Consider the following 57,671-nt stretch of genomic DNA (forward strand, 5'->3'; position numbering starts at 1 on the left):
GACGAGCTGCACGGCGTCGTCGCAGATCCGGCTGAGCGTCTCGGTGGCCAGCGACTTGGCTGCCATCACCTCGTTGACGGCGTTCTCGCCGGCATCGAGCAGGCGTGCGGTGCGGTAGAGCGCGCTGCGAGCCGCGTAGGCGGCAATCCGCATGTCTCCCAGCGTCGCCCGCTCCAGATCGGTGCCGACCCGTGCCGGTTCGTCTGTCGAGCCGCGCCGTGCCGCCCGTTCCACCAGCGTCTGCTCCACGAGGTCGATCGCGAATCGGCACTGGCCGATGCAATTGGCCGCAATCGCCATGCGCGTGGCGTTGATCTGGCTCATCGCTCGTCGCAGGCCACCCCCAGCCTCGCCGATGACATGTGTGTCGGGCACGCGCACGTCAGCGAACGTGAACGCAGCATGGTGGCTGCCGTCGAGGGTGCCGAATCGCTGCTTGAGCGTCACGCCCGCCCGGTTGGTCTCGATGAGCACCATCGCAGGGCCGACCCCTTCCACCTCCACCAGCGCGTTGATGAAGTCGGCGTCAGCGCCCCCCGTCACGTATGACTTCGCTCCGTTGACCACCAATTCGTCGCCGTCACGCCGTGCCCAAGTGTGGCGCGGGGCGTTGGCAGGCTCGGTGAACCCGAAACCGCTGCGCAGCTCCCCGGCGAGATACGGCAGCAAGAACTGGCTGCGCAACGGCTCGCCGATATCGGCGAGCACGCCCGGCGAGGGCCCGAAAACACCCGGCAGGTGAGTCACATTGCGGCTGCCGAGCGTGTCACGCACGACGACCAGCGCCAGCGCGCCGGCCTCAGTGCCGCCGACCGGCACCGGTTGGGTCATGCCGAACACCCCAGCCGACTTGGATGCCTCCCGCACCGCCACTCCGACGTCGCTCGCGTCGACCCGGGCCGACAGCGCCACCAGTTCGTCAGCCAGACGCTCGGCGGTGCGCAGCACCTCGGCGTGCTCGGTGTCCAAGAATTCAGGCATCTCGGGCGTGTGCCTCCGAGTTCAGCTCAGGTTGCGGTCGAAGAGATCGGCAAGCCGCTCGTAGTGCAGTTCGGCACCCTCGGGCGAGAAGCAGTAGCGCTCGGGGAAGACGAAGCCGTGCTCGGTGCCGGGATAGGTCTCGACGGTGTGCTGCACGTCGATGGTGGGCAAGTGGGCCTTCAGTGCCGCCGTTTCCTCTTCACTGACGTAGATGTCGTTCTCGGCGACGCCGAAGTAGAGCTCACCGGACACGTCTCCAAGCTTGAGATGCGGCGAGTCGCCTTCGTCGGTCACGATGCCCGCGCCGTACAGCGATGCGGCTGCGGCGAACCGATCCGGATATGCGCCGGCTGCGGCCATCACGAGCCGCCCGCCCATGCAGTAGCCGACGCCGCCGATCCGGCCGGCGTCGATGCCGTCTTGACGCTCGAGCCAGCCCAAGATGACGCCGGTGTCAGCGATGATGCGCGGGTTGGTGATGTTCCCGGCGAGTTCCATCATGAATTCACGCACGGGCAGGTAGTCGTCGTCGCCGAGCCGGTTGGCGTCGATGTCGACATGTCGCGCCAGTCGGTAGAACGAGTTCGGCAACACGACCACGTAGCCCATTGCCGCGATGCGCTCGGCAATGCCCACCAGCTCAGGTCGGATTCCCGACGCCGGCATGTACACGATCACAGCCTGCAGAGTCCCGTCCCGCTCGGGCGTGATCACATGGCAGTTCATGGTGCCGTCTGCCGTGGTCAAGTCAATCTCGGCAACCGTGGCGGCGTAGTTCTGATTCGGCATCTCACTCATCCTCGGGACTCGAGCTGCGTGACGGCGCGCTGCCGCCCGAGACGGTAGTTGCGGAAGGCGCGCCGCGGCCTAAACCGTGTGGCTGCGGACCCAGTCGACGATGAGGTCGGCGGCTTCGGCTCGAGCGCCGGCGGGTTCCGTCAGGTAGTGGTCGCCCGAGATGGAGTGCACCGGCACGTCCGGCGCACCGGGCCGGCCGCGCAGCGCGTTGACGATATTGGCGGTGTCGGACGAGAAGATGCCGGTATCGGCATCGGCGTCGATGACGATTGCCGGCAAATGGATGTGCTGCGCTTGGTCGGTGCTGCACTGCGAGTCGGCGAGGCTCCACATCGACAGCCAGGTCCGCAGGGAGCTCACCGTCCCGACGCCGAAGATCCCGTAGTTGGCCCGGCGCGGATCGCCGAGGTAGCAGCCGGGCACGACGCGCCGGCTGGGGTCGATCGAGCCGTCCAGCATGCGCAGGTCTGCCCACAGTCGCGGCACCACGAACAGGCGCTCGCGGTGCCCTGCTGCCGCGAGCCGGTCCAGCTCGCTCCTGCACCAGGCGGTGATGCGTTCATTGCGGGCCCGCTGGGCACGCCGGTACACCGTGATGAATTCAGCGTCGAACGGCGGCTGCCGCTCCGCGCCGAACGGGTCGAGGGTGGGGTCGACGCTGAGCGGATCGTTCTCGTCGGTGACCGACGGGTCCATCCAGTTGGTCAGCACCTCAGCGCGGCCGGTGTGCGCCACGATCGAGACGTACAGGTCGCCTCCCGCTAGATCCTCGATCGCCGGGTGCAACCCTCGCCGGCTGTACTCCGGAACCAGATTGGGCGCCGTGGCCTGTGCCTGGTAGGTGGCCATGAGCGAGCCGCCGCCGCTGTTGCCCAGCAGCACCACGCATTCGACGCCTCGGCTCCGCAGCCAGCGGACGCCTGCGTCGATGTCGGCCAGCGCCAGATCGGCCAGGAAGTAGGGCTCGGCCCCTCTGAAGCGGGTGTTCCAGCCGAGAAAGCCCAGGCCCCGCTCGGCGATGTAGCTGGCCAGGTAGTGCTCGCTGAAATCGATGTTGTAGTGGGTCGCTATGAGCGCGGTACGGGGCTCGTGCCCATCGGGCCGGTGGTACACGCCTTGGCAGGGATGCCCGCCCACGCCCGATCGGGGGGCGCTGGCACTCGGCAGCGCGACGAACTCGCGGGTGATGCCCATCTGTCAGCCGGCCCGGAGCTCAGGCCGATGCGTCGGCGGGGATGGGGGAGCGCATCACTTCCAGCGCCTCGGCGGGATCGGGCTCGATGCCGGTGGTGTCCCGGCAGAGCTCCACCATGATCCCATTCGGGTCGACGAAGTAGAGCGAGTGGCACCAGCCATGGTCCACTTCCATCAGCGGCTCGATGTCGGCGGCAGCCATGCGCTCGCGGGCAGCCTCTTGCTGCTCTGGCGTCGCCCGAACGGCGACGTGATTGACCCACACCGGCAGCCCCACCGTTGCGCTGAGATCGGTGCTGTAGTCGGCCTGTTCACCCATGTTCTGGATGTAGAAGAAGGCAATGCACTCGCCATCGCCGATGTCGTAGAAAACGTGCTTGATGTGGCCTGTCGGCCCGCCGTCGGGGTGCGGGCGCTCGGCGTGCTCGGCGTGCACCAGCGGGAAACCCATCAAGTCCTCGTAGAAGCGGTGTGTCGCCTCGAGGTCCCGTGTTGCGTAGGCGACGTGGTGAAGTCCCATGGCTCCCCCTGCTGCAGAATTCACCGCAAGGCTCTCACATTCCAGCAGGCCGATTCGCCCGTGCGCCGGGCGAGGTGCGCTAGTTGAGCCCGAAGCTCGCCACATTCAGGTACTCGCCCCATGGAGCTGCTTCGACCAAGCTGATCTCGGTGACCTCGAACGTCTCACTGAGGCATGGCCAGTCGACTGATGGCCGCCTCTTGCGGAAGCGGGCGATGGTGAGGTGCCCCACGAAGGGGTGATCCGGCGGCGGGTCGCCGATGTAGCGCGTGCAGTCGATGACCGACGCGGCGAGCTCGTCGGCGCCCGCGGCGGGAAGCATGAGCACGCCCCGACCCAGTTGCTCCGGCGCCGGTCCGAGCGTTACCGATGTCTCGCCGAATGACTGTGCGCCGAGGGTGCTGAGCGCTTCGCCGGTGTCGCATTCGCCGAGGAACCGGATCGTGATGTGCAAGCGGTGTGGCTTGGTCCAGCTGACACCTGGCTCGGATGGTCTCGGCAGATCAGCCAGTTCGTCGACGACGGAGGCGGGCGGCCAGACGGCGACGAACAGGCTTGGCACGGCGCGAACCTAGCGGTGTGTCTCGGCCGTGCTGGAGACACTGGGTCCCAGGCTCGATGCCGCTCCGGAGCCGGCGCGGAGGCGGGTTACGCTCGCAGGGGTGAAGCGGCTTGCGCGGCGAGTGACTTCTGTTGCCGTCTGCTGTTTCGTGGGCGCGGGTCTCTTGTCCGGCTGCAGCAGCGACAGCGACGAGACACCTGAGACCGTGGCTGCGAGCACGGTCGCACCTGCGGTGGGGACGACCGAGTCATCTGCGGGCCCGACAGCGGAGCCTGTGTCTGCTGAGCCTGCAGATTCTGGAGGCACCGCAGAAGATGCCGGCACCGCCGACGGGGCCGGCACTGATACCGCTGATCAGGCCGCTGCCTCGCAGCCCGACGACGCTGGCGACGACCAAGCCCAGGCCGACGGCGACGAGAGTGACGCTGCGGACCAAGCGGAACCGGCTGGCAGCGATGCCGGCGAGACTGCGGAACAGCCCGCTGACGACGGAGCTGTCGCTGCAGGCGACGAGCAGGCCACTCAGGATGCTGCCGACGGAACATCAGACGGTCAGGGCGACGGCGGGACCACCGGGGGTGACGACGGCGCGGCCTCCGGCGCGGAGTCTGGCGCGGAGAAAGATCTCGGGGGTACCGACGCGGCAGGGGCGGACGATGCAGGGAGCACCGAGAGCACCGGCGATCCCGACGGGGTAGAGCGAGACCCAGGGGGCGAAGGTGCCGACGAGGTTGTCACCGATCCCGAGCCCACCGAGGATCGACCCAAGGTGCTGGCCCTGGCCGTCGCACAACTCGACGGCACGACGCTGGACATCGGTGCATTTGCTGGTCGCGACGTTCTGGTCTGGTTCTGGGCGCCTTGGTGACCGAACTGCCAGCGAGAGGCGCCTGCGGTCGCAGCGCTGAAGACGCAACACGGAGGCAACTTGGCCCTCGTCAGCGTCGGGGGACATGACACCTCATCGGCCATCGCACGCTTCGTGAGCTCCTACGGACTCGGCCACATGCCGAACTTGCCCGATACCGAGGATCAGCTCGCCAGAGCGCTCGGCGTCAGCTATCACCCTCGCTGGCTGCTGATCCGCGCCGACGGCACTGAGCAGGCAGGCGGCGGAGCGATCCCCGATGCAGTCGTGACCGACGCGCTCACCCCCGGCTGATCGGGGAACGGCTAGCCGCCGCGGGCGTCGGCGAGAAGATCGCGCAGCAGCTCGGGCGGGTCGTCGGCCACCACGAGTGCTTCGCCGATCAGGGCGGCGTCGTAGCCGGCTTCGGTGATCGCTCGCATGGACGTGCCGCCGGGCACGCCGATGCCTGAAGCCGCAATCAGCAGTATCCGATCATCGATGTTCTCGAAACAGCGGCTGACCCGCACTGCCTTGTCGTAGTCGACAGTGAATTTGGTCGACTCGGGGTTGTCGCGCTGGTTGATGGCGATCATGTAGGCGCCGAGATCGACCGCCGTGTCCAGCTCGGCCTCGTCTCGGACCTCGGTGAGAACGTCCACGCCGAGCGACAGCGCCAGTTGCTGTATGGGCGGCAAAGCGGCCGGGTCGATGTCGGCGAGGATGACGAGCATTGCGTCGGCACCCATGGCGTGGCTGTCGCGCACGTCATCGAGCGTGCGCAGGAAGTCCTTGCGCAGCACCGGCAGACCCGTCACCGTCTTGGCGGCCTGCAAGTCCTCGGGGGAGCCGCCGAATCGCTCGCTCTCGGTCAGCACGGACAGGCACGCAGCCCCGCCCGCCTTGTACTCCGATGCCAGATCGGCTGCGTCGGCGTCGGCGTTCAGTGCCCCGCGAGACGGCGAGCGTCGCTTGATCTCGGCTATGACCGACAGTCCAGCTTCCCGCAGCGCCGCCGCAAACCGATGCCCAACGGCGACCGAGTTCGGCTCGGCCCTGTCAACATCGGCCTTGTCAACGTCGGCTTCGTCAGCAGCCATGGCATCGATCTCACTCCCCGGCACGAATCGGCCGGCCGGGTCGGCCAGTGACTCTACGGCTCTCGTGCGGCGATCGAGCCCGATCCGCGCTGAGACTGGTGCTCGGGCACGGCGGCGCCGAACAACCTGAGACCGGTGCGACATAAATGGCTTTGAGGAGCAATAGATATTGAAATAGGTTGAAACATCATGGAAGATGAGCTCTTGGACGATGACGGCGGAGAGGTGCAGCGCCGTCAGCTCCGTGCCGCCGGGGTGCTGGTTGCATCCAATGCTCGACTGCGGCCCACCACCACGATGCTTGCCGATGATGAGGCCGGCGACACGGTTGCCGTCGCCACCTTGCTGCTCGACGTCACCCGCCCAGACTGCATCGATCGGGTCGTGAGCTGGTTGCGCGACACCGCAATTCTCCTAGAAACCCTCCGCGAACTCGAGCGCTGAAGACGCGTGAGCGTCTGGGCCAGTGACGCGGCATCTGGGTCTGGGTGATCAGGCTGATGACTCGGGAGCAGCGGTTCGAAGTTTGGTGTGTTCGGTGAGGCTTCTGTGTTGGGTTGTGGGGCCTGGAGTTGCGAAGAGCAACTGCCCGGGCTCGTTGACTACGAGGCGGTGCCACACGTCGTGGGGCACGATGCACAATTGGCCCGCTTCGAGCGTCAAGGTCTCCGTCTCATCGTCGAAGTCAAGGACAATCTCGATCGAGCCCGATAAGCCCACCAATACCTCATCGCCGCCTGGGTGCATCTCCCAGTGGCTGTCTTTGTCCATGCCGACGACGCCGAAGAGGCGCCCGTCGAGATCGTGTTCAGCGAGCGACTGCCAGAAGTCGGGCGCGGTGGCGTCAAGTCGTTCGGCCACGCCCCGGGGTGTCAGATGCAGAAACGTCTGCTGGGGATCCAAGGACGAGTGTTGAGCCATGGTGGTGGTCCTCTCCGAGACGCCCGATCTGCCAACGAGTGTGGCGCGACGGGGCCGGACGTGTGGCGCGGCTGGCACGAGCACGCGGCGCAGTAGCGTCGCATCGGTGCTGAGGGATCTCCGGGAGCTGCCGAAGGCCGTGTGGCCGCGGGCCGTGGTGTACGGCGCGATTGCGGCAGTGCTCATCGGCATCCCCTCGGACCTGATCGACACGCCCATCTTCGGTCGGCCGATCGACGCGCGGTGGCTCGACTGGGTGATCCTGGCAATCACGTCCGCACTGATCGGGCTGATCTTCGCCATCCGGCCGCCGTCCGCAGCATCGAGCACCGAAGACGCCGTCGAGCGCCAGGGCACTACCACGCTGTGGGGCGGCCTGGTCTCGTTCCTCGCCGTCGGCTGCCCGGTGTGCAACCAAGCGGTCGTGGCGCTCGTGGGCATCTCGGGCGCGCTGTCGTGGTGGGCCCCAGTGCAACCGGTAGTGGGGCTGGCCGCCGTGGCCCTGCTGGTGTGGACGCTGCGCAAGCGGCTGCGCACCTATCGAACCGTGGCTTGCCCGCTGCCCGCCTGAATAGCTGCGCGCCTACCGGGCCGTGGCTTGCCCGCTGCCCGCCTGAATAGCTGCGCGCCTACCGGGCCGTGGCCTGCACGCTGCCGACCCAAGAAGCTGTCCGCTTGACTCAGGTCCCGCCCGAGGGGTCCGGCGGCGCCAGTTCGCTTGCGATGCGGTGGCGGGTGATCCACAGTCGCAGGAGTATGAGCGCTCCGAGCAGGAACGCCGTGCTGCCGTACACCATGATCGGGATCGCCTCCACCAGCACGCCGTAGTAGCCCCACAAGATGCCCTCGCCGGCAGTGAGCACCCACGTCAGCGGAGCCACGCCGACTGGCGCATACGACCGCCACGCAGCCCACACCGACGGTCCGAGGTACAGGCCATTCGACAATCCGAGCACCGTGCCCAGGACGGTCCAGCCGGCCACAAGCTGCAAGCCAACCGATGCCACCCCCACGACGATGCCGGCGATGACGGCGATACGCACATCGGCGCCATTGCGCCAGAGCAGGAACAGCACGAGACCGAAGCTGATGATCGCGGCCAGAATGGCCGGGATCGTGACCCAGAACTCCTCGGCGATCACGTACGCGATCCAGCCGATGTTGATCACCATGCCGATCGCCGCCCACGCGGGGGAGGCGCCCTCGGTTCGCTTCAGGCGCAGCAGCCGCACCACCTGGGGCACGACCTGCACGAACGTCACTGCGGTGGCGACGACGGCGACCAGATTGGCGAACTGCTCCTGGCTCACGAGATTCCCGTGCCGTGAAGGTCTGCGCTGAACGGCCGTAACACGCAGCGCCGGGTGTTGCCCACGCTTGCCATCGCAAGAGTGTCGCACCCTGCGTCGACCCCCGATCACGAAATGCGCGTGCGCCCGACGCTGTTTCCATGTTGCATGGACACTCGTGACCGACTTCGGCCGTGAGGCTCCGACCCATCAGCGCCGGCTGATGGGAGCGGCCGCCGTGATCCTGATGGCGCTGGTTGCTGCCGTTGCCCAGTCATTCGGGCGGTTCACCTACGGGGTGCTGCTGCCGGCAGTCCGCGATGACCTTGGCCTGTCGAACACGGTCGCGAGTTCGCTTGCCACCGTGAACATGGCGGCATATCTGGTGGGCAGCCTGATCGTCGCCGCCGCGTCCAGTCGGTTCCGCTTGCTGTCGGTGATGCGGATCGGCCTAGTACTAGCGATCATCGGCCAAGCGCTCGCGACCATCTCCCCGGGGCCGGCAGTGCTGGGTGTCGGACTGTTCGCGCAGGGCCTCGGCGGCGCGCTGACGTGGATACCCGCTCCGGTTGTTACCGCAGACGCGATTGCACCGGAGCGACGCGGGCTCGCCGTCGGGTTTCTCGGGGCGGGCATGGGACTCGGTGTCGTTTTCGCGGGCCAGCTGGCCAGCATCGTTCGCTCGACCATGGGAGACGCGTCGTGGCGGAATGTGTATTTCGTGCAGCTCATCATCGGCGCTGTCGTCGCCGCGGTTGTGCTGCTCTTCATCGGGCACCGCCAAGAACGGCTGGCGTCGGGGACCGGCATCGGCGGGTTCAGCGCGCTGCGACGGGTGCCTGGATGGGTGCCGATGGTCAGCGGATTCGTCATCTTCGGACTGCTGTACCTGCTCGTCATTTCGTTCCTCACCGCACGGCTGGAAGACGACAGCGGTTGGACGAGCTCTCAAGCATCGCTGGCATTCACGCTGGTCGGCGCCGCGATGATCTTCGGCGGGCCGCTGTTCATCGCGCTCTCCGACCGCATTGGGACACGGTGGACGCTGGCGATGTCGTTCGCTGGTTGGGCCATCACCACCACGCTCATCCTGCCGGGCTGGTTCGTGCCGACAATCTTCTTGTCGGTGGCCGTCGGGATGCTCTTCGCCGCCATGCCGACGGTGCTGACCGTCTATGTCGTCAGCAACACCGCCGCCGACGACTACGGGCCTGCCTTCGCGGCCACCACCTTCTGCTTCGGCGTGGCCCAGATGATCTCGCCGCAGCTCGGCGGGTTCATTGCCGACGCGGCCGGGTCATTCACGCCCGTCTTCCTGCTGTCGGCGGCGCTTGCCGTGGTCGGCATGTTTGCGTCGCTTGGACTGCCACGCCGCGTGCGGCCAAGCTTTGCGGCCGTGCCGGCTCCCGTGCTGGCTGTGGCACCGGAGCCCGACTGGCGCCTCGTCAACATGACCTTCGAGGTCATCGCAGCCGACGCAGCGGCCGAAGCGATGGTCCAAGGATCGCAGTCAGGCACATCCCGCGCCTGACCTAAGCTCGGGTGTGGCGCCGCGGTGGCGTGTTCGCGATTCACGGCGTCGCAACCTCACGTTCGAGGACACGCTTCGCTGTGACGAATTTGCGGATCTTCAAGGTTTCGCTGCTGATCGCAGCTGTGACGCTCTTCGTAGCTGCGTGCGGTGATTCCGACGACAGCGAAGCGCCAGCGGCTCCCGCGGAACCTGCGCCGACAGAGGCTGCCATGCCCGATGAGGCCTCGCTGACGCCGGGCGAGGGCGTGTCGGTCACCCTGGGCCGGGCGAACTGGAACAGCGGTTACTTCCAAGCCGAGATATTTCGCCAGTTGCTCGGAGAACTCGGATACCACGTGTCCGATCCCGCCGAGCTGGAGCTCGGTCCCAACCTTGCCTATGTCGCGATGGCGGAAGGCCAGATGGATTTCTGGACGAACAGCTGGTACCCGCTGCACCTGTCGTGGCTCGCTGGCGAGCTGCCCGACAGTTCGCTCGTCGGCGATCATCTGACTGTTGTCGGCGAGCAGATGATCGCTGGCGGCATCCAGGGCTTCTTGATCACCAAGTCATTCGCGGACGAGTTCGGCGTGTACACGATGGACGAGCTCAACCGCAATGCCGACGCGCTCGCAGCGTTCGACGCGACTGATCCGGTGCCCGGCAACGGCATTGCGGACATTTTCGGGTGTACCGAATCGTGGACCTGCGACAACATCATCGAGTCGCAGATCGCGTTCTCGGGCTGGGACAACATTTCGCAGACGATCGCCGGTTACGACGCAATGTTCGCCCAGGCGGTGGACGCAGCGGATGAGGGTGTTCCGATGGTGATCTACATGTGGACTCCATCGGCGTACATCACCCTGCTTCGGCCCGGCGACAACGTGTACTGGCTGGGCGTCGAGCAGATTCTGGACGACTCGAATCCGACCGGCTTCGAGGGCGGCGAGGCACACGATCAGCGGGGTGCCGACGGGACCGGTGGCTATGCCGTCATCGGGTCAGACCTCTGCCCCGCCGCCGCGGACCACGCTGAGGGCCTGTGCCCGATCGGCTGGGTGGCGGCAGACATTCTCGTCACTGCAAACACTGAGTTCCTCGAGGCCAACCCAGCAGCCGAGGCACTCTTCGAGGCTGTGACGCTGTCGGTGATCGAAGTGTCATTGGCCAACGTGGCACAAGACGAGGGAACCGCAGCTGCCGACTTGGCAACGGCGTGGATTGCAGACAACCGCACCACGGTCGACGCCTGGCTCGACGCCGCTCGGGCCGCTTCGTAGGCCAGCCCTTCGAGGCGTCGTCACACTGGCGCGTCTTCAATCGGGTCCCGGAGGCGCCACGAACTAGCGTCCTCATTGATGTCTGGTCCGAGCGGGCCTCGTGTGCCAACCGGCAATCCGGTCGTGCCGTTGACGCCGTCAGACATCGCTACGCAGGTGTCGCACCTGGCCATACGCAGGGCAGCGCTGAGCTTCGGATCGATGTCGGTGCTGGCCGCGATGGCGGGCGTGTTCGTGGCACTCGGCGCCATGCTGACCAACACCATTGCGGCGTCCTCGAACCTCGGCCTCGGCCCCACCCGGCTCCTGATGGGTATTGGACTGTCCACGGGGCTGTTCCTGGTGGTGATCACCGGCGCGGAGCTGTTCACCGGCAACAACCTCATGGTGATCGGGCTGCTGGACCACCAGATCACCGTCCGCCAGCTCATCCGGAACTGGATCTCGGTGTACTTGGGCAACTTCATCGGCGCCTTGGCCGTGGTGCTGGTGGTGTTCTCGTCGCGCTGGTGGGAGATCGCTGACTATTCGTTCGGTGCCGCGGCGCTCACGAACGCGCACGCCAAGATCGATCTCGGGCTCGGCACGGTGTTCGCCCGGGGGATTCTCGCGAACGTGTTCGTATGCCTGGCGCTGTGGCTGGCCACGGCGGGCCGCTCGCTCATCGACAAGCTGGTTGCTGTAGTGCTGCCGATCTCGGCGTTCGTGGCCGGCGGCTTCGAGCACAGCGTGGCCGACATGTACTTCGTGCCGTTCGGCATGCTGCTCTCGGGCCAGTCTGAGGTGGCCGCAGCTGCAGGGCTTTCGTCAGCCCAGCTCGACGGCCTGAACGGGGCGTGGTTCGCCGGCTTCCTGGCGATCGTGTCGCTGGGCAATGTGGTCGGCGGCGTCGCCGTGTCGCTGGCCAACTGGTTCGTGCATCTGCGGAGGATCCCGACCGTCGGCTGAGCATTCGCCGAACTCGGCCCGGCTGCGCTCATCTGTCCCCGGCTTCGGGTGCTTCGGCGGGCTCGAGCACGACGATGGGGAACTGCCGGTCTGTCCTCGCTTGGAACCGGAGGTAGTGGTCGTCTTTGGCGGTCACCTGCTCCCACAGCTCGACACGCTCGTCGCCCTCGGCGAGGCGGGCGGTCATCTGGCGCGTGCCGCTGCGGTTGCGAACCGTGACTGACGGGTTGTCGCGCATATTCAGGAACCATGCCGGGTGCTTCGAGTCGCCGCCGCGTGAGCCGATGACGACGAATGCGCCATTCCGCTCTGCGACTGCAGACAGCAGCGTGGTGCGGGGCTCGCCGCTGCGCCGGCCCGTCACGGTCACCTCGATGATCGGCGTGCCTTTGTGGATCCAGCCGATGCGGCCGCCGCTGCATCGGATCGCCGTGCGGTTGGCCCAGTTAGCCAGCTTGAAGGTGAAATCGGACCACACGCTCACTGCCACACAGCCATTCTCGCCGATCCGCAGCTCTGAACGAGGGGCGCGCCATACGCTGACCGATCGGTATCTTCCTGCTCGTCGTGCCAATCTTGACCGGATTCGCAGCAATGAACCAGAGTCGACAAAGAAACCGAACGTCATGACCCGTCCTACCGAGCACGGCGGCGGCGAGGCCGGCCCCCCGATCGCAGGAGACCCCTCGTCGTTTCCGACCGATGCTGAGCTGTCGCGCACGCTGGTGGCGGCCGCCAAGATCGCCAGCCTCTCGACGCTGACGGCCGAGGGATACCCCTACGGCAGCGTGGTGTCCTACGCCGCGGACGACGCCGGCAATCCCGTCGTGCTCATCTCGGAGATGGCCGAGCACACGGTGAACGCTCGGGGCGACGAGCGTGCGAGCATGCTGATCGTCGACAGCGCCGGCGACGGCGACCCGCTGGGCAGGGCCCGGCTGACGCTGGTGGGCCGTCTGGGGGTGCTCGACGACCCCGGCGAGCTACGCGACCGCTACCTCGAAGCTCACCCGTACGCGGCCTACTACGCGGACTTCACCGACTTCTCGTTCTGGCGCCTTCACGTGGAACAGTGTCGCTACGTGGGCGGATTCGGCCACATGAGCTGGGTGGCGGCCGACGGCTACCGCGGCTCGGGCGTGGACCCGCTGTGGCAGGCTGCCGCAGGCATCATCGAGCACATGAACGACGACCACGCCGACGCCAACCTGATGTATGCACAGGTGCAGGCTGGGCTCGTCGACGCGACCGAGGCGACCATGGTGGGGATCGATCGGTACGGGCTCACACTGCGTGCCGCCACCCCGGCCGGACCCCGGATGGCACGGGTCCCGTTTCCTGCTCCGCTTTCGGACTCTGACGCCGCTCAAGCGGCCGTGATCGATCTGCTCAAGGTGGCCCGCGCTCAGCAGCAGCAGTCCTGATCGATCACACAGCCGGCAGCTCGGGCTGCGACGTGGACTCGAACGACGCGCAAAGCCCCCCAGAAGTGCGCGCAGTACTGTTGGCCGCGTGACGTCACAGCCCGATACGGCCACTGTGGCCGAACTCAAAGAACTCCTGGCCGATCCGGCGTGCCGCATCGATCTCCACGACTTCGTCAGCGACGAGACGCTGCGAACCATCGATGCCCTACGCAGCGCCGACTGCGAGGGCTATGACGAGTGCCTGCGGGCCTACGAGCACGCGTCGGCTGATCTGATCGGGCTGCTCGTCACCGGCGCGTACTTCTCCAACTGCGCTGATCACGACAAGGCCTGGGCACACGCCGTGCGCCTGCTGGCAAACCGGATCCCGTACACGAGTTCTGACGGCGGGCCCGACATCAATCTGCAGCACCACGTGACGCTGCTGGCGATCTACGCCGTGGCCTTCGGCGGCGCTGCTGCAGATCGGATCGATCCGCTCGCGAGGATCATCGGGACCGTGCGGGCCGAGGAGGACGGCAGGGTCGGGCGAGTCACCTACCTGGTCAACTGCGACCGCCTGAAGAAGCCCGACGAAGCGCCGATCCAAGCCTCGCTGCGGCTGTGGATGACGCTGCGCTCGATGACCGACGAGTTCATCCCCAGGACCACCGAGGACACGCTGTTCGATGCCATGCTCGATGAGATCGAGTACTTGCTCGGTGTGACGCACGGCCGGGACACCGCAGAGGGCACCGGACCCGTCGGCTACGGGGCGATCCAAGTGCTGGCGACACGAGTGGCGCCTGATCGACTCGTACGGCGCAATCTGGACCTGCTGATCGCTCACGAGGCCTTCCAGAGCGCCGACGAGTTCTACATCTGCCGGGAGCGGTACAACAAGGCCTACGCCGCAGAAGCCCGCGTCTGAGCCGCTCGACGTCATGCCGATGATCCAAGGAGACGGAGTCGAGCTGTATGCGGAGGAAGCCGGCGCTGGGCATCCCATCGTGTGGCTGCACGAGTTCGCCGCCGACTGCCGCACGTGGGAGGGCCAGATCCGGCGGTTCAGCCGCAGCCATAGATGCATCGCGTACAACGCCCGGGGCTATCCGCCGTCGGAGGTGCCCCAGGACGACGCGGCGTACACCTTCGAGCGCGAGCGGGAGGACTTGCGGGCCGTTCTCGACAGCCTCGGCATCGAGCGTGCGCACATCGTGGGTCTCAGCATGGGTGCCTACACGGGCCTGATGTTCGCGCTGCGATATCGGGAGCGGGTCACGTCGCTGCTGTTCGCCAGCGGCGGGTCGGGCGCGTTCGGCGACACCCGTCAGGCGTTCCTGGCCGAGGTGCGCGCTGCGGCCGAGGCGATGATGAACGAGGGGATGGAGGTGGCCGCCGAGCGGCTCGCGGTGGGTGCCACCCGGGTCCAGCTCCAGAACAAGGACCCGAGGGGCTGGGAGGAATTCAAGCAGTACCTGTCGGAGCATTCGGCCGTCGGCTCGGGGCTGACCATGCGCAACTTCCAGGCGGGGCGCCCATCGCTGTACGACTTCGAGGCCGAGCTGCGCGAGCTGGACGTTCCGGTGCTGCTGGCCGTCGGCGACGAGGACGACCCGGTCATCGAGACGAATGTCTTTCTCAAGCGGGTGCTGCCGAGGGCCGGCCTGTGGATCGCACCGCGTACCGGCCACGGCATCAACCTGGAGGAACCTGCCGCGTTCAACCAGATGGCGGCGGAATTCTTCAGCGCAGTCGAAGCCGGTCAGTGGACCCGCCGTGACCCACGCGCCGATCCCGCCCACTCCTCCCTCGGCGTTGCCGGCCCCGGGAGCTGATCCGTCGAAGCTGGTGATTGGCCGATGAACGAGCAGAGCCGCTGGCGGCAAGCGGCAGAGTGGACGCTGCTGATAGTGACCGTCGCCGTGAGCTGCTGGCTGTTTGTGGGCGACGTAGTCGGGGCGTGGTGATGGGCCGCGCGATGGGCAGGATGCGGCAAAGGCCATCTGCACCAGCGACAGGAGGCGGCATCGGGAGGGGTCGAGCGCGCAGGGAGCGGGCCGGTGACTTCTGAACGAGAGAGCCCGCCAGCCAGGCCGCAGCGGCTGCGGCGGATGGAGCGTCGGACGCCGGTCTGGGAGGCCCCGGACGAGATCGTCGAGTTGATGGGCGACGTGTCGGGCAACGAGCTGAACGGTTGGGGCTCATCTGAGGTTCGGCAGCCGACGCTGGTCATGTGGGCTCATCCCGCCACAATCGCCCACGGCCCGGTCCAGGAGCGCATGACCGAGGAGTTCATGGCTCATCCTCAACTCCGCACGGTGCTGCGAACCGATGACCGCCACGAGCCTGCGCCGGTCGATCCGCACAGGATCGATCGCACGCCGGCGGAACGGCTAGCGGACATCACCGAGTTTGCGACGAGCGAGCAGGGCCACAGCGTCGAACTGGTGGCGGTCGTGGCCGCCCGACGCGAGTGGTTTTTCGAGGGCCGCGAGTCTGACCTTCCCTGGGCAATCCTGCTGGCCGTCGCGATGGACCACGGCGAGTTGGCGACCGCGCCCGAGTACACCTCGGCCATGGAGGTCCACCGTCAATACAACCGGGGAACCGCTGCGGCGAGGGCGCTGGCCGACTGGATCCGCAGCCGAGGATTCGAAGCGGTCGGCCATGGCGGCCCCGGCGCGGGACCCATGCAGATGGTCCCCGCAGCGATCGCCGCCGGGCTCGGGGAGCTCGGCAAGCACGGCTCGATCATCAACAGCGAACTCGGGTCTTCGTTCCGGCTGGCGCTGGTGCTGACAGATGCGCCGCTCGTTGCGACGCCTCCGGACACCTTCGGTGTCGACGAATTCTGCAGCGGCTGTCGTGTCTGCACCGATGCTTGCCCCCCCGACGCCATCGCCCCCGACAAGCGCCTTGTGCGAGGCACGGAGAAATGGGCGGTCGATTTCGACCGATGCCTGCCGTACTTTGCCGTCAGCTACGGGTGCGGCATCTGCATCGCTGTGTGCCCGTGGTCGACACCCGGTGCCGCCCCGCGGCTCGCCGACAACATGCGCCGCAAGCTCGCAAGAAACCGAGCGGACGAGTCTCCAACGCAGACCAACTGATTTCAGGGGCTCGTCGCATCGCCCCAACGGCCTCCCCGCGTCCTTCAGCGTTTCGGTGAGTCTTCTCCGAGCGCAGTCGCTCCCTCGGGTCTCGCTCGATTCCAGCTAGAAAACTCGGATGGGCAAGATCGTCATCACCGGATCAGCCGGCGGGATCGGCCAAGCGACCAGGGAGCGGCTTGTGCGCGACGGCCACGAGGTGATCGGGGTGGATCTCCGGGACGCCGAGGTCATCGCCGATCTGTCCACGGCCGAGGGCCGCGGCGCGATGATCGATGCGGTCGCCGCCGCCAGCGGCGGGCGGATCGACGGCCTCGTGGCGGGCGCAGGGATCTCCGGACCCGACCCGGCGGAGGTCGTGTCGATCAACTACTTCGGTGCAGTGGCCACCATCGCGGGGCTGAGACCGCTGCTCGCCAACGGCGCTGACCCTTCAGCAATCGCCGTCAGCTCCAACTCCAGCACCGCCATGCCCGATCTGCCCGAGGATCTGGTGGATGCCTGCTTGGGAGACGACGAAGCCGAAGCTCGTGCGCTGGCGGGTACTGAACCCATCGTGGCCTATGCCGCCAGCAAGCTCGCTTTGGCTCGATGGGTTCGCCGCACTGCGGTCGGCCCGGATTGGGCCGGTTCCCGAATCCGCCTGAACGCAGTGGCGCCGGGGCTCATCGACACGCCCATGACGGCAGACATGATCGAAGTCGTCCTGTCGCTCGGCGACATCTACCCCATCCCGCAGGAACGGGCGGGACGCCCCGAAGACGTGGCGAACCTGCTGGCGTTCCTGCTGTCGCCCGAAGCGGGCTTCTTCTGCGGATCGGTGGTGTTCATGGACGGCGGCAGCGACGCCGCCCTGAACGCCGACGCCTGGCCCGCCCGCATCGCGTCCTCGTCGCGCTGACCAGCCCGCGTGGAGGTGGCGGGAATCGAACCCGCGTCCTTCAACGTTTCGGTGAGTCTTCTCCGAGCGCAGTCGCTGGGGGATTGTCGGGCGATGGCGGGCAGCGACACCCTGCCAGTCGCCGTAGCCGTCTGTGCGTGTCCCCGCCGCCCCGTCGGCACGGGCGGCGGGCGAGCCCTGCAGATGATGGCACCGATGCCCGCAGGACGGGGGCTACCGGGCCGAACTCACAACCTGAGATCAGGCTGCGAGCACCAGATCGTCTTGATCGACGTTGGCGTTTGTATTTGTTTCCGGCTCTTTTTCGTGGATCCGGAGACCACGGCTCGCTTCTCTCACTTCAACCGTCAAAGTCGAAACCGATCACCCCCGAGGTGGTTGGCGGAACCCACCCTGTGTGGCCTCCGTCGGCTGGTTACCACCCTAGCGATGGGCTGTGACGGGCCGAACGCAGCGTCATGACGGTCTGATGGCGAGAATGCTGGGGTGAGCGATCTGCAGCCGCCGGCTGCGCTGTGGGGTGACGAGCGCTACGGCGGTGCGTGCGTCGTTCTCGCCGACGATGCGCCGTTGGGGACGGCTGGCGGCGGTGAAGCACCAGGTGGCGGCCTGCCGAGTCCATCGCTGCCAGAGGGGTTGGCGGCAGCGGCGTTGGCGGTGACGCATGAACGGCTGCGGCGGGGCCGGTGGGTGAGTCGGGTTCGGGTGACCGACGACCGCACGGCGCGAGAGGCGGTGGCGCATCTGCGTGCCGATGGTCACGCCGCCGTACTGGGGCCGACCGACGTGACGCACGCCGTGGGTTGGCAAAACCGCAACCGTGCGGTGCAGGTCGGCGAGAAGCTGGCCGTCTGCTTCCCGTGGGCAGACGCCGACGCTCCGATGGTGGTCGAGATCGACCCCGGCGAGGCGTTCGGAGCGGGAACCCACCCGTCCACCCGACTCTTGGCCAGCTGGATTGCTGAGCACATCTCCGGCGGCGAGCGAGTGCTTGACGTGGGGTGCGGCAGTGGGGTGCTGGCGCTGGTGGCGGCTCGGCTGGGCGCTGCCGAAGCGCTAGGCATCGACATCGAGCCGGCAGCAGTGTCGGCGGCCGAGGCCAATGCCCGCCGCAATGGCCTCGCCGCAGCGGCCAGCTGCGGCGGGGCACCTGTCGGCGAGGCCGAACTCGGCACATTCGATGTGGTCTTCGCCAACATCACCGCCGGTGTCCTGGTGCCGCTGGCCGGCGACATTGCCGAGCGAGTCGCTCCCGGTGGCCGGCTCGCCATCAGCGGCATATCCGCCGGGCAGACCTCGTCGGTCGCCGCCGCCTACCGCCGTCACGGCATCGAGCTGGCTGCTCCCGTTCGCCTCGACGACTGGGTTTCGCTGTCGGGGCGAAATGCTTCGAGCAATCTGAGCTGACGCGCTTACGAGCTGGTGGCGGGGTAGTTGGCCCAGGCGGTGACGCCTTGGTAGCCGCCGTCGACGGTGATGGTCTGACCGGTGACGTAGCGGGCTTCGTCGCTGGCGAGGAAGGCGACCACGTCGGCGATCTCTTCGGGAACGCCCCAGCGGCCCAAGGCGATGTGGCGCTCGAGGCCGTCGGCGAGACCGGGTATCTCGCGGCCTGCAGCCCACATCTCGGTGATGATCAGACCGGGCGCCACGGCGTTGACCCGGATGCCGAATCGGCCGTAAGTGGCTGCCTGCGCGCGGGTGAGCGAATCCAGAGCGGCCTTGGTCGCCCCGTAGGTGGGCAGTTCGCTCACACCGACTGAGCCGGCGATCGACGACATGTGGATCACCGAGCCGTGCCCGCGCTCGCCCATCTGGCGGGCCAGCGCCCGGGTGGTCTCCAGCGGCGCCAAGTAGTTGAGCTGCAGCACTGCCTGGTCGCCGCCGGGTTCGCGCAGCTCACCTCGGCCTGCGTTGTTGACCAAGATGTCGACCCCGCCGAGTGCGTCAACCGCGGCGGCGGCCAGATCGGCCCCGGCACCGGCCTCGGCGAGGTCGCTTTGGATCACCACTGGGTCGTGCGGCAGCTCGGACGCGATCCGATCCAGATCGTCGGTGGTCCTCGCCGCCAGTGCCACCCGCGCACCGTGCCGTGCCAGTGCCCGGGCGCAGTGCTCGCCGATGCCGCGGCTTGCTCCCGTCACCAACGCCGTCCGTCCGCTCAACCTCTCCGTCATTCCCCAGACCTTCCCTTCGCGAATCATCAGTTTGCGTCAAGAAACCTGTTCAGGCAGGCGTCGGGGAATGCGTAGCGTCTTGCACATGGCAGACGGTCGAGGCGGCGGGACGCTGCGGATCACGGGTGCTCACGTCCATTTCGATGGCTTCAGGGCGCTGGACGGGGTGGATCTCGCCGTCGGCGACGGCGAGATGGTGGTGCTGCTCGGACCGTCGGGCTGCGGCAAGACGACGCTGCTGCGGGCCGCCTCGGGGCTGCAGCCGCTCAACGCCGGCCAGATTGAGCTCGACGGGCGCGACCTGACCGGCCAACGCCCCGACCAGCGCGGCATCGGCTTGATGTTCCAGGACGAAGTGCTGTTCCCGCACTTCGATGTCGAGGGCAACGTGGCGTTCGGGCTGCGCATGGCCAGAGTGCCCTTCGCAGAACGGCGCCGGCGAGTGGTTGAAGTGCTTGAGCTGGTCGGGTTGTCGGGCTTCCAGAGCCGCGACGTGGCCACGCTGTCGGGCGGCGAGGCGCAGCGCGTCTCGCTGGCACGGGCGCTCGCCCCCGAACCCAGAGTGCTGCTGCTGGACGAGCCGTTCGGCTCGCTGGACCGGCTGCTGCGCGAGCGGCTCATCAACGAGCTGCGCCCCGTGCTCGACCAAGTCGGCGTCACCGCCGTTCACGTCACGCACGACCATCACGAGGCATTTGCGCTGGCCGACCGGATCGCGGTGATGGCGTCGGGCCGCATATTGCGGATCGGCACGCCCGAAGAGGTATGGACCGATCCTCGAACCGCCCAGGTGGCCCGATTCTTGGGTCACACCAACGTGTTCGATTCCGAGGTGCCGCCGGAGCTGGCCAGCGCAACCGGTCGCTCAGACAGCTTTGTGCTGCGCGCCGACCGCATCGAGGTGGTGGTTGATGACGGCGCCGGCGCGGACTTCACAGGCGCCGCGATGGCGCAGCTGCCGGCCACGGTGGCCCGGCGTCGCTTCCGCGGCGACCGTTACGAGCTGCGGCTGGAAGCGGACATCGGCGGGGTCGCCACCACGTTGGACGCCATCACTCCGCACGGCCCGGCCGTGGGCGCCGACGTGAAGCTGCTCATCGGCCCAAGCGCCGTGCTCGCCCTCGACGACTAGATGCCGAGGTCTTTGAGGTTGTAGTCCTTGATGGCCTCGCGGGCGTCGTCGTCCCAGACGAACTCGTGCTCGCGGCCGACGTTGGGCTCGTACACGAACGGTGTCTCGTCGCCGAAGCGCTTGTTGCGGGCATCGATCGCCCAGCCGATCACCCGCGAGCGCTCGGCGATGTAGGCCTCGTCGTACAGCGAGATCGGGTTGTGGACGCCGCCGCTGCGTACGCCCAGCACCGAGCGACGGCGGTGGAAGCCGAAATTGATGGTGACTCGCGGCCGGTCAGACGTGTTCGCGAACGAGCCGTGGATGGCCTGGCGGCTGGTGATCGCGACATCGCCGGGTCCGCAGATGAGCGGCACCGCGTCGGGGAGCCGGTCTGAGCCTGCCGCCTGGCACATCTCCTTGATGTCCAGCTTGCCCGTGCGGTGCGAGCCGGGCACCACCCACAGGCCGTTGGTGGCATCGCAGCCGTAGAGCTGGGCCATGAAGTTGAAGCCGTGCGTGCCCTCGTCGAGCTCGGGGTGGTCCCAGTGCGTCCAGCCGTCCTGATGCCATGCCACCGAGCCGCCGAGGCCCGGATGCTTGATCCACACCACCTCGTTGAACGGAGTGAAGTCGGGACCGTTCAGCGCTTGTGCGACGCCCAGCAGGCCGGGGTGCGCGTACACCCGCAAGCAGGCCTCGGAGTACTGCAGCGATCCACTGATGACCTGCACCACCCACTCCGGCGCGCCATCGGGGGCTGCGGGCTCGAACATCTTGAACGGATGGCGCCCGTGGGCGACATCGGTGCCGCCATAGGGATCCGACAGCGGGCGGACGAACGAGATGGCCTTGCCCGTGCGGCCGGCGTCGAGCGCTGGGCGGCCGTGCCGGTCGATTTCGGAATCGGGGCCCGTGGGGCAGCGGTCGAGCAGATCGATGACGTCAGCCTCGATGTCGGCCAGCTCCTCAGCGCCGAGCACGCCCGTGAAGACGTAGAAGCCGCAGCGCGAGTAGGCCTCGGCAATCTCTGGATGCAGGTCGCCGCTGTCGGTGAAGCGGATCGGTCCACGGTTGCCGAGCTGCATCGCCCGCTCGGTGCCGGCTGCCCGGTAGGCGACCATGTCGTCTTCGACATCGCCGTATTCGACGATGGGCACCTCGGTGAGGCCCAGTGTTGTTGCGTTCGCGCTCATAACGCCCCCATTGTGGTCAGTCGGCGGCCGGTTCGCCGGATTGCCCGGCGGGCGCTGCGGGGCGCAGGTCGCGTTCGCGGCCGTGCTCGGAAGGTTCCCAGTAGACGTTGCCGGCCACCTCGTCGGGCCGGTGCTGCTGGGGAACCCAGCCGCTCGGGTCGTCATGCGGGTACACGTAGCCCTGTCCGTGGCCGAGCGACGCGGCACCCTGGTAGTGGGCGTCTCGCAGGTGGATCGGCACCTCGCCTGCGCCGGCGGAACGGGCATCGGCCTTGGCCCGGCTCAGTGCGACCGTGACCCGGTTCGATTTGGGGGCGGTGGCGAGGCGCACGACGGCGTGCGCCAGGTTGAGCTGAGCCTCTGGCAGTCCTACGTACTCGACCGCTCGGGCGGCAGCTTCGGCCACCAGCAGGGCCGTGCTGTCGGCCATGCCGATGTCCTCCGAGGCCAAGATGACCATACGGCGGGCGATGAAGCGAGGGTCCTCGCCGGCGTCGAGCATGCGGGCCAGCCAGTACAGCCCGGCGTCGGGGTCGGAGCCGCGCAGCGACTTGATGAATGCGCTGATGGTGTCGTAGTGACCGTCGGCGCCGTAGCGGACTGCCTTGGCATCCACGGCGTGCTCAGCATCGGCCAGCGTGACGCGAGTGTTCCCGGCAGATGCGTCAGGGGCAGCGTGGGCCGCGCCGCTGATCTCAATGGCTTCAAGAGCCTCCGCCTCCTCGCGGCGGGAGGCCAGCGCCACCGCAACCTCGGTGCTGGTGAGTGCGTGGCGCCCGTCGCCGCCGCTGCGGGCAGCGATGTGGTCGATGGCGTCAGCGTCGCCCCGGGCACCTTCGGCTTCCAACGCCCGGTAGATGAGGGTGCGCAGCGCAGCGTCGTCAAGTGGCACTAGCCGGAACAGCGTCGAACGCGACAGCAGCGGCGGGTTCACCTCGAAGTGCGGGTTCTCGGTGGTAGCGCCGATCAATACGATCAGGCCGTCCTCGACCGCCGGCAGCAGCGCATCCTGCTGCGCCTTGTTGAAGCGGTGTACCTCGTCGAGAAACAGGATCGTGCCCCGGCCATGCTCGCCGAGCCGCAACCGAGCATCCGCGATGACCTCGCGCACATCCTTGACGGTGGCGTTCACCGCCGATAGCTCGCAGAACTCCTTGGCGGTCGATGCGGCAACCACCCGAGCCAGCGTGGTCTTGCCGGTACCCGGCGGGCCCCACAGGATCACCGACGACAGGCGATCGGCCTCGATCAGCTCCCGCAGCGGCCGCCCGGCGGCAAGCAGATGGTCCTGGCCGACGATCTCGTCGAGCGTGCGAGGGCGAAGCCGTGCGGCGAGCGGCGCCCGGCGCGCCAAACGCTCCGCGCCGGCAGCCTCGAACAGTCCCTCGCTCACGCCCCGACGGTACGCGCTCGTCGTGTCGGCGGGATCACAGCTCGGGGTGATCGACCTCGTAGGCGCGGATGCGCTTGGCGAAGCTCAGGTCGTGTCCTGCGGGATCGAATATGGGGAACATGCGCTCACCCCAGGGAGCGTCCCTCGGTTCGGCCTGCGGGGTCAGGCCGGCATCGATTGCCTGCTGATACAGCGCATCCACGTCGTCGACATGAAAGATCACCCGGCCCCAACCGGTCTCGGCCCCCGCAGGGTTGTCCACGGCGATGAGGTTGACGAAGCACTCGCCGCTGCGCAGCGTGCTGAACGGCGCCTCGTCGCCGCCGTAGGTGAGCCGGAATCCCAGTGCCTCGTAGAACCGCACCGATGCGGCCATGTCGGCGGTCCGCAACGTGATCGCATTGATTGACTCGACGCCCGCCACGACGCCATTCTCGCCGCAAGATCCGCTCACGCGCCGACACCGCTCGCAAGCGTCGCAATCCCGACGTGCCGGTGTGGTCGGCTCGCCAGCGTGCGAGCGTCCGTAGCATGAAGCAATGAGCACTTACGCCCACGTGGAGCTGCTTCCCACGGGCCCTGCCGACGTCACCTACCGGCACCTCACGTCCGACCATGTCTCAACTGTCACCGCCGCGGGCCGGCGCTTCCTGCAGGTTGAGCCCGAGGCGCTGCGGTTGCTCACCGCTGAAGCCATGCGAGACATCTCGCACCTGTTCCGCACCGGCCATCTGGCCTCGATCGCTGCAATCCTGGACGACCCCGAAGCTTCGGCCAACGACCGGTTCGTCGCCTTGGAACTGCTCAAGAACGCCAACATCGCCGCCGGGGGAGTGCTGCCGAGCTGCCAGGACACCGGCACGGCGATCATCTGGGGCCACAAGGGCGAGCGGGTGCTCACCGGCACCGCAGACGAGCCCGACTTCGACGACGCCGCAGCCATCTCCCAGGGAGTTGCCGACACCTTTCTCACGTCGAACCTGCGCTACTCGCAGATGGCTCCGCTCGACATGTTCACCGAGCGCAACACCGGCAACAACCTGCCCGCCCAGATCGAGATCTACGCCTCGCCGGGCGACGAGTACGAGCTGGTCTTCATGGCAAAGGGAGGCGGCTCGGCCAACAAGAGCTTCCTGTTCCAGGAGACCAAGGCCCTGCTCAACCCCGACAGCCTCACCCGGTTCCTCGACGAGAAGCTTCGCACGCTGGGCACTTCCGCCTGCCCGCCGTACCACTTGGCAGTGGTGATCGGCGGCACTTCGGCCGAATTCGCCGTGAAGGTGGCCAAGTACGCGTCGGCCAAGTACCTCGACACGCTGCCGACCGCCGGCGGCGAGGCCGGCCACGGCTTCCGTGACCTCGAATGGGAAGGCCGCATTCTGGAGCTCACCCGCGAGTTCGGCATCGGCGCGCAGTTCGGCGGCAAGTACTTCTGCCACGACGTGCGGGTGGTGCGCTTGCCCCGTCATGGCGCCAGCTGCCCCGTTGGCATCGCCGTGTCGTGCTCGGCCGACCGCCAGGCACTCGGGCGCATCACCGCCGACGGCATCTTCCTCGAACAGCTCGAGACCGACCCCGCCCGCTTCCTGCCTGAGACGGAGGAGCAGGAGCTGTCAACCGGGGTGGTGCCCATCGACGTGGACCAGCCGATGGACGCCATCCGCAACCAGCTCACCCAGCACCCCGTCAAAACCCGCTTGTCGCTCACCGGCACGCTGGTAGTGGCCCGCGACATCGCCCACGCCAAGCTCAAGGAACGCCTCGACGCCGGCGAGGGGCTGCCCGACTACCTGCGCGAGCGGCCCGTGTATTACGCCGGTCCTGCCAAGACGCCGGAGGGCTACGCCTCGGGCTCGTTCGGCCCCACGACGGCGGGGCGCATGGATTCCTACGTGGAGCAGTTCCAGGCCGCCGGGGGCAGCCTTGTCATGCTGGCCAAGGGCAACCGGTCTCGCCAGGTCATCGAGGCGTGCGCTCGCTACGGCGGCTTCTACTTGGGCTCCATTGGCGGCCCGGCGGCCCGGCTGGCCAAGGACTCGATCCGCAAGGTCGAGGTGCTCGAATACCCCGAGCTCGGCATGGAGGCGGTCTGGCAAATCGAGGTGGAAGACTTCCCAGCCTTCATCGTGGTGGACGACAAGGGCAACGACTTCTTCAGCGAAGTATCAACGCCCGTCCAGATCTGATGCGAGCGAAGGGGCTTTGCCCCCGCTCGCGACAATAGGGACGGAGGGCTTCGCCCTCAGTTGCGCCAGAACAGGATCACGTCGAGTGGATTGATGTCGCCGACCGTGAACCAGATGGAGGCGGCGATGCCCGCCGCGGCCAGCAGGACCATCGTTGCGATGGTCGAGCGGGGCAGCCTGCCGTCGGCGTCGGACGGCAGTCGCTCGCGCACTTTGCGCAATAGGCGATCGGCCCATGCTGCATCCCTCGCCAGGATCGCCAAGCCCACGGCCACCACCAGCATCCCCGGGCCAGGCAGCGGCATCATGATGATGCCGAGTATTACCACGCTGAACCCGAAGCCCATCCGCACCAGCCGGAGCATCGAACTGCGCCAGGCCTTCTGACGGGTCGGCTCGCGCTCACCGGTCTCGAGTTCGGCCGCGATGGCAGCTTCGCGGAAGCGCTCGCTGCGGGTGGGATCGCTCGGATCAGGGGTGTATCGGTCGGGTTCGTTCATGGATTCGCACGGCAGGGGTCGGCAAGGCGGCAATAGTGTGGCGTGTCGCGGGCGCTCCGCAACGTCGCCCGGTCGAACCGACTGGGGAGCGGCGCTGCGCCTCCGTCGCTGCAACGAGGAGTCCCAACGATGCCGACCGTCGAAACGCCCGAGCCAATCACCTGGACGGTGGGCGATGTCCGCATCACACGCGTCTCTGAGATGGAGGTGCATTGGCCGTTCTCGGTCCTGCTGCCGGGAGCGGACGACCTCATCGACGACTACGACTGGCTGCGGCCCGATTTCGTCACCGACGACGGCCGCATGCGCCTGTCCATGCACTCGCTGGTGATCGAATCGGAGGGCATGCGCATCGTTGTCGACACCTGCGCGGGCAACGACAAGTCGCGTCCCGGCGCGCCGCCGTTCGAGCAGCTCTCCACGCCCTTCCTCGAAGACCTCACTGCCGCCGGATTCGCCCCCGAGACCATCGACGCCGTGGCCTGCACCCATCTGCACGTGGATCACGTCGGCTGGAACACGCGCCTCGTCGACGGCGAGTGGGTGCCCACGTTCGGCAACGCCCGCTACCTGTTTGTGAAGAACGAGTTCGACTACTGGCGCGCCGAGCCGCAGGACTACGGCCCCGTGTTCGAGGACTCGGTGGAGCCGGTCATGGACGCTGGCCTCGGCGACCTAGTGGCGCTTGATCACCACATCAATGGAGAGGTCTGGTTCGAGCCGACGCCTGGACACACTCCTGGCCATGTCAGCGTCATCATCGAATCTGCGGGCGAGCGGGCGGTCATCACCGGGGACATGACGCACCACCCACTCCAGTTCGCGCATCCCGACCTTGCATCCTCCGCTGACTACAGCCGCGACGGCAGCTCCACCGCGACCCGCCTCGACGCCTACCCCCGATGGGCCGACGGCCGTCTTATCATCGGCACCCATTTCGCTGGCCGCACCGCAGGCCGCATCAAGACTGGCGAGGAGCCCAACAGCTGGATCTTCGGTCCCTAGCCTCGCGCGTCACCATGGACCTGACCTCCAGCTTCGCGAATGCAGTGCCTTCTGCGCTCTTGCAGCGCTACGAATGGCGGGAAGTGAGGAACGCCGCGGCCATCGTGAAGGCGACCAATTCGAACGAGTGGGATGACATCATCAAGGTCCTGACCGACTTCCGGCTCACGGTCGACGAGTTGGTAATGGCTGGTGGCAACAAATCTGACCTAACGGGTCGCCTTGAGACGTCGTTCAAGGATCGTGATTGGCGGGAATCGAGATTGGACACCGAGATAACCCTCACGACCGAGCGACGCCCCTACAGAGCTGGCGGAGAGAAAAAGTCGACCATCGAGAGTTCAAGCGTCACGAACCAAGGGTACCTCGTTGACGGCATGAAGGGCCGCATCGCTCTCGATGTCGAGTGGAATGCCAAGGATGGAAACCTCGACAGAGACATCGGTACATACCGGGCTATGTATGAGGCCGGTTTCATTGACGCTGGTGTCATCGTGACACGCACACAGGAAGACCTGCGCGAACTCGCCGAGTTTGTCGACCCCGGCACCACGAAGTTCGGGACGACCACGACCACGAATCTCACCAAACTGGAGCCTCGACTGACACGCGGTGATGCGGGTGGCTGCCCCATTCTCGCCATTGCAATCTGCTCACGGTCGATTCAGGTGACGCGAGCATCGATGTGGCTGGTGTGCTGGCACAAACAGCGGGCGGTGCCGTGACACACGCAGTCACTACTTGAAGTTGAAGTGCTTCGATTGGTGCTTCGGACCTTCGCCGCGGTCATGCAGTGCGGCGTGACGGAAACTTGGGCCTAATCCGCGATGAGCAATGGCTCCTGGCTGGCACGGGGCCGTTGGTCGCCCTCTGGGACGCGATAACCGGCGTGAACGCGGCCCCGAGGCGTGGTTTCGGCAGCGGCCTCATCTCCCCACGCAGTCCAGCCCGGTCGCGGGTAGCGAGCAAACAACTCGAGGTACGGCCCCGGCGAGCAAGCTTCGATGATGCCGTACTGCTCATCTGGCTTGCGAGAGTGTTCTCGTTTGCGCGTCTCGATGATGTTCACCTGGCTCCTCGCTGGCGGGAGCGTCCGAAGCTTGCCCCGGACTCCGAACAGAATCGGTTCGGTGGTGTTCCGGAAGTAGAAGCCGACGCCTCGCCCATCGGGGCCGCCATCTTTGCGGCGCTTCGCCCACACCAGCATGGCCTTGTACGTGAAGCCCCATGCGTCGAGGGTGGCCAGCCCTTCCTGGAGCAGAGCATTCGGCACCCAGAGGTAGCAGTGGGATTGCTCCGCCATGAGGTCGCCGACGCTGAGCGCTGCGATGTCCTGCCAATCCATTGTGTCGTAGCGAGACAGGCGATGGTGCTCGGGGGCAACCTTGCCTGTCCGGTTCTGAAAGCGCCAAGGTGGATCGGCCAGCACCGTCCCGAACGGCACGCTTCCGAGCACATCCAGCGCTAGATCTGGCACCTTGAGAGTCGCAGCAGTGGAGTCCGGCACGGCATCACCTAGGAGACGACGGAGAGCGAGGGTGGTCGGGCGTCGAACGCGTCAACCTCGCCCATAGTCCTAGCAGTCAGTAGTGACACGGAGCCGCATCATTTCCGTCTCGCTCGACGCCGAGCACTGAATGGTGCTGATGCTGCTGCCGGAAAGCAGAGGTCCCAAGGGGTGACGCAGCCGCATCGGCGAAGGGTCAGCCGCGAGGCTCGCGGGGCAGCCGCAGGATCCGCTCGCCGATGATGTTGCGCAGGATCTGCGTGGTGCCGCCCATGATCGTGTAAGCGGGCGCGTACACCACGTTGCGTGACACCCGATTGGCCAGCATCGTCTCGGCCCCTGCCACGTCGCCCACGAAGCGGGATACCTCCTGCTCGAACTCGGTGCACCACGTCTTGGTCACCGCCGAGTACTGGGGGAAGGGCGTCTGGCGCAGCACGTTGCGCAGCACCATGTCGCGGCCGATCCGGTAGCCGGTCTCGATGCGGGCCATTCGCTGGCGTACCAGCGGATCGGAGGTGTCGGCCCGGTCCTTCATGTCGAGGTACAGGCGCTGGTTGGACGCCAGCCGGTCGATGCCGCCCCGTTCGTGCTCGAGTTGGCGCATGGTCTGGGAGAAGCTGTTGTTGAGCTCGCCCACCAGGTGCTCGACCGGCACTGCCACGTCGTCGAAGTACACCTCGTTGAAGTGGGCGTCGCCCGAGGCGTCGCGGATGGGCCGCACCTCGATGCCCGGAGTGTCCATCGACACGATCAGCTCGCTCATGCCCTTGTGCGGAGGGGCCTCGGGATCCGTCCGGCAGATCAAGTAGCACCAGTTCGCCGTGGCGGCGCCGCTGGTCCAGATCTTCTGACCGTTCACGATGAAGCGGTCGCCGTCGCGCACGGCAGTCGTGCCGATGGCGGCGACGTCGGAGCCCGCGTCGGGCTCCGACATGCCGATGCACCAGCGTGATCGCCCCGCACGCATCTCGGGCAGAAACCGGGCTTGCTGTTCGGGCGTGCCGTAGGTGAGCAGCACCGGGCCGATCTGGCGATCCGGGAAGAACGAGCTGGCCATCGGAGCGCCGCCGAGCAGCAGCTGTTCGGTGACCACGAACCGCTCGACTTCGGGCCACCCATCGCCGCCAGCCTCGACAGGCCAGCACATCCCGATCCAGCCGCGCTCTCCCAGCCGCAGCGTGAACTCCTCCGAGTAGCCCACCAGCCAGCTGTCGTCGATGGTGAACAGGTCGGCAGTCGCCTCGTGCACCCACTCGGCTGCTTCGTCGGCCAAGTCGGTCAGCTCTTGGGGCCAGCGGTAATCCATCAGATCAGCAGGTTCGCTCGCAGCATCTCCAAGGACGCAGCGTCGAGACCGTGCGCGAGCAGGTATCCCTCGGCACCCGTCGCCGTGCTGCCGTTGGACTGGCGCCCGTAGCGGTCATCGAGCTCTGCCAGCACCGTTGCCATCACCCCGCGCGGCGCGCTGAGGATGGCCCGCACGTCGTCGATGTCGATGCCGATCTTGGCGAATTCCGGCATCAGCTCCTTGATGCGCTGGTGCGATCGCAGCTCGTTGGTGAGGCAGTAGTCGTCCAGCACGTCCTCACGGTTGACGCCGAGCGCTTCCAGCAGCAGCGCTGACGCGATGCCGCTGCGGTCCTTGCCGGCCGTGCAGTGGAACAGCATCGGCAGGTGGTTGACGTCGGCGGCCATGGCCACGAGCTGGGCGAACCGCTCGCCGTAGGAGCCGATCATCTGCAGGTACAGCCCGGCCATGTCGTCTTCACTGACCGATCGCAGCCGTCCCTCGAAGATCTCTTCCACCATGGAGATGTCGCCGTCCACGGTGTCGCCCACCGGCAGCGAAATGTGCGATGTCACGCCGGGCCACAGCCGCGAGCGGTCTCGCTCCATTTCGGGCCCGGCACGGAAGTCGATCACCGTGCGGATGCCCCGGCTGCCCAGTTCTTCGAGATCGTCGTCGGTCAGCGTGCTCAAGCGGTCGGAGCGGAACAGCGCGCCCATCCGCACATGGCGGCCGCCCGCTGCGGGATAGCCGCCCAGATCACGGCAATTCCTCGCGCCTTCCAGCACAACTACGGCATCTCGACGCACGGGCTCGCAGGGTAACGACTTCCCAAGTACCGTCGCCGCCCATGCGTGCAGTAGTGATACCCGAATACGGCGGCGTTGACGTCCTGCGGGTGCAGGATGTGCCAGACCCGGTGCCAGGTCCCGATGAAGTGCTCGTCGACGTGGCCTGTTCGGCGATGAACCGCGCCGACCTGCTCCAGCGGATGGGCTTGTACCCAGCACCTGGCCCCAAGCCTGAGGTCGAGATCCCCGGACTGGAGTTCGCCGGCACCATTGCGGCGCTGGGCGAGCGCGTCATGGGCTGGTCGGTGGGTGACGAGGTCATGGGCATCGTGTCGGGCGGAGCGAAGGCCGAACAGGTCGTCACCCACGAGCGCATGCTGCAGCGCATCCCTGCCTCGGTGGACCTGCGCGACGCCGCAGCCATCCCGGAGGTGTTCATGACCGCCCACGATGCGCTGGTGACCCAGGGCGGGCTGGCCTCGGGCAGCACGGCGCTGGTGCACGCCGGCGCGTCGGGCGTGGGCACCGCCGCCATCCAGATCGCCAAGGCCATCGGCGCCCGCATTGCCGTCACCTGCTCCACGTCGAAGGTGGCGGCCTGCGCCGATCTGGGCGCGGACCTCGTCATCGACTACACCCAGACCGACTTTGCCGACGAGATCGCGGTATGGACGGGCCGCCAGGGCGTGGACGTGGTGCTCGACGTGATCGGCGGCGACTACCTGGCCCGCAACATTGCCTCGGTGCGCGTCCAGGGACGCATCATCCAAGTCGGCGTGATGGGCGAGCCGAAAGCAACCTTCGCGCTCGGCGCGCTGCTGCCCAAGCGGGCGGCGCTCATCGGGACCGTGCTGCGTTCACGGCCCATCGAGCAGAAGATCGACGCAAATCAGCGATTCTGCACCGAACTGCTCCCTCGCTTCGACGACGGATCGCTGCGGCCGATCATCGACTCGCGCTTCGCGCTCGACGACATCACCGAGGCGCACACCTACATGGCCACCAACGCGAATGTCGGCAAGATCCTGCTGGACGTGAGCTAGCGCGCACGAGCCGGCCGTCGCTGGACCGAATGGTGTCACACCCCCAGGCGATACTGGTCACCTGCAGTAGCGATGCTCATCATGAGATGAGCATGACGCCATTGCCCGATCGAGCTTTGTGAGAAGAGCTGCCTGTTGGTTGAGAAGACGATCATTGAGTTGCACGGCGAGCTTCACGACCGTTTCCTCGCTCTTCGCGCTCGTCGCGACGCGTCCAGTCCAGGCAGCCCCGTCTTCGTGCTTGAACACGGGCTCGACCTTGAACATCAACTCCCTGAACTGGACGGAATCGTACGCGGCGTCGTCGGAGGCGCTCGATTGCCAGCGAGGCACTGGTTGCCCCTCATCGTGTATGCGGCAGAGATCGGCTACCGATATAGGGGGGACGAGTACTGGCCGGTGTTCGAGGCGGAGACGCCAGGTTGGTCGCAACGAGGATCAGCCGGTCGCGAGTACATCCGCAGGAAGTACGAGTTGTTCGCTGAGACGTACGGCGGCGCTCGGCCTTCCGGAGCCTGGGCGGCATGGTTCAAGAACATCGCATGGCCAATAACCCACGCTGTGCTGCCAGCTGACTTGCAGAGGCATCTGGCGCGACTGCTGTCTGACTACCGAAACGCGTTCACGACTGAATTGCTCGAGAATCATGAAGCTCTGGGAGCGCGGCTAGCAGCTCGAGCCGGTGACACCTCAGCTCGATTCCAGAAGTTCGCAGAGAACACGTCGCTGCTCGGGTTGGTCGCGACTTCCTTGCTTCTGGGCGACGAGGAAGAGACGCCGCTGCTCTCTGGGGCTGTTTTGCGCAGAATCGTGACTGATCTGAGTCTTGAGCGGCAGGCGGGAGAGTGGCTCCGCGGCGCAAAGCGTGCTGCGGTTCGAATCCGCCGGAAGGGACTGCTCGGCTCAGCTGCGTCGGCACCGAGAGCCCATGCGGCGCACATCGCGGGTCAACACTGGCCGAGACTTGAGCTGACGCTTTCTCTTCGCCGCTCGGAAGCAGGGTGGTCGGTGTACCTGACGGTTCCGAGTCTCGAATCCATCGCCCAACGCTTCCCCGATTTACGGGACGAAGTAAGGCGCCTCCGATACCGCATCGACGGCGTCCCCGGTGTGCGTGCTAGGGGCAGCATGATGTATCGCCAGAGTCCGTTGGCGCTGGAGACGATGCCGGAACCCGGCAGGACACCCGTGCAAGTCGAGGGTGGTTCGGCAGTGCTCTCCGAGCGTCTTGTCGATCACTGCCGCGTGCCTGCTCAACCATGGCTATTCCGGATTCGTGAACCGGGTTTGGCGCAAGAAGTGCGAACCAACGCCGTGCGTCCGGGCGGGGAGTACATCTTCGTTGCACCTGAGCTTCCTGCGACGAGCGATCTGGTAGGTGCCGAAGCGATCACTATCGCGACACATGGTGTCGATGGAACGCGGTTCACTGTTCCCAACGATGTCGATGACGCGCTCATCGCAGCCATTCGCGACATCGGCCTTGGGCTCGTATCCGATGTCGTCCTTGCACCGGTGGGCCTCGTTCCGGCGTCCTGGGACGGTGAGGGCCGAGCGGCGTGGCTAGCTGGGGAGGACCCAGTTATCGGCATCAAGAGCGAACGTCGCGTCGCCAGGTGTGTTGTGTCTACGGCCGAGGACATGGTGGATATCTCTTGGCCGGTTGATCGGGACACAGTGTTTGTGCGGCTGACGAGCCTTGAGATTGGTACCCATACCGTCGAGATCCACCTTCTCGGAGCCGATGAGCCTGCGGCCCCGCTAGCGACGGGTCTATTCGAGGTCGAGATTCTGGAGCCCGCCGATAGCGCCAATTCGGCGAGCCTTGGTCAGGGCATTCAAACGTGGGCCTATCCGGCGCGTCCGACACTTGAGGAACTCTGGCGCGGAAGCGCTGCGGTCGTTGTGGATGGGCCGCACGGCGAGAAGGTTCGATTCGAACTGCGCCTCATGACCCGCGGCGGACGAAGGACCATTGCGACGGGGTCATTCTCGTCCGCATTGCCAGTGCGGGAAGATCGGTGGGGTGAGCTCTTCCGCGGAGCGCAGGGAGATGGGGAGCTAGACACCAACATCGGTCAGGCTGAGGAGTTGTTGGTCGTCGTTTCCAATCCCGCTCTCGGGTCTGCAGAGATTCGCGCCGAGCGGCCGTTCGAACCGCTTCGGTGGATCACCGGAATGGATCGTGATGGTCCGTTCGCTCAGCTTGTCGATCACTTGGACCGTGACGACCTTCGAGTATCCATGGCAGATATCGGCTCTCCAGCCGAGGTCCGCGAAGTCGTCCTTCCGGACGATCGAGAGATCAGGTCGGAGAACGGGCTGCTAGTTGTGGCTTCTGCCGACGGATTTCAGACCGCAGTAGTACTTCCGCCGCACGTAAGCGGCGGTCTCGATGAACTCTCGAAGTTCTCGGTACGACCCTCACTGCGCACCGGAAACCGATCGGCGGAATCTGTCCATCGCATGATTGAGCTCGCCCGTCTCTGGACTCGGACGGCATCGCCAGCGGACCAGTACGCCGCCAGGATGCAATCACAGGTCAACGATGCGATTGTGGCGCGGTTGAGCGGCGTGATTGCTGAGAGCGGCTGGTGGGATCTTGAGCGAAGAATCCTTGACGGGGCCAGTCTCTCTCGCGGCCAGCTACTGAGCGCAGTTGGTCGCTCAGGCCAAGAGCGGGCGACCGCGGCCGCGCTGCTGGACATCGCAGGCCGCGTGCCTGCCCTCCCCGAGGATCGCGCAGTCGCGTTCGCACAAGTTCTCGAAGCTCACAGCTGGCGGGTCGGGGGAGACGTGGCCGAATTGATACTGCGGCTCTGCACGGCACCCGGTTCGATTACGCCCACGGACGTTCGTACTCACGGCGCGGTCAACCTGGTTCTTGAGCGTCCCGCTCTCATGCGGCTCGCGCGAATCCTCGCTCTCGTTGTGAGAGGCCAGAGCGTTGTGGCCAAGAAGTCACTGCTTGAGGAGTGGTCGTGGGACTAGTGCAACTTGATCGAGACCAAGTGGTTGCAACTGCAGTAGCGGCGCTCGGGTTTGACCCGACTGAGGTCGATCTCGAAGCACCGGAGGTGTTGGCAGAGATAACTCGTCGGATGGCTTCGTTCTGTTGTCCAGTAACTCCGCTCGGACTTGAGCGGCGCGTCGAAGAATGTTTGTCCGGATTGGGTTCCTTCACGACACGAGAATCGGGCGAGTCTGTTGTCAGGGAGATGATCGAGAGTCTTATCGGCTATGGCGACCTGGTCGAGGCACCGATCGATGACGAACAAAAGGGCACGTCGCGTCGCTTTCTCTTCCTGGCCCAACCTTCATACGTCGTTCTCTCGGTCGAGATGTGTGCTCTTGTTGGGATTCGCGCCAAGGGGCTCCCGTTTGGCGACGGGTCGGTTGGCGAGCGAGTCATCCACCACAACTACGCGCGGCACGTCAGGCTCCAGCCGGGCGAGGCGCCTGACGGAGCGCTCGGCGGCTTGGGACTGCGCGAGCTGAGCTCAGAGCATTGGCTCAACTGCCCGCCGACAGCGACACCAGAGTCGGTTGTGAAGGAGTACGCCACGCGCCTTGACGCGGCAGGGCCGTCGGGGTCCGTTGGCCCAATCAGGATTCTCGACCCCACAAGGTCCGTGACGTTCTACTCGGGGCGTTGGCGTGTTGCTGCGGCAAGAGATACCGGAAGGTTCATCGGCAGAAGGCCGGTCGAATTCGGTGCAGACCAGTGGTGTTACTGCGACGTCGTCGATGGAGAGGTCACCGGCTTGGTCGATCTGCCAGCCACTGATCGTCTCGCACGCGGATGCGACGAGGCCTGGCGGCTGCAGGCCGCTCTCGACGCCCTGGCGGGGACGCCGCAGTTCCTGACCGTCCAGCACGATTCTCGACGACAAGATGCGCTTCTTCGATTCAAGTCTCCCATTCCATCGTGGGATCAACGTCGACTCGATGCTGTCGGCGAACCGTTGGGGCGTCAGGCAGGCTGTCTCTTCGCGTATCGAGTGTCGGAGGACTTGCTCGAGGCCGAACTGGCTTCGTTGCAGCGAAGCATGTGGCTCGAGGTCGAGTCAGAAGGCGAGGCCATGTGACGACCGAGGCGCCAACAATCGGCGAAACGATCGACGAGATTCGTCGATCTCTGCAGGACTACATCGAGGCGACCTACCACATCAGTCACCCGACGTTGGTCAAGCAACGCAAGACGCTCCTCGATGAGCCCGGAGCAATTTTCCAGGCACCATTCCTTGAGAGCACGCCCCGCTACAAGACCGGAAAGCGCTATTCCGATCTCTCAATACCCGACCCGGCCAAGGACTTGCTCCAGATGATGGCTAACTCGTCCTCCGAGCGAGGCCCTCTGATCTACGATCCGCCGTACTCGCACCAGGCGATGGCTATCGAGGCAACGGTGTCGGACCAGAAGAATCTGGTGCTGACTACGGGCACCGGATCCGGCAAGACCGAGTCGTTCCTTCTGCCGGTCCTTTCCAAGCTTGCAATCGAGGCCGCCACGAGGCGGGAATCCTTCGGATCCCCGGCCGTTCGCGCCATCTTGCTCTACCCGATGAACGCCCTGGTGAACGACCAACTCGGGCGTTTGAGACTCTTTTTTGGGGATGAGGACGTAGCCGGACTGTTCTCGCGGTGGTCAGGGCGTCCGGCGAGGTTCGCCCGCTACACGAGTCGCACGCCATATCCAGGGGTCCGTACGGTCAAGAAGGACCAGCAGCGATTGCGGCCGTTTGGCGACTTCTACGTAGATCTCATCGACCGAGCTACTGACTCGGAGGATCCTGACTCGGCAGCAGCTGCCGAACTGGTTGAGAGCCTGCAATCGCGCGGCAAATGGCCGGCGAAGCCCGACCTGAAGTCTTGGTACGGGCAGTCAGGGCAACGATGGCAAGACCGGGACGGCAACTTCCAGCGAGCTGTGATGCAGGGCGACGATCCCGAGTTGGTCACGCGGCATGAGGTGCTTGAACATCCGCCTGATGTCCTCGTAACCAACTACAGCATGCTCGAGTACATGCTCATGAGACCTCTCGAGCGGCCAATCTTCGACCTCACTCGAAACTGGTTGGCCCGGAACGAGGACGAACGCTTGCTTCTCGTGGTCGATGAAGCCCACCTCTACCGGGGTGCAGCTGGTTCCGAAGTTGGGCTTCTCCTACGAAGGCTGCGAGATCGGCTCGGCATTGCCCCTGACCGACTTCAGGTCATTTGTACGAGTGCCAGCTTCAACGACCAAACATACGCAGCTCACTTCGCTGCGGAACTCACGGGCACGGATCCCAAGGATTTCCTGACCGTAACGGGTGACCTTTCGTTGAGAGGCGAAGCCGGCCCGGCCAGCGAAGCGGATGCCGAAGTGCTGGGCAGTGTTTCCCTGTCCGCGTTCTACGAGGCTACGTCCGACTCCGAACGGCTGGAAGTTGTGCGTGATCTGCTGTCATACCGCGGCATCGGTACCGGCTCCAACAGCTCCGCTGCTCTATTCGACGCGCTTCGTGAATTCCCGCCCATGAGCCATCTTGTGAACTCGACAATGCAGATGGCCATGCCGCTGGAAGAACTCGCGGCTGAGGTATTCCCGACGGTGCGGAGAGATCTTGCTGACCGCGCTCTGACGAACCTTGTTGCCCTGGGCAGTACTGCCAGGCCGCGACCCGGCGAGCCTGGGCTACTGCCCTGTCGGGTGCATGCATTCTTTCGTGGACTTCCGGGAATCTGGGCCTGCGTCGATGACCATTGCACTGCTAGGGGTGACCTGTCTGCGGGGCCAGTAGGCCGCGTGTGGGGTCAGCCGCGAGATCGGTGTCCCTGTGGGTCGCGGGTGTTTGAGCTATTCACGTGCCGCAACTGTGGGGCCGCATACGCGCGTGCCTACACCGACAATGTTGAGTCACCTACGTATCTCTGGTCGGAGCCGGGCGGAACCTTCCTAACCGCCGGAGGACACGTCAGCGAGTTGCACGCGCTTGACCTTCTTCTTGAAGCTCCTGCCGGCACGCGAGTCGAGCCAGCCGACCTAGACCTAGTCACGGGTCGCCTCAATCCTGACCGCTTGGGAGACCGCGTTCGCCAAGTATTCATACGCGCGGAGCGCCTGCTTCCTCCATCGACCGAGGATGAGAGCGTCTCACCGGCGGATGCGGGCCTGGGCGAGTTCCGGCCATGCGGGGTGTGCGGGCAGACAGCGGCATTCGGGCGCACCTCGGTGCAGGACCATCAGACCAAGGGTGATCAGCCGTTTCAGGCCTTGATCGCCAGGCAGCTACAAGTCCAACCACCAGGTCCTCAACCGGCCACGCGATTCGCACCGCTGCAAGGCCGGAAGATCCTTGTCTTCTCGGATTCCCGGCAGACCGCGGCGCGGCTCGCACCGAACCTGCAGGACTACTCGATGCGCGACGCCCTGCGCCCTCTCGTCCTTTCTGGGTGGACTGAACTTATGGAGATCCCCGGGTTGGCGGACCGATTGAGCCTCGACGATCTGTACCTAGCTGTGCTGCTCGCTTCCGAGCAAATGGGGGTGCGGCTCAGACCAAAGCTCAAGGGGACAGAGTCGTTGCACGTCAGTTTGGCCGTGGCTCGCGCCCTGAATGAGGGCGCCCTGTCCGATCCCTCGGACGCCTTCGACCTAGTGTCGGACGTCCGATCAGAGAATCCGCCTGAAGCGCTCCTGCGCGCAATCAACGAGACTCTCACGAGCAAGTACTTTGGTATGCCCTCTCTGGCGCTAGCCACCGTGCGCGAGCGAGGGAAATTCACTGCCGGCATTGAGAATCTGCGAGATCTTCCGGGCATCTCGGAGCCAGCGGAGAAGACATCGCTCGCCCGAATGTGGATCTCCTATTGGTCCGGCCACGGATACTGGTTTCGAAGCATGCCGCCGAGCTTCTGGAACACCAGCCGGGGAGTTCGACCCCACTCGGGAAACTTCGAGGCGCTGGCACGGTGGTTTGGCGACCGGGAAGCAGTCAGGCAATTCAAGAAGTGGTGGCTGCCGGAGCTCTTGGAGATGTTCGCTGAGAATGTGGCGCCCAAGTCGTACCGCATGCTTGCCCAGCATCTCGCGCTCGAGGTAGGCGGAGACTGGGGCTATTGCCAGGCATGCAGGTCGACGCAGCGACCCTTTCCGGGCCTCGACAAGTGCATTGTCTGCGGCTGCCCTGACACCGTCACTCGCATCGATCCGGACGAAGACCTCGTCTTCGCGGCTCGAAAGGGCTACTACCGCGCGAGTTCTGTGCGCGCGCTCGGGCCCGATCGGGAAGCGCCGCTTGCGTTGATTGCGGCCGAGCACACAGCACAGCTCAATGCTGCCCAAGTCGATGAAGTGTTTTCGCGAGCGGAACAGTACGAGTTGCTCTTTCAAGACATGGACATCGGGCTGCCTTCGCCTGGGGCACAACGGCGGACAGCGATCGACGTTCTGTCGTCGACCACAACGATGGAGGTCGGAATCGATATTGGCACACTCTCAGGTGTCGCACTTCGGAACATGCCACCGACCCGATCGAGCTATCAACAGCGCGCCGGACGTGCTGGCCGTCGGGGCAACGCGGTGGCCACGGTGATCGCTTTCGGCAGCGCCGACAGCCACGACGAGCAGTATTTCCGAGAGCCGGCGACGATGGTGCGAGGACAGGTCGATGACCCGACTCTGACGCTCGACAACGCTGCAATCGCACGACGGCACATCACCGCCTACCTATTCCAGCGCTATCACGAAGCGAGGCTTCCTCACGTCGACTCCGAGGATCAAGCGCAACTCTTCGAAGTCCTCGGAACTGTCCGGGGCTTTCTAGATGACGAGTCGACACTCAGTCGTAGAGACTTCGAGGAATGGCTACGCGACAACGAGGAGGAACTCCAGCAGGCAATTGGAGGTTGGCTGCCAAGTTCGATTGCGCCGGACGACAGCGACGATCTGCTAACGCAACTCGTGGACGAAACGCTTCGGTTGGTCGATGCAGCGATGCCAATTACGGAAAAGACCCAGACCCATCACGAACCCGATGCAGACACGGAATTGGGGATCGATCCTGCTGAGGAAACGAACGACGACTCTGCGGAGCCACTCGTCGAGGCGCCGCCTGAGGCCGATGAAGAGCCCAGCACCGCTGTCAGATCAGCAACGAATCTGCTGGATCGTCTCCTATACAAGGGTGTACTGCCGCGGTATGCCTACCCGACCGATGTCGTGTCCTTCCACGTCTTCGACCGGAACCGGTCGACTCGTTTCCGCCCAGCCTTCGAATACGCGCCAAGCCAAGGTTTGCCTGTAGCGCTCACTCAGTATGCGCCGGGCAAGGAAGTCTGGATCGATGGAAGACTCTGGACTTCTGGGGCCCTGTACTCACCGATGCAGGCTGATCGATTCGCGGCATGGCAGGATCGCCGCCTCTACTTTGAGTGCAGCGTCTGCAGATACGCAGCGACGACGAGTCACCAGGATGCGGATCGGGGCGAGAAGCGCGACTGTCCAGCTTGCGGAAGCGAGGGGACTTTCGGAGCCGCGAAGAACTGGATGCGCCCACCGGGTTTTGCCCACCGGCAGACACAAGAGGAAGGGACCTCACCTGAGGATCAACCAGCGCGGAGCTACGCGACCAGGGCAAAGCTCGTGGCCGAGGGACCTGCCGACCCGGACCGTTGGCAACCTGTGACCCCTCGACTTCGCAGGTATTTCCATCGCACCCACCTCTTGGTGACGAATAGCGGACCTAGGCGCGAGGGCTACACCTATTGCACGCGGTGTGGGGTGATAGGGCCGACTGCTTTGCCTTCGAGCCGCTTGTCGGGCGCCCATCCAAAGCCATACCCGGATGACAGAGAGCCGACGTGTGCCGGATCTGCTGCGACTACCGGGCTCGTGCTGGGAACAGATTTCATCTCCGATGTTCTGCTTGTGGGACTACAGGCGTCAAACCCCGTCACACTGCAACCCGGCTTCTTGGCGACCGACGTCGCCCTACGTACTTTGGCCGAGTCCATCACTATCGCCGCTTCGCGGACGCTAGAGATTGAGAAGGATGAGTTGCAGGCTGAGTATCGGCCAGCGCTGACTCCTGGCGGACGTGCAGGGCTCGAAGCCGAAATCTACGTGTATGACACGCTCGCTGGCGGTGCAGGCTTCGCTCAGCGCATCGGCGGGATGGGCCGGGCCATCTTCGAGGAGGCTCTCTTCGTTCTTGAGAGTTGTCCGTCGGGATGCGACCACTCGTGTTATCGCTGCCTCCGCAGCTTCAGGAACCGATTTGAGCACGAGTTGCTGGACCGACACATTGGCGCCAGCTTGCTCCGTTACCTGCTCGACGATGTCCAGCCTGCGCTTGACAAGGGCCGGCTAGAGGGATCGACAGACCAACTGTTCGCGGATCTTCAGCGTTTGGAGACGGAAGCAGTCGAGTTCACGCGGAATGCCACGATTGACGTGCCGGGAATCGGCGCAGTCGAGGCGCCCATCTTGGCCCAAGGGGAGAGAAGCGAACTCATCGTAGGGGTCCACGCCCCACTGACTCCTGACTTCGCGGCTGACGAGCAGCTTCGGGAAGCGGCCGAGTTCAGCACCACGGTGCCAGTGCAGCTTGTAGATGAGATCTTGATTGTGCGGAACTTGCCCCGAGCGAGTCGCTCAGTGCTCCAAGCGTTCGGTCTATGACCGGTGCAGGGTCTTTCAAGACTGCGGTTGGTATCTCGGGCATCTGGGTTGGGGCTCCAGATCTGTGGAGCTTCTCCACCCTCGCGGAAGTCAGTGCGTGCCCGCGTCGCTACGCACTGAGGCGTGCCTCCTACCCAGAAATCTGGGACAGACCTGGCTATCCCGAGCGCGTGAACGAGGCGGCGCTACTGGGAACGGCCGTCCATGACGGAGTCGAGCTAGTCCTCAGGGAACTCTCTAGGACGGGTTGTTCGTCTATAGCTGACGAACAAGCGGTTGCGGCGATACGTCGGCTTGGTGGCTACAGCAAGATCGCCACCCGTTGCCTCGACGAGCATCTCCAGAGGCTCAGTGCTAATCCTCGCATGGCACCCCGGCTCGATGGTCTGCGAGCGCAGATCGATAACCGCGCCTCCGAGATGCGGCGGGGGATTCAGGCACTCGTGTCGCAGAGTCCAGCGGCCCCCAACAAGCCAGAACGCGGTAGGCGGCAGGACGGTGACCCGGTCAAGAGAGCGACCCTCGGCGAGGGGAGACATCTAGAAACGACGCTCGTGGCAGAGGAAGCCCGATTCGCCGGTCGCCTGGATCTATTGGTCGTCCACTCAGATCGTGCTGACATCATGGACTTCAAGACCGGCCAGCCCTCGGAGCGTCACAATCTCCAGTTACACCTCTATGGACTGCTCTGGCAGCTCGATGAGACGGCCAACGCACGGCGGCTACCAGTTGGATCACTCGTGCTCGGATACGTCGACGGGGCCGTCGAAGTGGAGCCACCGTCAGACTGGGGGGAGTTGCACGATTGGCTCCGAGATGAAATCGCAAACGCAGAATCCCAGGTTCGCGCTCAATCGCCGGCCGCTACTCCATCGGTTGAGTGTTGGCATTGTCCAGTCCGCCAGTTGTGCGACGAGTATTGGGACTCGCCCTTCACTGGCGGAGTTCCAGATTCGAGCTTCGTTGACAGGGAGGTATCGATCCTCAGCAGGAATGGGCCGACAAGCTGGCTGGGGCGACTCACCCGCGACGGCAGTGAGGTGCTCTTGCGGTCTAGCCGTGATTGCGAGGCCCTTGCGCTAGGTAGCGATGTGCGCATCTTGAACCTGTTGGCGGGTGAGGCTGAGGAGCTAGATGGAATGATCCTGACGATGACCCGCAGTTCCGAGGTGTTCGGCCCGATTCAGCGATGATGGACTCGGCTGGCCGCAGCTAGCTCGTTCCCTCTGCATCGGTCGCGGTCGGCGCTGTGGGGAGCGTGACTCGCGCTCCGTGGCACACCGGCCGGTCGAGGCGGTGCTGCCGGAGTGTGTCAAGTACCGCGTCTGACTGAGCTCTTTGCTGGAGCCAGCGCTCGTGCCACCACGCGGCAATGCGCTCTACGTCGTTGGCGACATTGCGGCGGAACAAGTACTGAGGTTCGTCGTCTACTCCGAGCAGATAAGGGAGCAGATTGTCGATCAGCGCCACGCCATAGACAAGCCTGGGCCTTCGATGCTGGAGAAGTTCATCCGATGGCCAACCGAGAATGTCGAGGCCTTCGCGGATTTTCCGAAGTTTCGGGTTCACACCCTCGCCGAAGATGCTGTTGACCCGGGCCCCGGTATGCGTCTCCTCTGCCAGCTTCGCGAGCGCCCTAACCGTGAACGCAGAGAGGTGAGAAGTCCCGAACGACCGAGATCGCCCGAGCGGCCTAAAGACGATGTCGGCCCGAGATCCAATCACGTCCCCGGGGAGTCGTAGTCGGTTGTACTGACTGGAGCTAGACCCGTAGAGCGATGTCGTCCCGATGAACACGAGATTGGAGCGTCGCTTGATCGGGCGGCCAGCGAGCGAGGACGCGATTTGGCTGGCATACGCGCTGTATCGCTTGTGGTAGGCGCGAATGACCGTCGGGCTGACGGCGAGCATCCCGACGAGCTTGCCGCCGATCAAAGCGTTGTAGGGCGGCAGCGCCCCACACACAGTGAGGTCGGCGATCTCTGTTCCCACCGCCTCGGCCTTGGCCCGGCGACGGATAGTGGAGATTGCGCGGCGTCCCCTCCGATCGAGGAGCGCGGATCGGAGCCCAGTGCGAGATGGCTTGGGCTCCAGGTACTTGGCGAGAGCTTTCTTTGCGGCGAGTAGCTCGGCTAGGGCAAGGCAACGCTTGCTCCTAAAGAGGTCAGACTTGGCGCGCTCGGTCCAAGCGGCCGTGTCGGTCGGGTCGCTGGGGGCCGCAAAGTCTGACCTCCTTGCGAATCGGTTGTGATCCCGTCGCCTGACGGCGGCTTCTTGTCGCAGTTTCTCGATGCTGTCATCAGTCGGCTGGCTCCACAGATTCGGCCAGTAGAGGCCGTCCTCGATGAGGTCGTCTAGGTAGATCTCGCCTAGGCCGCTATTGAGTCGGCGCATCAGCCAACGCGCCCATCGCAGGTCGGGGACCTCCTCTAGTCGGGTCAGCACATCTTCGGGTTGCCAACCAATCCACTCGTCCCGCTCAGCGATTTGAACGATGGCGCTGCCGATCGCAGCAATTCCGATGACCGGGTGAAATGGGGCTGCGCGATCACGGACTAGCAGCTGCATTGTTCTTCCCGGTGTGCTGGTGAGCTGGTTGCTCCAGGTGTGCCGGAAGTACCGCCAGATGTCGAGCAGACGGAGGCCGGTCAGGGTGCACCGTTCGGTGCTGGAAACGATCTGGACGTACGGGTCGATCACGCCTCGACTGGGCCCACTGGACACAAGCGAATCTGCGAGTTCAGCGCCATCGCGCATGAGACTGAATATCGACACGAACGTGCCTTGGAACTCGCGAGGCCGCTCCATCTTCTCGATGAACCGCCTGACTGAAGGACTCGCTAGCTGTTCGTCCCGTTTGAGCAACTCCTGGCTACGGACACGTTGCTTCTCGGCTATCGGGTCAGTCTCGGTTGCAGGGGGGCAGACAAAGAGACTCCTCGCTTCGACGCGGTGCTGCCAGCCTTGGCCTACTAGGTCTGCAAGGACGCCGAACGCAGCGTCCATCGCCGTGCTCCTTAGTTCTCGTGAGGCAGGCAGGGGGCTCTCTGCCAGAGCGTCAATCGCAGATAGGAACTCATCCCACTGAGCAGGGGAGAGGATTGCTGGAGTAGGAAGCGAATACCAGGTGTCGCTCATGCCGGTGTGTTGAAGAAGCTGGCCAGCACGTCTGACCACGCCTGTCGGAACTCGTGGCGCGCTGCCCGCTCGGACTTCCGGGGGGCCAACCACTCGGCACGCGCCGCGGCGAGCACAGCCAAGGCGACTTGAGTTGCCGTTTCTTGGTCCGACTGTGCCTCGCTGGTGGCGAGAGGGCCGTAGAGGTCGCGGAAAAGGGGATGCCGGCTGTTCAGCGCAACCACGAGCCGCCCCTCCTGTACGAAAGCTTCAAACGCAGCAGTCGTAGACAGTTCGCTGACCACCAGCCGGTAGGGGCAATCAGTGGACAGAGTCATCTCGTTGGCGGTGAGAATGTGTTCGAGATCGGGCGGCGTCGGACCGGACCGGGTGGGCAAGGGCGGCAGTGCGTCCTCAGCGTGTGCTGCGCGTCTCTCGGCGTCGCTGAGCGGGGTCGAGACCTTGATCAGCTCGAATCGACGTCGCACGCGATTGTTCAGTGCGCGGGCGATCGGCTCGAGATCTCTGGATAGCAGATCGCTCAGTTCTTGCCCCGGGGAGATGGCTTGCTTCGCGTGGGTGATCCCGAAGGACTCATCGAGGACGGGATCGAAGCGAATCTCGCACCGCCACCAGTCGTCGTAGTTCTCTCGGCGTTTCGTGCCCATGAAGAACCAACCGCGATCGATTTCTCGACGAGCACGTAGCACCGACACCGACGGGGTGTTGGTGATGCCAAGCCGCCGCTTCTCTGACTTCGACAAGTGGTGCCACCGCTCGATGGGTAGCTGGCTGAAGCGCACTTCAATGCGCCCCTCACCTTGGTCGTTGGCCAGCCGGTACACAAGCGTGTCGCCGAATTGGCGTGCTCCTGCTGCTTCGCCGGCTTCGTCGAGCATTAGGGGATCGCTTGGCTCAATCAGTGTTTCGTTGAGACGGAGATCTAGCCCGGCCCTCAGGAAGTCGCGATAGATGCGACCTAGATCGGTCGTCAGGTGCTTCTCGATAGTTGACACCCGCCTGTACTCGAGCCGGTCGCAGCGCAAGAGCCGTACGACGGTGCCCGTCTTGGAGTCAGGTTGGAATGGGGGGGTTTCGACCTCGTCGATCGGCGGCAACGTGCGATGCCCATTCCTGACCATCTCATCGACATCCAGCCAGCCCATCCACATTCGCTTGTCAGTCCAGGAGTACACCTCAACGCGTCGTGCCCTGCTGAGGGCACCGTTTGGAAGCCCCATGCCGTATCGGCCGAGGGACGAACGATCGCCGAACCTGGTTGAGCCACCAAAGGTGAGGGCCTTCGCAAGAGCGTCAGTGTCCATACCCGAGCCGTTGTCCGTCACGGTGATCTCGATTGGATTCGTTGTGCGCCGCTCGTCGGCCGCTACCCGCACGCGCACTTCGGTCGCACCCGCCTGCAGCGAGTTGTCGACTAGTTCAGCTATCGCCAGGGCCGTCGTCTTGTAGCCGGTGTCGCGAGTAGCAAGTAAGAAGTTCGCTGGGTGGAGCAGTGAAGGTCGCGAGCGTCTCGGGCGGGGTGCCGGCCGCCCCGGGCTTTCACGTGTTGGTCGCTGTGTCGATGTCGCCACAGGTAGTTCCTCTCGTGGTGTGCCGTGAACTGAGGTCGCACTGTCGTGGAGACTGGCTCTGCAATTGACCAAGCCAAGAAGTGTTCTCGGACTGGCGGGATGGGGCACTCGACACTGCGTCAGCTCCAGAGGATGCTGATGGGGAGTGCTTCGATGCGGTCGCCCAGCAGGAACCGTGCGGGGCCGGTGTGGAGCATGACACCGGCCTTGAATCGGTCGCCGAGCTTGTCTCGCAGCCATTCCAAGTGGCGTGCGTGAGAGGGCTTGGGCGCGCTGTGCGCCTTGATCTCGATAGCGATGATGCCCCGCGCGCCCATGTCTGCGATGAGGTCGACTTCATGGCGGCCGTCTCGGTCTCGCAGGTGGCACAGCCGGGGTCGTGCCGGGTCGATGTCGGCATCTGCCCTCAACTGGTTGGTCACGAAGGTGTCGATCAGCCGGCCGAGCAGGTTGCCATCGCTCATGACCAGATCGGTATCGGCGTTGACGGCAGCGCCCCACAGACCGGTGTCGGCGAGATAGCGCTTCGGCCCGCGGGCAAGTCGCTTGATGCGGTTAGTGCTCCACGCGGGAAGCTCCGCCACAGCGCCGACATCGGTAAGCATCTGCACGTGGGCGCGAGCGGTGCGCCGGTCGAGGCCTGCGGCCTCGTAGAGCGTGTTGTCGTTGACGATGCCTGCCGAGTTGAGCGCGTACGCCTCGAAGAATGCGTCTAGCTTCTCCCGATCGCTGTCGCTGCGGTCGCCTCGTAGGTCTCGAGTGAGCAGTTGTTCGATGTAACTGCGGAGCCAGTCGTCGCGGATGCTGCCGGACAGCTCCAAGGCTGGTTCGGGAAAGCCGCCAGCAAGAGCGATCTCGGCGTAACCCCGCAAATCCGGGCTATCGGAAGGCGTGGCTGGCAGATCACCGCTGAGTACCCCGCTGAGGAACGGGCGTGGTGGTTCCGAGCGCTGCTCGCGCACCGTCAGGGGATGCATGGCCATACGGATCAAGCGGCCTGTCCCCGGCCACAGCGCCGGGTCGGTGTCGGATCGGACGGAGCCGGTCAGGATGAATCGCCCTGGGCGGCGCTCAGTGTCGACTGCTCGCTTGACGGCACCGAGTACACCCGGGCACGCCTGCCATTCGTCTATCAGCAGCGGCTCGGGCCGGTCCCGCAGGGCAGCGTCTGGGTCGGCCTCGAACGGGCCAGCTTCGCGCTCGCGATCCAATCGCACTGCGCTCGCAGCATGACGCAGCGCTGTGGTGGTTTTGCCCGAAGCGCGCGCACCGGTAATCATGACCGCAGGTGCAACCGCCAGTACATCAGCCAGCCATGGGTCGATCAGCCGTTCCAGATACCGATCCATGGTCGCAGGCTACGCCCTCAAGCAGTCGTTTCGACAAACTGCGCACATTCTTATGCTGATTTGGCGCAGATTTTGATGCTGTTATAGCGCACTAGTTGATGTCGGTTTGGCGCACTTGGGGTGACATGCCGCAAAGCATGTGAACGTTTGCAGGCGTTGTATGTGAACATTTGCAGGCACTTCGCTGAAATGTTCCCGAGAGTGGCGGCTAGCGGTTCTCGATGGGCACGTAGTCGCGCTGGTCGGGCCCGGTGTACTTCTGGCGGGGCCGGTAGATCTTCTGCTCGGGGTCGCCGAGCATCTCCACCCAGTGCGCCAGCCAGCCCGGCGTCCGCCCGATGGCGAACAGCACTGTGAACATGTCGAGCGGGAAGCCCATCGCCTCGTAGATGAGCCCGGAGTAGAAGTCCACGTTCGGGTACAGGCGGCGGTCCTTGAAGTAAGAGTCGCTGAGCGCCACCTCTTCGAGCTTCATGGCGATGTCGAGCAGCGGATTCAGGCCGGTCACCTTGAACACCGCATCGGCGGTTTCCTTGATGATCTTGGCCCGCGGGTCGTAGTTCTTGTACACCCGGTGCCCGAAGCCCTGGAGCAGCACATCGCCGGACTTGGCCCGCTCCACGTACGCAGCCACATTGTCGAAGCTGCCGATCTCGTGCAGCATCCGGATGACCTGCTCGTTGGCGCCCCCGTGCAGCGGCCCATACAGCCCGCAGGTGGCCGCTGCCACCGCTGAGTACGGATCGGCCCGGCTGGATCCGACCGTGCGCATCGTGGTGGTGGAGCAGTTCTGCTCGTGGTCGGCGTGCAGGATGAACAGCACGTCGAGGGCGCGCGTCAGCGTGGGGTCGGGCACGTAGTCGGGGTCGGCCACGCTCCACATCATCCGCAGGAAGTTGCCGGTGTAGGTGAGGTGGTTGACCGGGTACTCATACGGCAGGCCCATCCGGTTGCGGTAGGTGAACGCCGCCATCGTGGGCATCTTGGCCATCAGCCGGATGATCTGGACCAGCCGTGTGTAGGGATCGTCGATGTCCTTGGCTTCTGGGTAGAAGGTGGACAGCGCGGCGATGGTGGAGACCAGCGTGCCCATCGGGTGGGCGTCGTAGCGGAAGCCCTTGATGAAGCGCGTGATGTCCTCGTGCACATAGGTGTGGAACGTGATGTGGTGGATCCACTCGGCCGCCTCGGCCTCGGTGGGCAGCTCGCCGTGGATCAGCAGGTAGGCCACCTCGAGGAAGCTGGACTGCTCGGCGAGCTGCTCGATGGGGTAGCCGCGGTACCGCAGGATCCCCTCGTTGCCGTCGATCTCGGTGATCTTCGAATCGCAGTTGGCCGTGGAGAGGTAGGCGGGGTCGTAGAACCACAGGCCACGGTCCAGCTCGCGCAGCGCGGCGGCCGAGATGGTGCCGTCGACAACGGGGACGGTCACCGATTCTCCCGTGCGGTTGTCGGTGATCGTGAAGCTGTCGTCTGCCATCAGTCCCCCTTGTTCGCGCCGCCGAATGTACCCAATATGTCGCTCCGCCGCGAATCCGAGGGCCTAGAGGGGGGCGTTGTCGTGGCGGCGCTGGCGCAGCCGTTCGCGCTTGGTGGCCAGCATGCCGAGGGTGTCGATGAGCTCGCGGCGCGTGTCGGCGGGGTCGATGACACTGTCGACGTAGCCGCGTTCGGCGGCGACGTAGGGATTCAGGTACGTGTCCTCGTAGTCGGTGACGTAATCGGCGATTTCGTCGTCATCGGCGCCGCGGCGGAGGATCTGCGCCGCCTGTGATGCACCCATCACCGCCAGCTCGGCGCTCGGCCAGGCCAGGTACACGTCGTTGCCCATCGTCTTGGAGTCCATGACGATGTAGGCGCCGCCGTAGGACTTGCGCAGCACCACGGCCACCCGTGGCACCGTGGCGCGGGCATAAGCAAAGGCCAGCTGAGCACCGTGGCGGATCATCCCGCGCCATTCGAGGTCCTTGCCGGGGTAGAAGCCGGGCGTGTCCACCAAGGTGATCAGCGGCAGGCCGAAGGCATCGCAGAAGTTGACGAAGCGGGCGCCCTTCTGGCTGGCGGCGATATCGAGCGTGCCGGCGATGCTCATCGGCTGGTTCGCGAGCACGCCCACCGAGTAACCGCCCAGCGTGGCGAAGCCCGTGACGAGGTTCGGCGCCCAACCCGCCCGCAGCTCGGTGAGGCAGCCCTCGTCGACGAGCTCCATGATGATGTCGCGCACGTCGTAGGCACCCGTCGGCTGTGACGGCAGCATCTCGCCTGCGGCAGGGGTCAGGCGCTCATGCGAATCACCAGTCTCGATGCGCGGCGGCAGTTCGTCGCAGTGCGGCGGCAGATAGCTCAGGATCTCGGTGAGCATGTCGAGCACACCCTCGGTGGATGTCACGGCAGACGCAGTCCCCGAGGCGCTGGCATGAATCGGGGCGCCGCCCAGTTCGTCGGGCCCGATGGCCACGCCGGTCATCTCGCGCACCGGAACGGGGCCACTCACGAAGGCATAGGCGTCGTCGGACATCACGACGACATCGGACAGCCCGATCAGCAGGGCGATGCCCGAGATGGCCTGCCCTGTCACTCCAGCCAAGACCGGGACCACTCCCGAGCACCGCACGAGCACCCGCGCGGCTTCGCCCCAGCCGTGCAGCGCCGCGACTCCATAGTGCGCGTCGGCGCCGCTGGACGACAGCATGAGCACCACCGGCAGGCGCTTTGCGAGCGCCGTCTGCAGGCCTGCGACGATGGTCTCGCTGTCGGCTGGCGACAGGGCCCCGCGCCGGTGAGGGCTGTCGGCAGAGATGAGCATGGCCGTCCGCTCGCCGAGGGTGGCGATGCCGGCCGTGACATGTCCGCCCGCACCGGCGCGCAGCTGCAGGTCCACTGCCGTCAATCTATGCGGCAGTGACGCCGGGGATGCGACGGGACACGCTGCGGATCACCGAGCGCAGCATGTCGCGGGCCGCGGCCGCCGGCGCCGAGAGCATCCCGCGGCGACGGATGGCCAGCGCAACCTGGCGAGGCGGCAGATCGGCAACCGTCAGCACGCTCCAGTCGCCCCGGTCGGTCCAGACGGGGATGGAGGTGATGGGCACGATGGCCGGCCCGTAACCCTGGAACGCGAGGGTGGCGGTGAGCCGGATGCCGTCGAGCTGTGCCATCGTCCGCAACGCCACGCCGCGCCGTGCCGCAGCCGAATCGATGAGCATGCGCATCACCGAGCCAGGCGGTCCGAGCAGCAGCTCGTGCTGCTCGAGTTCAGCGAAGCTCACCTCACGATCGCCGAGCGCCGCGAGCGCGTGCCCGGTGGGGGCGATAACCACGAACTCTTCAGCGAACAGCGGTGTGGCCACCAGCTCCTCGTGATCGAGCGGGGCGTTCACCACCGCAAGATCGAGCTCGCCGCCCTCGAGCAAGCGGGTGAGCGCCAGGGTCGTGGCGTCGACCACCGTGGCGTCGACATCTGGGTGGTGCCGACGCAGTTCGTCGAGGAAGGGCGGCAGCAGCCAGCGTCCGGGGGTGCCGATGATGCCCAGATGCACATCGCCGGTGACATGCGACGTCATCGACGCCACGTCAGCCCGCATGGCTGCGATCTCGCCGTTGATGCGCTTGGTACGCGCAAGCACGACTTCACCCTCGGGCGTCAACGACCCCGCAGCGCGATCCACGAGCACAGCGCCCAGTTCGTCCTCGAGCTTTGCGACGTGGCTGGACACGTTCGACTGCACAGTGCGCAGCGCCCGTGCCGCTGCTGAGAACCGGCCGTGCGCAGCAACCGCAGCCAGAGCGTCGAGGTACTTCAGGTCCATGCGGCCACGCTAGCGCCCGGTTGCCGTCCATCTCCAAAAGAGATTGAAACTATCTGCGCTAACTGCTGGCCCGATAATAGGACCCGGGGTAATTTGCTCGTGAGCGGTTACCCCACACCGCTCCACATATCGCACCGCCGCACGGTGTCCCCCCACCCAGGCGGGCGAGTGCCGGATCGGAAGCCCCCGCTCCGACCGGCGATAGGTCGAAAGCGTCCCCCACGCCCAGCGACCTCAGCGAAGAAGCCGGCCCTCCCCCCGGGCCGGCTTCCTCGCGTTCACAGGCCCAGCTAGAGCGAGGCTCGGATGATGTTGAGCGCCGAGCCGGCCTTGAACCACTCCACCTGGTCATTGCTGAACGTGTGGTTCGCTTGGAATGAGAACGTGTCGCCCGACGGCTTGCGCACCTCGACGGTGACGGGGCGCCCCGGCGCCAGATCGGCGAGCCCCACCACCGAGATCCGGTCGTCCTCATCGATGCGGTCGTAGTCGGCGGGGTCCGCGAACGTGAGCGGCAGCATGCCCTGCTTCTTCAGGTTGGTCTCGTGGATGCGGGCGAAGCTGCGGCACAGCGCGACCAGGCCGCCCCGGAAGCGCGGCTCCATGGCGGCGTGCTCGCGGCTCGAGCCCTCGCCCATGTTCTGGTCGCCGATCACCACCCAGTTCACGCCGGCGGCGTGGTATGCCCTCGCGATCTCCGGGTACGGCTGCGTCTCGCCGGTCAACTGGTTCTTGCCGTGCCCCACGTCGTAGCCGTCAAAGGCATTCACCGCACCGAGGTACAGGTTTCCCGAGATGTTCTCGAGGTGGCCCCGGTAGCGAAGCCACGGGCCGGCCATGGAGATGTGGTCGGTGGTGAACTTGCCCTTGGCCTTGACCAGCACCGGGAGATCTGCGTAGTCGTTGCCGTCCCACGCGTCGAACGGCTCGAGTACCTGCAAGCGGTCCGACGTCGGTGAGACCCGCACCTCGACGCTGCCCCGGTCAGCCGGCGGGGCCACGAATCCGCTCTCGCCGGGATCGAAGCCGGCCGGCGGCAGTTCGACACCCACCGGCGTCGGCAGCGTGACCGGCTCCCCGGCATCGGTGTGCAGCACGCCGTCGACGGGATCGAAGTCGAGCGTTCCCGCCAGCGCCAACGCCATGACGGTCTCGGGCGAGGTGACGAATGCCAGCGTGGCGGCATCGCCGTCGTTGCGCTTGGGGAAATTGCGGTTGTAGGACGTGACGATCACGTTTGCCTGGCCGGGCACGTAGTTCTCGTCGCCGGAGCGGTCCCACTGGCCGATGCAGGGTCCGCAGGCGTTCGCCAGCACGGTGGCGCCCAACGCCTCGAAATCGGCGAGCAGCCCGTCTCGTTCGATGGTGGCCCGCACCTGCTCCGAGCCAGGGGTCACGAGCAGCTGTGTCCGTGCCCGCAGCCCCTTGGCAGCGGCATCACGGGCGATCGAGGCAGCCCGGGTGATGTCCTCGTAGCTGGAGTTGGTACAGCTGCCGATGAGCGCTGCGCTGATCTGAAGCGGCCAGCCCTCGGCTTGGGCCTCCGCTCCCAGGGCGGATACCTCGCGGGCGAGGTCGGGGGTATGCGGGCCGTTGATGTGAGGCCGCAGCTGCGACAGGTCGATCTCGATGACCTGGTCGTAATGGGCGCCAGGGTCGGCCATCGCCTCGTCGTCGGGCCGCAGATGCTCGGCGACCGCATCGGCCGCGTCGGCCACCCCAGATCGCCCGGTGGCCGACAGGTAGCGGGCCATCGCAGCGTCGTAGCCGAACAGCGATGTGGTGGCGCCGATCTCGGCGCCCATGTTGCAGATTGTGCCTTTGCCGGTGGCGCTGAGCGATTCGGCGCCCGGGCCGAAGTACTCCACGATCGCCCCGGTGCCGCCGGAGACCGTGAGGATCTCCGCCACCTTCAGGATCACGTCCTTCGGCGCACTCCAGCCGGACAGTTCGCCGACCAGGTGCACGCCGATGACCTTGGGCCACCGCACGTTCCAGGCGAAGCCGGTCATGACATCGACGGCGTCGGCGCCGCCCACGCCGACTGCCACCATGCCCAGCCCGCCGGCATTGGGCGTGTGGCTGTCGGTGCCGATCATCATCCCGCCGGGGAAGGCGTACTGCTCGAGCACAACCTGGTGGATGATGCCGCTGCCCGGCTTCCAGAAGCCTGCGCCGTAGCGGGCGCACACGCTCTCGAGAAAGTCGTAGACCTCCTCGTTGTTCTCCGAAGCGGCGAGCAGGTCGCGCTTGCCGTCCTCGCGAGCTTGGATGAGATGGTCGCAGTGGGTGGTGGTGGGCACCGCCACCTCGTCCAGCCCCGCAGTCATGAACTGGAGCCACGCCATCTGTGCAGTGGCGTCCTGCATGGCGACGCGGTCGGGTGCCAAGTCGACGTAGGAAGCACCCCGCTCGAGTTCCTGGTCACGGTGGGAGAGGTGCGCAATCAGGATCTTCTCCGACAGCGTGAGCGCGCGGCCCAGCCGCTCACGTCCGAATGCCACGGCATCGGCCAGCCCGGCGTACACCCCTTCGATCAGCTCAATCGGAGTACTCGCGTGAACGGCCATGGACAACTCCCTCTTAGTGGGCGAGAGTGCCGGCAGGCGTCCGCTACTGCGGGGGCGGTACGGCGTCCGCCGGCGGGGGTTTCAATCTAGAGGCTCACCCCGGATTCACTCCCGGAGCTGCGCCGCTCTCGCTCACGCCGGACTCTCGGCCGAGCCTGCGGATAGTTGTGCTTACTAGGGTCATGGGCGTGACTGCGGGTGGTGCCCCGCTGGCACCGACCTACGAGCATGATGAGGCTCCAACCCGAAGGATCGTCGCGGGTCTCGGCGGGCAACTTGCACTGCTGATGGTGGTGCCGCTGGCGATCCTTCCGGCCCTCGTGGTTCAGCTCGCCGGAGAATCCGACGCGGTGGCCGCACGAGCCGTCGTGGCATCGATGGTGGTGTGCGGTCTCACGACGCTGGCGCTCACCGTGCGCTTGGGACGGCTGCGCAGCGACAGCCTCTATGTCGCCACCGTCGATCTGGTCAGCTTGCCGTTCTGCATTCTGGCGCTGGCAAGCGGGGGCCCGGCCACACTGGCGGCTCTGGTGGTGGTCTCCGGGCTGTTCCAGGTGGCGATCGGCCTGCGGATGTCGTATCTGCGACGGTTGGTGACGCCGCAGGTGCGCGGCACGGTCCTCATTCTGGCCTTTGCGGCATTGGTGCCGGTGCTCGCCGACGCCGGCAGCGCCGTGGAGCAGCGCCTCGATTGGTTTGTGCCGGTCAGCGTCGTTGGGACGGCGGTCACCATCGTGCTCATCTCGGTGTGGGGCCCGCGGCCGTGGCGGATCTGGGGACCTGCACTGGGACTGGTGGTCGGGCTGGGGGTCGCGGCCGGCCTGGGTGCCTACGACTTCGAACTTGTTGCTGACGCTGCATGGATCGGCTTCGCGGATGTTGGCAGCAGCCCGGGATGGGGCATCGATTACGGCACGTTTGCCTCGATGCTGCCCTCCTTCCTGATCGTGTCTTTCGCCATCCTCGTCCGCATGCAGGGAATTTCGTCGAACACGCAGATGGTCTCGTGGCGCACCTCTCGTGCTCTGGACTTCCGTGAAGTGCAGCGCGCCAACTGGCGCATGGGTGTCGGAACGATGCTGTCGGGCGCCGCCGGGTCATTGCCGGTCACGATTGCCGGCGTCGGCCCCGCCTTCATCAACCAGACCCGATGCGCGTCGCGCCGCATGGGCACCATTGCCGGCTGCTTCTTCCTGCTGGCGGCGTTTGTCCCAAAGCTGCGGGCGATCGCCGTGGCGATCCCGCGTCCGATACTGGCCGCCTACGTCATCGTCGCCCTGATCCCGCTGGTACTGCGCGTCGTGATCAGCTCCGTGCAGCGCCTGCGAAGCACGCGCGATGCGCTGGTCATCCTGCTGCCGCTGGCAGTAGGGCTGTGTGTCGAATTCGGCGTGATGTCGTTTCCGCCGGACACCGTGTGGCACGCCGTGTCGCAGAACGGCCTGACCGCCGGGAGCCTGGTGCTGGTGGTTGCGGCCATCCTCAACAGCCTCATAGGGCGCCGGGCGAGCTTGGAGGTTGAGCTCAGCGCCCGCAGCACGGGGGAGTTGAGGCGCTTCGTGACCGACTTCGCCGAGCGGCAGGGCTGTGACGAACACAGCGTCGAGCGATTGGAGGCTGCAGCCGAGGAGGCGCTCGCCGCCCTCAGCGAGCATGCATCGTCGAGATCGCTGAATGGCACGCGGCGAGTGCGGGTGGCGCTGGGAAGGATCCGGTCAGGAATCGAGCTGGAGTTCGTGAGCGCGCCGAGCGATGGGCAGAATCTTGAAGAACGCATCGCACTGCTCGCCGAGCCTGAGGCCGAGACGATGGAAACCACGATCGAGCGTGATGCCGCGCTGCGGCTGCTGCGGCACTACGCGAGCAATGTCAGCCATCGGCAGTACCTCGAAGCGGAGATCCTGACTGCGGTTGTCTCCGATGCCGGTTCCCCCCGACGTTCGCGATGGGCGAGGCTTCAGGGGCGGACTTCGTAGTAGAGGTTCGCGGCGTCGTTGAAGTCGTGCTCGGTGAAGCGTGTGAAGCCTGCGGCTGCAGTCATCTCGCGGGCCTTGTCGGGATAGAGACCGAGGGTGCCCAATCCCATGCCGCCCGGCTCGCTCAGCGCCGACTGCAGGCAGCTCGTGATGGAGAAGCCGTAGAACATGGCCAGCATGGGGTTGCGCTGGTCGAGGTTGAAGTCGCCCTTGGAGCGGATGTCCTTGATGAGCAGCGTGCCGTCTGCATCGAGCGCAGCCCAGATGGCATCCAGCGCCACGTCGGGACGGGGCATGTCGTGGAGGCAGTCGAATGTGAGCGCCAGATCGAAGTCGCCGGTGGCGGGCACATCGGCAGCTCCGGCCTCGATGAAGGTCGTGTTCTCCAAACCCTCGTCCTCGGCACGTTCGGTCGCCTGCTGAACGGCGATGGCCGACGGATCGAAGCCGACGACCTCGGTGTTGGGCCACTTCTGCGCGATCAAGCAGGCCGACACGCCCGCTCCGCAGCCGACGTCCAGCACCTTGGCGCCGCGTTCCAGCTTGTCCACGACGCCGTCGAGGCCGTTCAGGATGACCGAGGTGAGATTCTGGCGGCTGAACGGCCCGGTGGTGCGGGCGAGGCCGGCAGCTGCGCGGGGACCTTGCTGCTCGTAGGTCATGCCGATGCCGGTGCGGAACGAGTCGAGGATCAGGTCCAAGACCTGGTCGCCGAGCCCGCCGCGAAAGGCGCCCATGGCGAAGTGCAGCGAGCCCTCCTCATCGACGAGCAGCGCCTCGGCCTCGGGTGACAACGAGAAGGCACCGTCGTCGTGGGCGACGAGGCCGGCAGCGGCCACGCCGTACAGCCACTCTCGCACCAGCCGCTCGGCGAGGCCGGTCGCCTCCGCCACGTCGTGGCTCGTAGCGGGCTGGGTTTCCGAGAGGGCTGCGAACAGCCCGAGCTGGTCGCCGACGTGCAGCATCGCCGACACCATCTCGCCCTTCTTGTACGTCCACACTTGGAAGGCGAGCTTCTTCAGGACATCAGGGTCAATCTCACGCTGCTCGGTTCCTGTCTCAGCCATCCGCAAGACGCTACTCGCCCATTCGGCTCGGCCTCTGGCGTGGTCGTTCAGGCGGTGCAGAGGGGGTCATCGCCGGCGGGGGGCTGGTGAAAGCACAGGATCGCCTCGACACCGACGTAAGTGAACTCCCATGGCTCGGGTACCGGTCCCTGCCGGCCGCCGTCAGGGGGGTAGCTCGGGATCCAGCCGTGCTTCTTGGCGATTGCGAAGTTGTCGGCCGAGATCCACTCGTAGGCGGGCGAAGAACCGAAGTGAGCGTGCCCCGCTTGGCCGATGTCGATCGCATATCCCGTGTGGTGCTTGGAGTATCCAGGCGGCGCCGACATCTTCAGGCGCTCGGCCAAGTCATCGAATGCATACGGCGCCTCGAATGGACGCAGGAACACCGCTCGCTGGTACCGGTGCCCGCGGTAGGCAGATTTCAACTCCAGCTCGAAGCCGTGCTCGGCCGCGTCCTGCTCCAGGGCCAGCCACGCCACGGCGGCGGGACGCTGCAGCGCCAGGCCATCGTCGATAAGGCGCATCAGTGCGTAGTCGGCTGGCAGTGGCCGGCGCTGGTAGCCGCGTTCGACGGCTTCGGTACGGACCTGCTCGTCCATCTCGGCCGAGTCGGTGATCGTCGGCGAGGCTGAGATCGACGACAAGTTCGGCAGCTCTGCCGTGGTGAACAGCTCGTTGAAATCCGGGCCGGTGAAGTGAGGGAAGGACAGCGAGTCGAAGCCTGCGGGCGCCGGCTCCTGCCAGCGCGACACGGGCTCGTCGAGGTCCGGCGGAGGCGCCCACGGCCCCATGATCGGCTCGCGAATCCAAGCGCTCGACTCGGCGACCGCTGCTCCGAGCGGGCGCGGCAAGACAAGGGTCGTCAGACCGAGTGTCAGGGCGGCAATCGCCCAGCAGCAGCGCCGCCAGCGTGAGGAGGGGGTATCAGGCGACGCCAGCAGGCTCATC

Annotated in this window: 51 protein-coding genes, 1 other RNA gene and 1 pseudogene (2 of these 53 cut by a window edge); 23 read left to right on the forward strand and 30 right to left on the reverse strand. The window is 65.7% G+C overall.

Annotated elements, in window-relative coordinates; genetic code table 11:
• From VI480_RS11180 to VI480_RS11200, 5 genes are all read right to left on the reverse strand, one after another.
• On the reverse strand, positions 1–981 hold the 5' portion of the coding sequence (locus tag VI480_RS11180; protein ID WP_323672922.1) for an acyl-CoA dehydrogenase family protein. Its footprint begins 144 nt before the window's first position; 981 of the gene's 1,125 nt are visible here — the first part of the coding sequence; it begins with the start codon at positions 979–981; the stop codon falls past the left edge of the window.
• Between the two features lie 21 nt (positions 982–1,002).
• Positions 1,003–1,779: a dienelactone hydrolase family protein gene (locus VI480_RS11185; RefSeq protein WP_323672923.1), complete on the reverse strand. Its 777-nt coding sequence runs from the start codon at positions 1,777–1,779 to the stop codon at positions 1,003–1,005.
• Positions 1,780–1,848: 69 nt separating this feature from the next.
• Positions 1,849–2,973: a hypothetical protein gene (locus VI480_RS11190; RefSeq protein ID WP_323672924.1), complete on the reverse strand. Its 1,125-nt coding sequence runs from the start codon at positions 2,971–2,973 to the stop codon at positions 1,849–1,851.
• Between the two features lie 19 nt (positions 2,974–2,992).
• A complete protein-coding gene (locus VI480_RS11195; RefSeq protein WP_323672925.1) occupies positions 2,993–3,517 on the reverse strand; it encodes a VOC family protein in 525 nt (174 codons plus the stop codon).
• A 55-nt stretch (positions 3,518–3,572) separates the two neighbouring features.
• A complete protein-coding gene (locus tag VI480_RS11200) occupies positions 3,573–4,055 on the reverse strand; it encodes a 2'-5' RNA ligase family protein (RefSeq protein WP_323672926.1) in 483 nt (160 codons plus the stop codon).
• 100 nt (positions 4,056–4,155) lie between these two features.
• Here VI480_RS11200 and VI480_RS11205 point away from each other — a divergent pair, with 100 nt between their 5' ends.
• Together VI480_RS11205 and VI480_RS11210 are read left to right on the forward strand one after the other, a co-directional pair.
• Complete coding sequence (locus VI480_RS11205) at positions 4,156–4,923, forward strand: hypothetical protein (protein WP_323672927.1); 768 nt, start codon at positions 4,156–4,158, stop codon at positions 4,921–4,923.
• A gap of 60 nt (positions 4,924–4,983) precedes the next feature.
• Complete coding sequence (locus VI480_RS11210) at positions 4,984–5,217, forward strand: hypothetical protein (RefSeq protein WP_323672928.1); 234 nt, start codon at positions 4,984–4,986, stop codon at positions 5,215–5,217.
• Positions 5,218–5,228: 11 nt separating this feature from the next.
• On the opposite strand, the gene VI480_RS11215 is transcribed toward VI480_RS11210, so the two are convergent.
• Entirely contained in the window at positions 5,229–6,002 is a 774-nt protein-coding gene (locus tag VI480_RS11215) for an indole-3-glycerol-phosphate synthase (protein ID WP_323672929.1), read from the reverse strand.
• Between the two features lie 189 nt (positions 6,003–6,191).
• On the opposite strand from VI480_RS11215, the gene VI480_RS11220 reads away from it, so the two are divergent.
• Positions 6,192–6,446, forward strand: a complete 255-nt coding sequence (locus tag VI480_RS11220; RefSeq protein WP_323672930.1) for a hypothetical protein — start codon at positions 6,192–6,194, stop codon at positions 6,444–6,446.
• A 48-nt stretch (positions 6,447–6,494) separates the two neighbouring features.
• Here the strand turns inward: VI480_RS11220 and VI480_RS11225 are convergent, their stop codons facing one another.
• Positions 6,495–6,923: a cupin domain-containing protein gene (locus tag VI480_RS11225; protein ID WP_323672931.1), complete on the reverse strand. Its 429-nt coding sequence runs from the start codon at positions 6,921–6,923 to the stop codon at positions 6,495–6,497.
• 106 nt (positions 6,924–7,029) lie between these two features.
• On the opposite strand from VI480_RS11225, the gene VI480_RS11230 reads away from it, so the two are divergent.
• Complete coding sequence (locus VI480_RS11230; RefSeq protein ID WP_323672932.1) at positions 7,030–7,494, forward strand: hypothetical protein; 465 nt, start codon at positions 7,030–7,032, stop codon at positions 7,492–7,494.
• A 109-nt stretch (positions 7,495–7,603) separates the two neighbouring features.
• Here VI480_RS11230 and VI480_RS11235 read toward each other — a convergent pair whose 3' ends face one another.
• Positions 7,604–8,233, reverse strand: coding sequence for a PQ-loop domain-containing transporter (locus VI480_RS11235; RefSeq protein WP_323672933.1), 630 nt, complete (start codon positions 8,231–8,233; stop codon positions 7,604–7,606).
• A 157-nt stretch (positions 8,234–8,390) separates the two neighbouring features.
• Here VI480_RS11235 and VI480_RS11240 point away from each other — a divergent pair, with 157 nt between their 5' ends.
• The 3 genes from VI480_RS11240 to VI480_RS11250 all read left to right on the forward strand — a co-directional run bounded on the left by VI480_RS11240 (position 8,391) and on the right by VI480_RS11250 (position 11,956).
• On the forward strand, positions 8,391–9,743 hold the full coding sequence (locus tag VI480_RS11240) for an MFS transporter (RefSeq protein WP_323672934.1): 1,353 nt from the start codon (positions 8,391–8,393) through the stop codon (positions 9,741–9,743).
• Between the two features lie 80 nt (positions 9,744–9,823).
• Entirely contained in the window at positions 9,824–11,008 is a 1,185-nt protein-coding gene (locus VI480_RS11245; RefSeq protein ID WP_323672935.1) for a glycine betaine ABC transporter substrate-binding protein, read from the forward strand.
• Between the two features lie 78 nt (positions 11,009–11,086).
• Complete coding sequence (locus tag VI480_RS11250; RefSeq protein WP_323672936.1) at positions 11,087–11,956, forward strand: formate/nitrite transporter family protein; 870 nt, start codon at positions 11,087–11,089, stop codon at positions 11,954–11,956.
• 28 nt (positions 11,957–11,984) lie between these two features.
• Here VI480_RS11250 and VI480_RS11255 read toward each other — a convergent pair whose 3' ends face one another.
• Positions 11,985–12,446, reverse strand: coding sequence for a nitroreductase/quinone reductase family protein (locus tag VI480_RS11255; RefSeq protein WP_323672937.1), 462 nt, complete (start codon positions 12,444–12,446; stop codon positions 11,985–11,987).
• A 136-nt stretch (positions 12,447–12,582) separates the two neighbouring features.
• Between VI480_RS11255 and VI480_RS11260 the strand changes: the two genes are divergently transcribed.
• The 5 genes from VI480_RS11260 to VI480_RS11280 all read left to right on the forward strand — a co-directional run bounded on the left by VI480_RS11260 (position 12,583) and on the right by VI480_RS11280 (position 17,376).
• Entirely contained in the window at positions 12,583–13,380 is a 798-nt protein-coding gene (locus VI480_RS11260) for a HugZ family protein (protein ID WP_323672938.1), read from the forward strand.
• Between the two features lie 88 nt (positions 13,381–13,468).
• Entirely contained in the window at positions 13,469–14,293 is an 825-nt protein-coding gene (locus VI480_RS11265; protein WP_323672939.1) for a hypothetical protein, read from the forward strand.
• Positions 14,294–14,312: 19 nt separating this feature from the next.
• Positions 14,313–15,200, forward strand: coding sequence for an alpha/beta hydrolase (locus VI480_RS11270; RefSeq protein ID WP_323672940.1), 888 nt, complete (start codon positions 14,313–14,315; stop codon positions 15,198–15,200).
• Positions 15,201–15,425: 225 nt separating this feature from the next.
• Positions 15,426–16,475 carry a 4Fe-4S dicluster domain-containing protein gene (locus VI480_RS11275; protein WP_323672941.1) on the forward strand — a complete coding sequence of 350 codons (1,050 nt, stop codon included), beginning with the start codon at positions 15,426–15,428 and terminating at the stop codon, positions 16,473–16,475.
• A gap of 118 nt (positions 16,476–16,593) precedes the next feature.
• Positions 16,594–17,376 (forward strand): SDR family oxidoreductase, encoded by a 783-nt coding sequence (locus VI480_RS11280; protein ID WP_323672942.1) that lies wholly within the window; start codon positions 16,594–16,596, stop codon positions 17,374–17,376.
• Positions 17,377–17,383: 7 nt separating this feature from the next.
• On the opposite strand, the gene ssrA is transcribed toward VI480_RS11280, so the two are convergent.
• Positions 17,384–17,747: a transfer-messenger RNA gene (gene ssrA / locus VI480_RS11285) on the reverse strand.
• Between the two features lie 115 nt (positions 17,748–17,862).
• Between ssrA and VI480_RS11290 the strand changes: the two genes are divergently transcribed.
• A complete protein-coding gene (locus VI480_RS11290) occupies positions 17,863–18,783 on the forward strand; it encodes a 50S ribosomal protein L11 methyltransferase (RefSeq protein WP_323672943.1) in 921 nt (306 codons plus the stop codon).
• A 5-nt stretch (positions 18,784–18,788) separates the two neighbouring features.
• Here the strand turns inward: VI480_RS11290 and VI480_RS11295 are convergent, their stop codons facing one another.
• The gene (locus VI480_RS11295; RefSeq protein ID WP_323672944.1) at positions 18,789–19,553 is read right to left on the reverse strand and encodes an SDR family oxidoreductase; all 765 of its coding nucleotides are present in this window, start codon (positions 19,551–19,553) and stop codon (positions 18,789–18,791) included.
• Positions 19,554–19,638: 85 nt separating this feature from the next.
• On the opposite strand from VI480_RS11295, the gene VI480_RS11300 reads away from it, so the two are divergent.
• Positions 19,639–20,685, forward strand: coding sequence for an ABC transporter ATP-binding protein (locus tag VI480_RS11300; protein WP_323672945.1), 1,047 nt, complete (start codon positions 19,639–19,641; stop codon positions 20,683–20,685).
• On the opposite strand, the gene VI480_RS11305 is transcribed toward VI480_RS11300, so the two are convergent.
• Genes VI480_RS11305 through VI480_RS11315 form a run of 3 tightly spaced genes read right to left on the reverse strand, consistent with a single transcriptional unit; the run spans position 20,682 to position 23,707 of the window.
• Positions 20,682–21,860 (reverse strand): phytanoyl-CoA dioxygenase family protein, encoded by a 1,179-nt coding sequence (locus VI480_RS11305; RefSeq protein WP_323672946.1) that lies wholly within the window; start codon positions 21,858–21,860, stop codon positions 20,682–20,684. The two genes, VI480_RS11300 and VI480_RS11305, sit on opposite strands and share 4 nt — an antisense overlap.
• A 16-nt stretch (positions 21,861–21,876) precedes the next feature.
• The gene (locus VI480_RS11310) at positions 21,877–23,253 is read right to left on the reverse strand and encodes a replication-associated recombination protein A (protein ID WP_323672947.1); all 1,377 of its coding nucleotides are present in this window, start codon (positions 23,251–23,253) and stop codon (positions 21,877–21,879) included.
• 34 nt (positions 23,254–23,287) lie between these two features.
• Positions 23,288–23,707, reverse strand: a complete 420-nt coding sequence (locus tag VI480_RS11315; protein ID WP_323672948.1) for a VOC family protein — start codon at positions 23,705–23,707, stop codon at positions 23,288–23,290.
• 85 nt (positions 23,708–23,792) lie between these two features.
• Here VI480_RS11315 and VI480_RS11320 point away from each other — a divergent pair, with 85 nt between their 5' ends.
• Positions 23,793–25,439, forward strand: coding sequence for a fumarate hydratase (locus tag VI480_RS11320; protein ID WP_323672949.1), 1,647 nt, complete (start codon positions 23,793–23,795; stop codon positions 25,437–25,439).
• A 56-nt stretch (positions 25,440–25,495) separates the two neighbouring features.
• Here VI480_RS11320 and VI480_RS11325 read toward each other — a convergent pair whose 3' ends face one another.
• Positions 25,496–25,939, reverse strand: coding sequence for a PGPGW domain-containing protein (locus VI480_RS11325; protein WP_323672950.1), 444 nt, complete (start codon positions 25,937–25,939; stop codon positions 25,496–25,498).
• A gap of 129 nt (positions 25,940–26,068) precedes the next feature.
• Here VI480_RS11325 and VI480_RS11330 point away from each other — a divergent pair, with 129 nt between their 5' ends.
• Both VI480_RS11330 and VI480_RS11335 read left to right on the forward strand, forming a co-directional pair.
• Positions 26,069–26,944 carry an MBL fold metallo-hydrolase gene (locus tag VI480_RS11330; RefSeq protein ID WP_323672951.1) on the forward strand — a complete coding sequence of 292 codons (876 nt, stop codon included), beginning with the start codon at positions 26,069–26,071 and terminating at the stop codon, positions 26,942–26,944.
• A gap of 59 nt (positions 26,945–27,003) precedes the next feature.
• Entirely contained in the window at positions 27,004–27,669 is a 666-nt protein-coding gene (locus VI480_RS11335; RefSeq protein ID WP_323672952.1) for a BglII/BstYI family type II restriction endonuclease, read from the forward strand.
• Positions 27,670–27,761: 92 nt separating this feature from the next.
• Here VI480_RS11335 and VI480_RS11340 read toward each other — a convergent pair whose 3' ends face one another.
• The 3 genes from VI480_RS11340 to VI480_RS11350 all read right to left on the reverse strand — a co-directional run bounded on the left by VI480_RS11340 (position 27,762) and on the right by VI480_RS11350 (position 30,551).
• Positions 27,762–28,451, reverse strand: coding sequence for an MT-A70 family methyltransferase (locus tag VI480_RS11340; RefSeq protein WP_323672953.1), 690 nt, complete (start codon positions 28,449–28,451; stop codon positions 27,762–27,764).
• Between the two features lie 196 nt (positions 28,452–28,647).
• A complete protein-coding gene (locus VI480_RS11345) occupies positions 28,648–29,760 on the reverse strand; it encodes an acyl-CoA dehydrogenase family protein (protein WP_323672954.1) in 1,113 nt (370 codons plus the stop codon).
• Complete coding sequence (locus tag VI480_RS11350) at positions 29,760–30,551, reverse strand: tyrosine-protein phosphatase (RefSeq protein WP_323672955.1); 792 nt, start codon at positions 30,549–30,551, stop codon at positions 29,760–29,762. The genes VI480_RS11345 and VI480_RS11350 overlap by 1 nt, the downstream gene beginning before the upstream one ends.
• Before the next feature lie 41 nt (positions 30,552–30,592).
• Between VI480_RS11350 and VI480_RS11355 the strand changes: the two genes are divergently transcribed.
• Positions 30,593–31,576 carry an NAD(P)H-quinone oxidoreductase gene (locus VI480_RS11355; protein ID WP_323672956.1) on the forward strand — a complete coding sequence of 328 codons (984 nt, stop codon included), beginning with the start codon at positions 30,593–30,595 and terminating at the stop codon, positions 31,574–31,576.
• Between the two features lie 57 nt (positions 31,577–31,633).
• Here VI480_RS11355 and VI480_RS11360 read toward each other — a convergent pair whose 3' ends face one another.
• Positions 31,634–31,909, reverse strand: a complete 276-nt coding sequence (locus tag VI480_RS11360) for a hypothetical protein (protein WP_323672957.1) — start codon at positions 31,907–31,909, stop codon at positions 31,634–31,636.
• Between the two features lie 675 nt (positions 31,910–32,584).
• Here VI480_RS11360 and VI480_RS11365 point away from each other — a divergent pair.
• The 4 genes from VI480_RS11365 to VI480_RS11380 all read left to right on the forward strand — a co-directional run bounded on the left by VI480_RS11365 (position 32,585) and on the right by VI480_RS11380 (position 42,436).
• Positions 32,585–34,567 (forward strand): hypothetical protein, encoded by a 1,983-nt coding sequence (locus tag VI480_RS11365; protein WP_323672958.1) that lies wholly within the window; start codon positions 32,585–32,587, stop codon positions 34,565–34,567.
• 227 nt (positions 34,568–34,794) lie between these two features.
• Entirely contained in the window at positions 34,795–35,664 is an 870-nt protein-coding gene (locus tag VI480_RS11370; protein ID WP_323672959.1) for a hypothetical protein, read from the forward strand.
• A complete protein-coding gene (locus VI480_RS11375; protein ID WP_323672960.1) occupies positions 35,661–41,243 on the forward strand; it encodes a DEAD/DEAH box helicase in 5,583 nt (1,860 codons plus the stop codon). The genes VI480_RS11370 and VI480_RS11375 overlap by 4 nt, the downstream gene beginning before the upstream one ends.
• Positions 41,240–42,436: a PD-(D/E)XK nuclease family protein gene (locus VI480_RS11380; protein ID WP_323672961.1), complete on the forward strand. Its 1,197-nt coding sequence runs from the start codon at positions 41,240–41,242 to the stop codon at positions 42,434–42,436. Before VI480_RS11375 ends, VI480_RS11380 begins: the two co-directional genes overlap by 4 nt.
• Before the next feature lie 19 nt (positions 42,437–42,455).
• On the opposite strand, the gene VI480_RS11385 is transcribed toward VI480_RS11380, so the two are convergent.
• From VI480_RS11385 to VI480_RS11415, 8 genes and pseudogenes are all read right to left on the reverse strand, one after another.
• Positions 42,456–43,637, reverse strand: a complete 1,182-nt coding sequence (locus VI480_RS11385; protein WP_323672962.1) for a Druantia anti-phage system protein DruA — start codon at positions 43,635–43,637, stop codon at positions 42,456–42,458.
• 42 nt (positions 43,638–43,679) lie between these two features.
• Positions 43,680–44,381: pseudogene (locus VI480_RS15665) on the reverse strand (Druantia anti-phage system protein DruA); the annotation flags it as partial.
• The gene (locus VI480_RS11390; RefSeq protein ID WP_323672963.1) at positions 44,378–46,060 is read right to left on the reverse strand and encodes an ATP-binding protein; all 1,683 of its coding nucleotides are present in this window, start codon (positions 46,058–46,060) and stop codon (positions 44,378–44,380) included. The gene VI480_RS11390 and the pseudogene VI480_RS15665, both read right to left, overlap by 4 nt.
• Positions 46,061–46,071: 11 nt before the next feature.
• Positions 46,072–47,301, reverse strand: coding sequence for an ATP-binding protein (locus VI480_RS11395; protein ID WP_323672964.1), 1,230 nt, complete (start codon positions 47,299–47,301; stop codon positions 46,072–46,074).
• A gap of 208 nt (positions 47,302–47,509) precedes the next feature.
• A complete protein-coding gene (locus VI480_RS11400; protein WP_323672965.1) occupies positions 47,510–48,781 on the reverse strand; it encodes a citrate synthase in 1,272 nt (423 codons plus the stop codon).
• Between the two features lie 63 nt (positions 48,782–48,844).
• The gene (locus VI480_RS11405) at positions 48,845–50,182 is read right to left on the reverse strand and encodes an acyl-CoA carboxylase subunit beta (protein WP_323672966.1); all 1,338 of its coding nucleotides are present in this window, start codon (positions 50,180–50,182) and stop codon (positions 48,845–48,847) included.
• A 10-nt stretch (positions 50,183–50,192) separates the two neighbouring features.
• Entirely contained in the window at positions 50,193–51,110 is a 918-nt protein-coding gene (locus VI480_RS11410) for a LysR family transcriptional regulator (protein ID WP_323672967.1), read from the reverse strand.
• 290 nt (positions 51,111–51,400) lie between these two features.
• Positions 51,401–53,680, reverse strand: coding sequence for an aconitate hydratase (locus VI480_RS11415; protein ID WP_323672968.1), 2,280 nt, complete (start codon positions 53,678–53,680; stop codon positions 51,401–51,403).
• Positions 53,681–53,868: 188 nt separating this feature from the next.
• Here VI480_RS11415 and VI480_RS11420 point away from each other — a divergent pair, with 188 nt between their 5' ends.
• A complete protein-coding gene (locus VI480_RS11420) occupies positions 53,869–55,656 on the forward strand; it encodes a solute carrier family 23 protein (RefSeq protein ID WP_323672969.1) in 1,788 nt (595 codons plus the stop codon).
• On the opposite strand, the gene VI480_RS11425 is transcribed toward VI480_RS11420, so the two are convergent.
• The 3 genes in view from VI480_RS11425 to VI480_RS11435 are tightly spaced (at most 47 nt apart) and all read right to left on the reverse strand, a layout consistent with a single transcriptional unit that may run on beyond the window.
• Entirely contained in the window at positions 55,638–56,723 is a 1,086-nt protein-coding gene (locus VI480_RS11425) for a class I SAM-dependent methyltransferase (protein WP_323672970.1), read from the reverse strand. The two genes, VI480_RS11420 and VI480_RS11425, sit on opposite strands and share 19 nt — an antisense overlap.
• Before the next feature lie 47 nt (positions 56,724–56,770).
• Complete coding sequence (locus tag VI480_RS11430) at positions 56,771–57,670, reverse strand: M15 family metallopeptidase (RefSeq protein ID WP_323672971.1); 900 nt, start codon at positions 57,668–57,670, stop codon at positions 56,771–56,773.
• Positions 57,648–57,671: the final stretch of an ABC transporter ATP-binding protein gene (locus VI480_RS11435; RefSeq protein WP_323672972.1), read on the reverse strand. The gene runs 1,866 nt beyond the window's last position; only the last 24 of its 1,890 coding nucleotides appear in the window; the start codon falls outside the window, past its right edge; its stop codon occupies positions 57,648–57,650. Before VI480_RS11435 ends, VI480_RS11430 begins: the two co-directional genes overlap by 23 nt.

This window comes from Candidatus Poriferisodalis multihospitum, assembly GCF_028283155.1.
GTDB classification, from domain to species: Bacteria; Actinomycetota; Acidimicrobiia; order Acidimicrobiales; family Poriferisodalaceae; genus Poriferisodalis; species Poriferisodalis multihospitum.

Bases quoted from the DNA above. Each gene is read 5' to 3' on its own strand.
- VI480_RS11185 (WP_323672923.1), bottom strand. From the start codon at position 1,779: ATGAGTGAGATGCCGAATCAGAACTACGCCGCCACGGTTGCCGAGATT.
- VI480_RS11190 (WP_323672924.1), bottom strand. From the start codon at position 2,973: ATGGGCATCACCCGCGAGTTCGTCGCGCTGCCGAGTGCCAGCGCCCCC.
- VI480_RS11215 (WP_323672929.1), bottom strand. From the start codon at position 6,002: ATGGCTGCTGACGAAGCCGACGTTGACAAGGCCGATGTTGACAGGGCC.
- VI480_RS11220 (WP_323672930.1), top strand. From the start codon at position 6,192: ATGGAAGATGAGCTCTTGGACGATGACGGCGGAGAGGTGCAGCGCCGT.
- VI480_RS11225 (WP_323672931.1), bottom strand. From the start codon at position 6,923: ATGGCTCAACACTCGTCCTTGGATCCCCAGCAGACGTTTCTGCATCTG.
- VI480_RS11250 (WP_323672936.1), top strand. From the start codon at position 11,087: ATGTCTGGTCCGAGCGGGCCTCGTGTGCCAACCGGCAATCCGGTCGTG.
- VI480_RS11260 (WP_323672938.1), top strand. From the start codon at position 12,583: ATGACCCGTCCTACCGAGCACGGCGGCGGCGAGGCCGGCCCCCCGATC.
- VI480_RS11270 (WP_323672940.1), top strand. From the start codon at position 14,313: ATGATCCAAGGAGACGGAGTCGAGCTGTATGCGGAGGAAGCCGGCGCT.
- VI480_RS11280 (WP_323672942.1), top strand. From the start codon at position 16,594: ATGGGCAAGATCGTCATCACCGGATCAGCCGGCGGGATCGGCCAAGCG.
- VI480_RS11295 (WP_323672944.1), bottom strand. From the start codon at position 19,553: ATGACGGAGAGGTTGAGCGGACGGACGGCGTTGGTGACGGGAGCAAGC.
- VI480_RS11300 (WP_323672945.1), top strand. From the start codon at position 19,639: ATGGCAGACGGTCGAGGCGGCGGGACGCTGCGGATCACGGGTGCTCAC.
- VI480_RS11305 (WP_323672946.1), bottom strand. From the start codon at position 21,860: ATGAGCGCGAACGCAACAACACTGGGCCTCACCGAGGTGCCCATCGTC.
- VI480_RS11320 (WP_323672949.1), top strand. From the start codon at position 23,793: ATGAGCACTTACGCCCACGTGGAGCTGCTTCCCACGGGCCCTGCCGAC.
- VI480_RS11325 (WP_323672950.1), bottom strand. From the start codon at position 25,939: ATGAACGAACCCGACCGATACACCCCTGATCCGAGCGATCCCACCCGC.
- VI480_RS11330 (WP_323672951.1), top strand. From the start codon at position 26,069: ATGCCGACCGTCGAAACGCCCGAGCCAATCACCTGGACGGTGGGCGAT.
- VI480_RS11345 (WP_323672954.1), bottom strand. From the start codon at position 29,760: ATGGATTACCGCTGGCCCCAAGAGCTGACCGACTTGGCCGACGAAGCA.
- VI480_RS11355 (WP_323672956.1), top strand. From the start codon at position 30,593: ATGCGTGCAGTAGTGATACCCGAATACGGCGGCGTTGACGTCCTGCGG.
- VI480_RS11370 (WP_323672959.1), top strand. From the start codon at position 34,795: ATGATCGAGAGTCTTATCGGCTATGGCGACCTGGTCGAGGCACCGATC.
- VI480_RS11380 (WP_323672961.1), top strand. From the start codon at position 41,240: ATGACCGGTGCAGGGTCTTTCAAGACTGCGGTTGGTATCTCGGGCATC.
- VI480_RS11385 (WP_323672962.1), bottom strand. From the start codon at position 43,637: ATGCGCCGACTCAATAGCGGCCTAGGCGAGATCTACCTAGACGACCTC.
- VI480_RS11395 (WP_323672964.1), bottom strand. From the start codon at position 47,301: ATGGATCGGTATCTGGAACGGCTGATCGACCCATGGCTGGCTGATGTA.
- VI480_RS11400 (WP_323672965.1), bottom strand. From the start codon at position 48,781: ATGGCAGACGACAGCTTCACGATCACCGACAACCGCACGGGAGAATCG.
- VI480_RS11410 (WP_323672967.1), bottom strand. From the start codon at position 51,110: ATGGACCTGAAGTACCTCGACGCTCTGGCTGCGGTTGCTGCGCACGGC.
- VI480_RS11415 (WP_323672968.1), bottom strand. From the start codon at position 53,680: ATGGCCGTTCACGCGAGTACTCCGATTGAGCTGATCGAAGGGGTGTAC.
- VI480_RS11425 (WP_323672970.1), bottom strand. From the start codon at position 56,723: ATGGCTGAGACAGGAACCGAGCAGCGTGAGATTGACCCTGATGTCCTG.
- VI480_RS11430 (WP_323672971.1), bottom strand. From the start codon at position 57,670: ATGAGCCTGCTGGCGTCGCCTGATACCCCCTCCTCACGCTGGCGGCGC.